The organism is Burkholderia cenocepacia (assembly GCF_014211915.1).
Taxonomy (GTDB): domain Bacteria; phylum Pseudomonadota; class Gammaproteobacteria; order Burkholderiales; family Burkholderiaceae; genus Burkholderia; species Burkholderia orbicola.
Window position 1 is genome coordinate 2,355,396 of record NZ_CP060040.1, and the last position, 57,671, is coordinate 2,413,066.

Annotated in this window: 44 protein-coding genes and 5 pseudogenes (1 of these 49 only partly in view); 21 read left to right on the forward strand and 28 right to left on the reverse strand. The window is 64.3% G+C overall.

The window, feature by feature from the left end:
- Positions 1 to 27: 27 nt before the first annotated feature.
- Positions 28 to 933, forward strand: coding sequence for a LysR family transcriptional regulator (locus tag SY91_RS27000; protein WP_023474875.1), 906 nt, complete (start codon positions 28 to 30; stop codon positions 931 to 933).
- 45 nt (positions 934 to 978) lie between these two features.
- Here the strand turns inward: SY91_RS27000 and SY91_RS27005 are convergent, their stop codons facing one another.
- From SY91_RS27005 to kdgT, 5 genes and pseudogenes are all read right to left on the reverse strand, one after another.
- On the reverse strand, positions 979 to 2,106 hold the full coding sequence (locus SY91_RS27005; RefSeq protein WP_023474874.1) for a J domain-containing protein: 1,128 nt from the start codon (positions 2,104 to 2,106) through the stop codon (positions 979 to 981).
- Between the two features lie 108 nt (positions 2,107 to 2,214).
- A pseudogene (locus SY91_RS35230) lies at positions 2,215 to 2,343 on the reverse strand (DUF4148 domain-containing protein); the annotation flags it as partial.
- 206 nt (positions 2,344 to 2,549) lie between these two features.
- On the reverse strand, positions 2,550 to 4,934 hold the full coding sequence (locus SY91_RS27010) for a DNA polymerase II (RefSeq protein WP_023474872.1): 2,385 nt from the start codon (positions 4,932 to 4,934) through the stop codon (positions 2,550 to 2,552).
- A gap of 79 nt (positions 4,935 to 5,013) precedes the next feature.
- Complete coding sequence (locus tag SY91_RS27015) at positions 5,014 to 5,310, reverse strand: hypothetical protein (protein ID WP_023474871.1); 297 nt, start codon at positions 5,308 to 5,310, stop codon at positions 5,014 to 5,016.
- Positions 5,311 to 5,451: 141 nt separating this feature from the next.
- Positions 5,452 to 6,471, reverse strand: coding sequence for a 2-keto-3-deoxygluconate transporter (gene kdgT / locus SY91_RS27020; protein ID WP_023474870.1), 1,020 nt, complete (start codon positions 6,469 to 6,471; stop codon positions 5,452 to 5,454).
- Between the two features lie 228 nt (positions 6,472 to 6,699).
- Here kdgT and SY91_RS27025 point away from each other — a divergent pair, with 228 nt between their 5' ends.
- Positions 6,700 to 7,071, forward strand: coding sequence for a hypothetical protein (locus SY91_RS27025; protein WP_052334982.1), 372 nt, complete (start codon positions 6,700 to 6,702; stop codon positions 7,069 to 7,071).
- Positions 7,072 to 7,089: 18 nt separating this feature from the next.
- On the opposite strand, the pseudogene SY91_RS27030 reads toward SY91_RS27025, so the two are convergent.
- Positions 7,090 to 8,693 (reverse strand): annotated as a pseudogene (locus tag SY91_RS27030) (EAL domain-containing protein).
- A gap of 406 nt (positions 8,694 to 9,099) precedes the next feature.
- Here SY91_RS27030 and SY91_RS27035 point away from each other — a divergent pair.
- Complete coding sequence (locus SY91_RS27035; RefSeq protein ID WP_023474867.1) at positions 9,100 to 9,393, forward strand: hypothetical protein; 294 nt, start codon at positions 9,100 to 9,102, stop codon at positions 9,391 to 9,393.
- A 25-nt stretch (positions 9,394 to 9,418) separates the two neighbouring features.
- On the opposite strand, the gene SY91_RS27040 is transcribed toward SY91_RS27035, so the two are convergent.
- From SY91_RS27040 to SY91_RS27055, 4 genes are all read right to left on the reverse strand, one after another.
- On the reverse strand, positions 9,419 to 9,727 hold the full coding sequence (locus SY91_RS27040; RefSeq protein WP_023474866.1) for a hypothetical protein: 309 nt from the start codon (positions 9,725 to 9,727) through the stop codon (positions 9,419 to 9,421).
- Between the two features lie 198 nt (positions 9,728 to 9,925).
- Entirely contained in the window at positions 9,926 to 11,557 is a 1,632-nt protein-coding gene (locus SY91_RS27045) for a histidine-type phosphatase (protein ID WP_023474865.1), read from the reverse strand.
- A gap of 182 nt (positions 11,558 to 11,739) precedes the next feature.
- Positions 11,740 to 12,174, reverse strand: coding sequence for a hypothetical protein (locus tag SY91_RS27050; protein ID WP_023474864.1), 435 nt, complete (start codon positions 12,172 to 12,174; stop codon positions 11,740 to 11,742).
- A gap of 326 nt (positions 12,175 to 12,500) precedes the next feature.
- Complete coding sequence (locus SY91_RS27055) at positions 12,501 to 13,859, reverse strand: NAD(P)/FAD-dependent oxidoreductase (RefSeq protein ID WP_023474862.1); 1,359 nt, start codon at positions 13,857 to 13,859, stop codon at positions 12,501 to 12,503.
- Positions 13,860 to 13,959: 100 nt separating this feature from the next.
- On the opposite strand from SY91_RS27055, the gene SY91_RS27060 reads away from it, so the two are divergent.
- Positions 13,960 to 14,913: a LysR family transcriptional regulator gene (locus SY91_RS27060; RefSeq protein WP_023474861.1), complete on the forward strand. Its 954-nt coding sequence runs from the start codon at positions 13,960 to 13,962 to the stop codon at positions 14,911 to 14,913.
- Between the two features lie 20 nt (positions 14,914 to 14,933).
- Here SY91_RS27060 and SY91_RS27065 read toward each other — a convergent pair whose 3' ends face one another.
- Complete coding sequence (locus SY91_RS27065) at positions 14,934 to 15,128, reverse strand: hypothetical protein (RefSeq protein WP_023474860.1); 195 nt, start codon at positions 15,126 to 15,128, stop codon at positions 14,934 to 14,936.
- A gap of 192 nt (positions 15,129 to 15,320) precedes the next feature.
- Here SY91_RS27065 and SY91_RS27070 point away from each other — a divergent pair, with 192 nt between their 5' ends.
- Together SY91_RS27070 and SY91_RS27075 are read left to right on the forward strand one after the other, a co-directional pair.
- Positions 15,321 to 16,238: a helix-turn-helix domain-containing protein gene (locus SY91_RS27070; protein ID WP_043886543.1), complete on the forward strand. Its 918-nt coding sequence runs from the start codon at positions 15,321 to 15,323 to the stop codon at positions 16,236 to 16,238.
- Between the two features lie 229 nt (positions 16,239 to 16,467).
- The gene (locus SY91_RS27075; RefSeq protein WP_043886596.1) at positions 16,468 to 17,361 is read left to right on the forward strand and encodes an NAD(P)H-binding protein; all 894 of its coding nucleotides are present in this window, start codon (positions 16,468 to 16,470) and stop codon (positions 17,359 to 17,361) included.
- A gap of 81 nt (positions 17,362 to 17,442) precedes the next feature.
- On the opposite strand, the gene SY91_RS27080 is transcribed toward SY91_RS27075, so the two are convergent.
- From SY91_RS27080 to SY91_RS27105, 6 genes and pseudogenes are all read right to left on the reverse strand, one after another.
- Positions 17,443 to 18,564 carry an ImpA family type VI secretion system protein gene (locus SY91_RS27080; RefSeq protein ID WP_043886542.1) on the reverse strand — a complete coding sequence of 374 codons (1,122 nt, stop codon included), beginning with the start codon at positions 18,562 to 18,564 and terminating at the stop codon, positions 17,443 to 17,445.
- A gap of 6 nt (positions 18,565 to 18,570) precedes the next feature.
- Complete coding sequence (gene tssG / locus SY91_RS27085) at positions 18,571 to 19,638, reverse strand: type VI secretion system baseplate subunit TssG (protein ID WP_023474856.1); 1,068 nt, start codon at positions 19,636 to 19,638, stop codon at positions 18,571 to 18,573.
- Positions 19,638 to 21,526: pseudogene (tssF, locus tag SY91_RS27090) on the reverse strand (type VI secretion system baseplate subunit TssF). The gene tssG and the pseudogene tssF overlap by 1 nt, the downstream one beginning before the upstream one ends.
- A gap of 35 nt (positions 21,527 to 21,561) precedes the next feature.
- Positions 21,562 to 22,122, reverse strand: a complete 561-nt coding sequence (gene tssE, locus SY91_RS27095) for a type VI secretion system baseplate subunit TssE (RefSeq protein WP_023474854.1) — start codon at positions 22,120 to 22,122, stop codon at positions 21,562 to 21,564.
- Positions 22,115 to 22,966: a type VI secretion system accessory protein TagJ gene (locus tag SY91_RS27100; protein WP_052334980.1), complete on the reverse strand. Its 852-nt coding sequence runs from the start codon at positions 22,964 to 22,966 to the stop codon at positions 22,115 to 22,117. Before SY91_RS27100 ends, tssE begins: the two co-directional genes overlap by 8 nt.
- On the reverse strand, positions 22,963 to 23,457 hold the full coding sequence (locus SY91_RS27105; RefSeq protein ID WP_185921232.1) for a TagK domain-containing protein: 495 nt from the start codon (positions 23,455 to 23,457) through the stop codon (positions 22,963 to 22,965). The genes SY91_RS27100 and SY91_RS27105 overlap by 4 nt, the downstream gene beginning before the upstream one ends.
- Before the next feature lie 708 nt (positions 23,458 to 24,165).
- Between SY91_RS27105 and SY91_RS27110 the strand changes: the two are divergent.
- From SY91_RS27110 to icmH, 9 genes and pseudogenes are all read left to right on the forward strand, one after another.
- Positions 24,166 to 24,624: pseudogene (locus tag SY91_RS27110) on the forward strand (Clp protease N-terminal domain-containing protein); the annotation flags it as partial.
- 124 nt (positions 24,625 to 24,748) lie between these two features.
- Positions 24,749 to 25,024, forward strand: a complete 276-nt coding sequence (locus tag SY91_RS27115) for a hypothetical protein (RefSeq protein WP_185921233.1) — start codon at positions 24,749 to 24,751, stop codon at positions 25,022 to 25,024.
- 30 nt (positions 25,025 to 25,054) lie between these two features.
- Positions 25,055 to 27,025 (forward strand): phospholipase D-like domain-containing protein, encoded by a 1,971-nt coding sequence (locus tag SY91_RS27120; RefSeq protein WP_023474850.1) that lies wholly within the window; start codon positions 25,055 to 25,057, stop codon positions 27,023 to 27,025.
- A gap of 123 nt (positions 27,026 to 27,148) precedes the next feature.
- Complete coding sequence (locus SY91_RS27125) at positions 27,149 to 28,684, forward strand: DUF6396 domain-containing protein (protein WP_043886594.1); 1,536 nt, start codon at positions 27,149 to 27,151, stop codon at positions 28,682 to 28,684.
- Entirely contained in the window at positions 28,681 to 29,763 is a 1,083-nt protein-coding gene (locus SY91_RS27130; protein WP_260632453.1) for a sel1 repeat family protein, read from the forward strand. Before SY91_RS27125 ends, SY91_RS27130 begins: the two co-directional genes overlap by 4 nt.
- 65 nt (positions 29,764 to 29,828) lie before the next feature.
- Positions 29,829 to 30,080, forward strand: a complete 252-nt coding sequence (locus SY91_RS27135) for a PAAR domain-containing protein (protein WP_260632494.1) — start codon at positions 29,829 to 29,831, stop codon at positions 30,078 to 30,080.
- Positions 30,081 to 30,226: 146 nt separating this feature from the next.
- Positions 30,227 to 31,486: a type VI secretion system protein TssL, long form gene (tssL, locus tag SY91_RS27140; protein ID WP_043886539.1), complete on the forward strand. Its 1,260-nt coding sequence runs from the start codon at positions 30,227 to 30,229 to the stop codon at positions 31,484 to 31,486.
- Positions 31,487 to 31,511: 25 nt separating this feature from the next.
- Positions 31,512 to 35,603, forward strand: a complete 4,092-nt coding sequence (gene tssM / locus SY91_RS27145; RefSeq protein ID WP_023474845.1) for a type VI secretion system membrane subunit TssM — start codon at positions 31,512 to 31,514, stop codon at positions 35,601 to 35,603.
- 30 nt (positions 35,604 to 35,633) lie between these two features.
- A complete protein-coding gene (icmH, locus tag SY91_RS27150; protein ID WP_260632454.1) occupies positions 35,634 to 36,839 on the forward strand; it encodes a type IVB secretion system protein IcmH/DotU in 1,206 nt (401 codons plus the stop codon).
- Positions 36,840 to 36,911: 72 nt separating this feature from the next.
- Here the strand turns inward: icmH and SY91_RS27155 are convergent, their stop codons facing one another.
- The gene (locus SY91_RS27155) at positions 36,912 to 38,120 is read right to left on the reverse strand and encodes a benzoate/H(+) symporter BenE family transporter (protein WP_023474843.1); all 1,209 of its coding nucleotides are present in this window, start codon (positions 38,118 to 38,120) and stop codon (positions 36,912 to 36,914) included.
- 175 nt (positions 38,121 to 38,295) lie between these two features.
- Positions 38,296 to 39,321, reverse strand: coding sequence for a fatty acid desaturase (locus SY91_RS27160; protein ID WP_023474842.1), 1,026 nt, complete (start codon positions 39,319 to 39,321; stop codon positions 38,296 to 38,298).
- Positions 39,322 to 39,564: 243 nt separating this feature from the next.
- Between SY91_RS27160 and SY91_RS27165 the strand changes: the two genes are divergently transcribed.
- Positions 39,565 to 40,392, forward strand: coding sequence for a phosphate/phosphite/phosphonate ABC transporter substrate-binding protein (locus SY91_RS27165; protein WP_043886537.1), 828 nt, complete (start codon positions 39,565 to 39,567; stop codon positions 40,390 to 40,392).
- Positions 40,393 to 40,442: 50 nt separating this feature from the next.
- On the opposite strand, the gene dbpA is transcribed toward SY91_RS27165, so the two are convergent.
- From dbpA to SY91_RS35530, 5 genes and pseudogenes are all read right to left on the reverse strand, one after another.
- Positions 40,443 to 41,840, reverse strand: a complete 1,398-nt coding sequence (dbpA, locus tag SY91_RS27170; protein ID WP_023474839.1) for an ATP-dependent RNA helicase DbpA — start codon at positions 41,838 to 41,840, stop codon at positions 40,443 to 40,445.
- On the reverse strand, positions 41,837 to 42,034 hold the full coding sequence (locus SY91_RS27175) for a hypothetical protein (protein ID WP_006483193.1): 198 nt from the start codon (positions 42,032 to 42,034) through the stop codon (positions 41,837 to 41,839). The genes dbpA and SY91_RS27175 overlap by 4 nt, the downstream gene beginning before the upstream one ends.
- 288 nt (positions 42,035 to 42,322) lie before the next feature.
- The gene (mqo, locus tag SY91_RS27180) at positions 42,323 to 43,966 is read right to left on the reverse strand and encodes a malate dehydrogenase (quinone) (RefSeq protein ID WP_023474838.1); all 1,644 of its coding nucleotides are present in this window, start codon (positions 43,964 to 43,966) and stop codon (positions 42,323 to 42,325) included.
- A 537-nt stretch (positions 43,967 to 44,503) separates the two neighbouring features.
- A complete protein-coding gene (locus SY91_RS27185; protein WP_043886592.1) occupies positions 44,504 to 44,809 on the reverse strand; it encodes a hypothetical protein in 306 nt (101 codons plus the stop codon).
- Positions 44,810 to 44,879: 70 nt separating this feature from the next.
- Positions 44,880 to 44,984: pseudogene (locus SY91_RS35530) on the reverse strand (Lrp/AsnC family transcriptional regulator); the annotation flags it as partial.
- Positions 44,985 to 45,009: 25 nt separating this feature from the next.
- Here SY91_RS35530 and SY91_RS27195 point away from each other — a divergent pair.
- The gene (locus SY91_RS27195) at positions 45,010 to 45,144 is read left to right on the forward strand and encodes a hypothetical protein (protein ID WP_023474836.1); all 135 of its coding nucleotides are present in this window, start codon (positions 45,010 to 45,012) and stop codon (positions 45,142 to 45,144) included.
- A 32-nt stretch (positions 45,145 to 45,176) separates the two neighbouring features.
- On the opposite strand, the gene SY91_RS27200 is transcribed toward SY91_RS27195, so the two are convergent.
- Entirely contained in the window at positions 45,177 to 46,046 is an 870-nt protein-coding gene (locus SY91_RS27200) for a mechanosensitive ion channel family protein (RefSeq protein WP_043886535.1), read from the reverse strand.
- Positions 46,047 to 46,326: 280 nt separating this feature from the next.
- On the opposite strand from SY91_RS27200, the gene SY91_RS27205 reads away from it, so the two are divergent.
- The 4 genes from SY91_RS27205 to SY91_RS27220 all read left to right on the forward strand — a co-directional run bounded on the left by SY91_RS27205 (position 46,327) and on the right by SY91_RS27220 (position 53,527).
- Positions 46,327 to 47,700 carry a M23 family metallopeptidase gene (locus SY91_RS27205; protein WP_023474834.1) on the forward strand — a complete coding sequence of 458 codons (1,374 nt, stop codon included), beginning with the start codon at positions 46,327 to 46,329 and terminating at the stop codon, positions 47,698 to 47,700.
- 368 nt (positions 47,701 to 48,068) lie between these two features.
- Positions 48,069 to 49,142: a catalase family peroxidase gene (locus SY91_RS27210; protein ID WP_023474833.1), complete on the forward strand. Its 1,074-nt coding sequence runs from the start codon at positions 48,069 to 48,071 to the stop codon at positions 49,140 to 49,142.
- The gene (locus SY91_RS27215; protein ID WP_023474832.1) at positions 49,139 to 49,705 is read left to right on the forward strand and encodes a cytochrome b; all 567 of its coding nucleotides are present in this window, start codon (positions 49,139 to 49,141) and stop codon (positions 49,703 to 49,705) included. Before SY91_RS27210 ends, SY91_RS27215 begins: the two co-directional genes overlap by 4 nt.
- Positions 49,706 to 50,245: 540 nt before the next feature.
- The gene (locus SY91_RS27220; protein ID WP_023474830.1) at positions 50,246 to 53,527 is read left to right on the forward strand and encodes an autotransporter outer membrane beta-barrel domain-containing protein; all 3,282 of its coding nucleotides are present in this window, start codon (positions 50,246 to 50,248) and stop codon (positions 53,525 to 53,527) included.
- A 372-nt stretch (positions 53,528 to 53,899) separates the two neighbouring features.
- Here SY91_RS27220 and SY91_RS27225 read toward each other — a convergent pair whose 3' ends face one another.
- From SY91_RS27225 to SY91_RS27235, 3 genes are all read right to left on the reverse strand, one after another.
- A complete protein-coding gene (locus SY91_RS27225; RefSeq protein WP_023474829.1) occupies positions 53,900 to 54,676 on the reverse strand; it encodes a carbon-nitrogen hydrolase family protein in 777 nt (258 codons plus the stop codon).
- Positions 54,677 to 54,757: 81 nt separating this feature from the next.
- On the reverse strand, positions 54,758 to 56,236 hold the full coding sequence (locus SY91_RS27230) for a purine-cytosine permease family protein (RefSeq protein WP_023474828.1): 1,479 nt from the start codon (positions 56,234 to 56,236) through the stop codon (positions 54,758 to 54,760).
- A 536-nt stretch (positions 56,237 to 56,772) separates the two neighbouring features.
- A protein-coding gene (locus SY91_RS27235; protein ID WP_260632455.1) for a flavin monoamine oxidase family protein crosses the window boundary here: on the reverse strand, positions 56,773 to 57,671 show its final stretch. The gene runs 1,060 nt beyond the window's last position; 899 of the gene's 1,959 nt are visible here — the last part of the coding sequence; its start codon lies off the right edge, out of view; it ends in the stop codon at positions 56,773 to 56,775.

Genomic DNA, 57,671 nt, shown 5'->3' on the forward strand with positions numbered 1-57,671 from the left:
TTAAGATGCCGGCAAGGAGATCCGGCGATGCGCCTTTCGAAGATTGATCTGAACCTGTTCGTCGTATTCGAGGCGATCTACAACAAGCGCAACCTGACGCGCGCGGCCGAGGTGCTGAACCTCACGCAGCCGGCCGTCAGCAACGCGCTGGCGCGGCTGCGCAAGACGCTGAACGATCCGCTGTTCGTCAGCACGCCGGCCGGGATGATGCCGACGCCGATGGCCGAGAACATCGTCGGCCGCGTGCGCGAGGCGCTGCAACTGCTCGATTCGAGCGCGCACGAAGGCGACGTGTTCGATCCGGCTTCGTCGGAGCGCGTGTTCCGGCTCAGCATGAGCGACCTGACCGAGGCGCTGCTGCTGCCCGCGCTCGGCGAATTGCTGCAGACGCATGCGCCCGGCATGCACGTGCGCAGCTACACGATGGACCGCCGCGAAGTCGCGACCGCGCTCGCGAACGGCTCGGTCGACATCGCGATCGACGCGCCGCTGATCGGCGATCCGCATCTGCACCAGGCGCTGCTCGTGCAGGACCGCTACGCGTGCATGATTCGCGACGATCACCCGTTCAAGGGCGACACGCTGACCATGGACGACTACCTGTCGATGGGCCACATCCACGTATCGAGCCGCCGCAAGGGCAGCGGGCACGTCGACGCGGAACTGACGCGGCTCGGGCTGCGCCGCAACATCCAGATGCGCGTGCAGCACTACATGGTCGCGCCGCTGATCGCGATGCGAAGCGATCTTGTGCTGACGGCGCCGCTGCGGCTGCTGCAGCGCTATCCGGCGCGGATTCTCGAACTGCCGTTCGAGATGCCGGGGCTCGACTACTTCTGCTACTGGCATCGCAGCGCCGATCAGGATCAGGGCAGCCAGTGGCTGCGCGAGCAGTTGATGGCGTTGATGGGCGGGATGGGGGAGGTGCTGTGATGGGCGGGGTGTGCGCGTCGCGTGTTACCCCCGGCGCTTGCCGACTCAATACGAATCGTCGTCGAAGCGGGACGATGCCGGCCGGCGCTTCATGTCCTTCAGCCAGTTCCTGACCTGATCCGGGTCCTCGAACTCGCGCAGCGCGACGCTCAGGTCCTGGTTGCTCCGCTGCGTGCCGGCAATGTCGCGTGCCAGCATGCGCAGCACGGTATCGGGCGCAACCTTGGTGGACGACGCGATCCCGTACGTGCGCCGGAAATCATTCTCGACGTGCACGATCTCCTGATCGAGTTCGCGCAGCTGTTCCTCGAGGATGCCGTTGTAGCGCGTGAGCCGCGCTTCGCTGAGGCCGTCGATCGCACGCCGGTCGATCTGTTCGATCTCCAGCTGCAGTTCGAGCAGTTGCAGCAGGTTGCCCTTCTCGTAGGCATGGTTGACCCGCTGCATCAGCACGGTCTTGCGTTGCTGCTCCTGCGGATCGGGTTCGCGATCGGGATGCAGCGCGCTGGCCAGCTTGCGATAGATCTCGCGGATCGACTTGTTCGATTCGGCCTGCTCGGCTTCGATCCGGGCCTGCGCGGCCGATTGCTTCGGTGCCTTCTTGCGCTTCGCGCGCTGCGCCTCGCGGGCCGCGTGGGCGGCCATGTCGCGCTCGAACTGGGCGTCGAGTTCGGCCTGCATGCGTTCGGCGAGTTCGTCGGGCGACAGCGTGTCGAGATCTTCTGGCGGTTGCGGTTCGGGTTCCTGTTCCCGTCCCGGTTTGGCGGACTCGGGAGCGGCCGCTGCCTGGCCAGCGTGCGCGGGTCCTGCATGCCGGTTGTAGATGATCTTCAACGTCGCGTCGTCGCTGACGTCGAGCAAATCACCCGCCATATCCACGATCACGTCGGACAGCGTGCGCTGTTCGGCCTTGCTCAGGCCCTTCTGCAGGAACGCGTCGTCGAGCAGATGGATCAGCCGGATGCGCAGCGCCGTCGCTTCCTGTTCGAGCGGCAACAACCCATCGACGAACTTCTTCTGGAACGCCGGCATCACGGCTTCCCACGCGCCGAGCCGCTCGCGCCGCTTTTCGATCTGCTTGACGAGCGTATTGAACGTTTGCTGGGCTTTCGACAGGCTGGCTGTCTCGTGGCCGGGTGCGATGGCGACCGCGGCACCGCGACGTGCGGTCATGATGAGTGTCCTCCGGCCGCGTCGGGACGCGCGGCAGGCCGGTATTTTAGCCGCATGCCCGCGAGGCGGCGCGGAGTTGGGGGCTTCCTCCCGGCGACCGGCGGCGCGTCAGTGCGTCACGGCCGCCGCTGCCGGCGCGCCGGCATCCGAACCCGGTGCGCCGTTCGGGCCGTAGGCCGCTTCGGCGTGCTTGTGTTCGGCAAGGCGCTTCGCGGCCAGGCGTTCCTGCGCGGCGATACGTGGCCAGAGCGACCGGCCGGCCCAGCGTCCAGGCTGGACTCCTGATCGAGGCAATCGGTGTTACTTGTCGTGCGGCAGGTGGGTGCGCGCGAATGCCGGTCGATGCGGCTGCGGATCGACCGGTAGACCCATGGTCGACGCACGACGAACTGCCTGAAAGAATGGGTTGCGTGCGCAGTCGGCGCGGGCTGGAGGGTGGCCCTTCAATCGCCGAACAACTGCCCCTGTCCGGAGATCACGCGTTCGAAATCGTCGCGCAGGAACGGCAGGATCGCATCGGCGACGGGCTGAAGCTGGCGGCTCAGATAGAACGCATAGTCGATCGGCGAACGCATCGTTTCGAGCGGCTCGGGGCCGGCCGTCGTCATCACGTAGCTGATCCAGCCGCCGCGCTGATACTGCAGCGGCCGACCCTGTGCCTGATTGAACTCGTCAGCGATGCGTGCCGCGCGCACGTGCGGCGGCACGTTGCGCTCATATTCGCGCAGCGGCCGGCGCACCCGCTTGCGGTAGACGAGCTGGTCGTCGAATTCGCCGGCCAGCGTGCGCCGCACGTAGTCGCGAATGAAATCCTGGTACGGTTCGCGCCTGAACACGCGCCGGTACAACTCGCGCTGGAATTGCTGCGCGAGCGGCGTCCAGTCGGTGCGCACCGTCTCGAGCCCCTTGAACACGAGATCCTCGCCGCCGTCGGCCGTTGCCGCGAGCCCCGCATAGCGCTTCTTGCTGCCTTCTTCCGCGCCGCGCACGGTCGGCATCAGGAAGCGGCGGTAATGCCGCTCGTATTGCAGCTCCAGCGCGCTGTCGAGCCCGAACTGCTCGCGCAGGTGGGTATGCCACCAGCGATTCACGTGCTCGACGAGCGCGCGGCCCTTGGCGCCGGCTTCGTCGTCGTCATGCGCGTGGCCGAGCCACACGAACGTCGAATCGGTATCGCCGTAAATCACTTCGTAACCCTGAGCTTCGATCAGTTTGCGCGTGCGGTGCATGATTTCGTGGCCGCGCATCGTGATCGACGATGCGAGGCGCGGGTCGAAGAAGCGGCAGCCCGTCGAGCCGAGCACGCCGTAGAACGAATTCATGATGATCTTCAGCGCCTGCGACAGCGGCGCGTTGCGCTGCCGCTTCGCGTCGTCGCGGCCCTCCCATACGCGGCGCACGATGTCGGGCAGGCAGTGCGCGGTGCGCGAGAAGCGCGCGCCGAGAAAACCGGGCACCGATGCGTCGTCGCCAGGATTCGCGAGCCCCTCGATCAGGCCGACCGGGTCGATCAGGAACGTGCGGATGATCGACGGATAGAGGCTCTTGTAGTCGAACACGAGCACCGAGTCGTACAGCCCGGGCCGCGAATCCATCACGAAGCCGCCGGGGCTGTTCTGCCCCGTCACGTCGCCGAGGTTAGGGGCGACATAGCCGAGCCGGTGCATGCGCGGCAGGTACAGGTGCGTGAACGCAGCGACCGAGCCGCCGGTGCGATCGGCCGCGAGGCCCGTGACGCTCGCGCGTTCCAGCGCGAAGGACAGCAGGTCGGCCTTGTCGAAGATGCGCGTGACGAGTTCGCAGTCCTTCAGGTTGTAGCGCGCGAGCGCGGGCTTGTCGTGTTCGAAGCGGCGCTGGATCTCGTCCATCCGCTGGTACGGGTTGTCGATCGACTTGCCTTCGCCGAGCAGCGACTGCGACACGTATTCGAGGCTGAAGGACGGGAAGGTCCACGTCGCGGATTTCAGCATGTCGATGCCGTCGAGGATCAGCCGGCCGGCCGCGCCCGCGAAGAAGTGGTCGGGCTGCTGGCCGTGCGCGCGCCAGTCGAGCACGCTGCCGCCGCGCCCGAGCTTCAGCGGGATGCCGTATTGCTCCGCGTGCGCATGCAGGATGCGCAGGTCGAACTGCACGAGATTCCAGCCGATCACCGCATCGGGATCGTGCCGGTCGAACCAGTCGTTGAGCCGCGCGAGCATCGCGGGGCGGCTGTCGCAGTAGTCGAGGTCGAAGTCGAGGGTGCCTGCGCTGCCGCTCGCGTCGCCGTTCGGTGGCCCGAGCATGTAGACCTGGCGCTGTCCGCAGCCTTCGAGCGCGATCGAATACAGCTCGCCGTGGACGCTGGTTTCGATGTCGAGCGACACGCAGCGTAGCGCGGGGCGGTAACCGGTTGCGGGCTTCAGCTCGCCGCCGGTGAGCGTGCCGTCGCGGCCGGGCTGGCCGCGAAACGCCACGCATGCGGTGATGAAGCGCTCCATCGCGTAGCGGTCGGGCGGCTGCACGTCGGCTTCGTAGACGTCGACGCCGGCGGCGGCCAGCCGCTTCTGGAGCCCGGACAGATGCCGGTAGCGCTTGCAATAGAGGCCGACGACGGGCCGCTGCCGGAAGTCGCGTAGCGCGAGCGGGCGCAATTCGGCTTCGCGCTCGCCGGCCAGTGCGCGTTCGGCGAGTGCCTGCTGTTCGGCCGGGATGAACGCGACGGCTTCCTGCGGGCGCAACCGCACGCGGCGCGGACCGTGTTCGGTTGCCAGCCAGAACTCGATCTCGATGCCGGATGCGGTGTCCCGCCAGTGGCGGGTAAGGATGAAGCCCTGCTCGAACGCCGTCAAAACGCTTGCTCGTCGTGGATGCCCAGGCGGCGGATTTTAGCGCCTGGAAGCGGTTCGCGCCGAGAGTGGCGCGATGGCATCAGATGGCAGGAAGCCGGCGCGAGATGCGCCATCCCGTGCGGGCCGCATCGAGCGGCCGCAGCAACCAGCGGCGCGCAACGATCGCGTGGCGCTTCTGCGTGACGTATTCGTCTACGGCAAGTTCGAGGGTATCGTCACCGACGCGGGATAGTGTCGCGGTGGCGCCGGAGCCGTCCGCGAATTCGATGACGGCGGGGTGTGGTTTGGCGGTGCGCGGCGCATCGTGGTCGAGCGTCACGATGCTGCCCGGATAGAGGTGCGAATCGCTGGTACGCAGCAGGACGGCGGTGGGCATGGAAGGCGCTCCGGAAAACGCCGGCTTGGGCAATGTGTGAGCCGGATTCCGGAGCCTACCTGAAGGTGAGCGTTCGCGGGGTTATGGCGAGCGGCCGCCGGGATGGTCGGTGCCGGGGACCGGACCCGAACCGGCACCCCCTCAAACATGCCCCTCGTGCTCGATCGCCCCACCATGCGCCGCCCGCGTCACGACCCGCACCGGCACCCCTGACGCCCTGGCCGCCCGTTTCGCCCACATCGCCGTCAGAATCGGCACGAGAATCGCCGTCACGAGACACGCGGTCGCGACGATCGCCGTCGCCGCCGGCACCATCGGTTTGAACTTCGGAATCATCTCGCCGATGATCGCCGGGTTCGCGACCGCGGCGCCGGCCGTCGACGACGCGGCCAGCCCCGCCGTCCCGTTGCCGCCGCCCAGGAACCTGTCCGCGAGAATCAACGGCACGCCCGTCACGACGATCACCGCGAGCCCGAGCGCGATGCCCGGCAGCCCGCTTTTCGCGATCACGTTCAGATCGATGCCGTTGCCGAGCGCGAAGCCGAAGAACGGAATCAGCGGATGCACGCAGCGGCCGAACAATTCGCGCAACTCCACGTCGAGATTGCCGAGCACGAAACCGATCAGAAACGGCAGCACCGCGCCGACGAAGAGCCGCGTCTCGAACACCGCGACGCCGGCCGCACCGAGAATCAGCATGCTGACGAGCGGCCCCGATTCGATCGACATCAGCACGAACGCGCCGGCCTCTTCCTTGGTGCCGTATTGCTGCATCACGGCCGCATAGAGGCCGCCGTTGGTCATGTCCATCGACGTCGTGATCGCGAGCAGCGACAGGCCCGCGAACAGGCCGGTGCGGATGCCGTCGTCGGGGATGAACCGTGCGGCGATCACCGTCGCGAGCCACGCGACCACGATCTTCGTCGCGAGCAGCGTGCCCGACTTGCGCAGCACGACACCCGTCGCGCGCAGGTCGATCGTCGCGCCCATGCAGAAGAACCAGACGGCGAGGATCGGCACGGTGCCCGCGATCAGGCCGTTGGTGAACGAGCCGAAGTACTTGCCGGCGTTCGGTGCGAACGTGTGCACGCACGCGCCCAGCAGCATCGGCACCAGCATGAGCCCGCCCGGAATGCGGTCGATGGCCTGTTTCAGCTTCACGTCTCCTCCGTGGACGTCGATGCGTCCCGTTGTCGAATGATGTCTGCTGACTGACTATAGGACATGATTCGCAACGGTGGTCCGTTTTCGTGAATTTCGACGGTAGTCGTATCATCCGGACGCGGCCGGCGCCGAGGTGACGACTGTGACGACCGTCGCGCAGGATCGAGCGTATGCCGGCCGCGAACCGGCAAACCGGAAAAAACACTACGGCGCAGAGGGCGAATGATGAAAATGACGATGCGCATGGGCATCGCGCTGCTGGTGCTCGGCGCGAGCCTGGGCGCGAACGGCGCGCAAGCGAAGAGCACGGTCGATTGCGGGAAGCTCGATGCGGCCACGAGCGGCCCCGACGACAACGTCCGGCCGCCGGCGTCCGGCACGGTCATCGGCACGGGCCGCGCGTATTTCTACTCGGCGCCCGACGCGCAATGCATCACGAAGCGCACCTTCATCGTCCCCGGCGATTCGGTGACCGTCTACAAGTCGCACGGGCGCTGGTACGACATCATGTACGTGAACGGCAAGACCGGCGACGACGTCGAAGGGTGGGTCGAGCAGGGCCGCGTGCGCCTCGGCGGCCAATACGGCGCGCAGTAGTCGCGGTCGGCGGCGCCGCTACACCGTCGCCCCGGCGAAATCGCGCTGCAGGTGCTCCGCGCGCAACGGCCGCTGGTACAGGTAGCCCTGCGCGTACTGGATCCCGACCGCATGCAGCGCGCGATGCTGCGCTTCGGTCTCCACGCCTTCCGCGATGATCTTCAGGCCGTAGTGATGCGCGACGGCTGCGATTCCCTCGATCAGCCTCGAACTGCCGCTGTCCAGTTGCGACACGAACTGTCGATCGATCTTCACGTAGTCGAACGGAAAGCGCGACAGCATGTCGAGATTGCTGTGATGCGTGCCGAAATCGTCGATCGCGAATTTCGCGCCTTTCGATCGCAATGCATGGAAGATCTCGGTGGTGCGCGCGTTTTTCTCGAGCAGGATGCGCTCGGTGACTTCGAGCACCAGCGTGAAGCCGGGCGGCAGCGCGCGGATCGCTGCCTCGACGTCGGTCACGAACCGCCCGCGCTCGAGATCCTGCGGCGCAATGTTCACGGCAATGCGCAGCGGCGCGGACGGCGTCAGCGCGGTCAGCTCGGCGACCGCCGTGCGCAGCACGAACTCGGTGACCTTCGGCAGCACCGTGCTCGATTCCACCTGCGGGATGAACACGGCCGGGCTGATGGCCCCCACTTCGGGTGGTGCCAGCGCAGCAGCGCCTCGACGCCGACTGTCCTGCGCGTCTGCACGTCGACGATCGGCTGATAAACCACATGGAACTCGTCGCGCCTGAGCGCGTGGCGCACGGCTTTCAGCAACAGCCGCCGTGGTGCCATCGCGAGCAGGTAGGCGGCCATCACGAGGCTGTCGGCGAGCAGCACGATCGTCGCGCAGATCAGCCGGTAATGGCGCTGGACCTGTGACGCGTAGCGCGCCGATGCGATGACCGACACCGTGAACGGCCAGCGCTGCGAAGCGATCGTGCTGCCGCCTGCGGGGGCCGCTTCCGTTTCCGGCGAGAACTTCCCGTGCTGATCGAGACGACCTGCACCCGCGATCGACAGCGTGGCCGTTTCCGCCCCGTTGCCGGTGCCGTGGGCGAGTGCGTCGGCCACGTAGTCGCCCTCGATCACATACAGGACGCCCGCGCCGCGCGCGGTGGATCGGAATACGGACAACACCGGAATGCCATGCTGGAACGGCGTCTGGGGTAGCAGCGTGACGGCCATCGAGCCCGGTTCCGGCTCGCGCGCATACGCGGTGAGCGGCAGGTCGATCGAACCGAGCGCCGACGAGCACATGAGGCGGCCGTCGCTCACCAGCCCGACCGCACGCAGATAGCGCAGGCGAGTGCCCACTTCGGCGAGTGTCCGGAACACCGTCGCGCATGGCCGCCCGACGAGCGCGCTCAGCTCGTCCGCGTGTCGGAGGCGCACGCCGTCCAGGATGCGGTCCACCGAAGCCACGATGTCGTTTGCCACGGCGCGCTCGTTCGCTGTGACGGCATCGCGTGTGTAGCGGTCGGCCAGTACGATCGCGAACGCGGGCACGAGCACGCAAATGATCACGGCGGCGAGAAACATGACGCGCGGCCACGCGCCGCTGCGGTGGAAGAGGAGTGTCGAGCCGGGCGTGAGCGCCCGCAGCCCCGCGATTGCCTTTGGTGTTATACGCATGAGGTGGCAAGTCGAACCGGTCGATACACCAGCGGCACGCACGCCGCATGCCCGAGTCGGGCCAGGCGGCTCGCGCGCCGGTTTCGGATGCCTATCGATGCGGCCGTCGCTTGTCGCGATCGTCCATCGATCGGGCGGTATCCCTCAATAACATGCGTACATTGAGCATGTATATAGGCGCAGCGTATCGAAAAAAGCCCCGGCCGCACAGTGTGTGCAGCCGGGACGAAAGACACCGTCTCTTGGCACGAGGATGGTGCGCGGCAAGTATATGATGCGGCGCGCTATTACGAAATATTGTTGTCTAAAAATTGGTGCCGTTTTGTGATTGTGTCTCAAAAAGAAACATTTCCGCGTGGCCCGCTTTCGGCGGTCGGCCGCGAGGGTGTCGAGCAGGAGCTTTGCGATGGAAGAAAATACCGCGCCCAAGGTCATCGTGAGCGACGGCGCCGCCCTGGCGGACGGCGGTTCGCTGTGGATCAGGATTTCGGTGGACGGACAGGCCCAGGACTATTCGCTCGATCGCGCACTCGCATCGCGCGGTACGCCGCGCTACGACAGCATCCGCAGCGCGCACGGCGTACTGTCGAACGAAGAGCGACGGGAGTTGCGGGTGCTGCTGGAGCGCATCGCCGACCCCGCGATGTGGGCCGGCATCGTCGACACGTTCATCCAGGTGCTGAAGCGCTCCGACGCGTGATGAACGATGGCGTGCCGGGCGAGATTCAGAAGTCGTTGCGCATCTTGTGGAGCAGGCCGCCGGGTGACTGATGCGTGTCCACGGCAGTGAGGACATCGGTCAGGAACCACGGCAGGTTCAGCTGCGTGTTGGAATCGCCGACGCAGACGCGGATCGGCGGCGCGCTGGAGGGGGCGTGGGTGCCTGGTGCGGCGTCCCGCGACGGCACGCAATTTTTCGCGTATGCCCGAGCCGGCACCGGCGGCGCGACGGCACCCGAGGGCGCACCGGCGATGGCCGGCCCGCTGATGGCGGCAAACAGGGTCAGGGCGGCGGCAACGGCGACGCGTTTCATGAGGATTCTCCGGCGATGCTCGTTCGACCATGCGGGCCGGTGCGAGTTCGTGCGTGCGAGAGGCGTGTCACGTGCCCGAACGGGCCGCTTGGCCGCGTGCGACGCCGATCGCCTGCCCCGGTCGTCGGCCGCGCCGCTACCGCGGCGCTTCTCCCGTCCGGCGTCGAAAGGCGCGCGTCAACGCGCTCGCGCATCCCGTCACTGATACCCGTAACACTGCTTCAGCCCCGCGTAGTCGTAGAAGTGGCTGCCCGGCGCGAGCTTCGCACCGTCGCACGCGGCCTGGAAATCCGTCTCGCGCTCGTTGTACAGCATCTTCACGATGAGCCGCGACCCGTTGCGATAGACATCCCACTGCATGTTCGCGGCCATCGGCGAGACCTGGTCGCCGCGCCACGGATTGTTCGCATACGTGTACGTCTGCGCCTGCGGCGTCGGCACGAACACGTTCTTCAGGTTCATGATCGACGCGAACGGAATCACGATCTCCGCATGCGTGAAGCGCAGCTTCGCGGCATGCGTCAGGTCGCCGCGCGCGATCGCATCGACTTCGCCGAAGAAATCGTCCTGCAGCACCTTCGCCATCCGGTACGTCACCGGGTTCGCTTCCTGGATGCCGGGCCCCTTCTGGTAGTAGTCCTCGGCATCCTGGAGGTACGCGAGATACTGCGCCTGCTCCGCGCCGATGTACTTCTCCATCGTCACGCCGCCGGTTTCCGCGGTCATGGCCGGCGCGACCTGCAGCAGGTTGTACAGCACGTTCACCGCATCGACTGCCGTCGCGATCTTCGTCTTGCCGTCGCCCTTCAGCGTGTTGGTGAACTTGCCGTCCGTCGACGTGAACGCATAGGTGCCGGTGTTCGCGAACGTGTAGCCGTCGGAGCCGAGCTTCGCGATGAAGGCCGGCGACACGAGCGCGGCCAGCACCGTTTGCGCGACGTCGGCCGCCTGCGGCGCAGCCTTGATCGCCTTCAGCTTCGCGGCCACCGTCGCGTCGTTTGCATAGGTCTGGTACGCCTGGCTCGCCTGATAGGTCGCGTAGTACGGATCGCTCGTGTCGGTCACGAGATCGGTGGCCGGCTTCAGCGAGTGGAAATACAGCAGGAAGCGGTTGGTGCCGGCCGGCTGTGCGACCGGTGCGCTCGCCGGATAGCCGGCCGGCGCGGCCGGCAGCGTGATGGCCGGCGCCAGTGCCGGCTGCGCGGCAACCAATGCCGCCGAGAAATACGTCGAACTGTCGACCGCGCGATCCTGGCCCGAGTTGACGACGACCACCTGCCGGTTGCCCGTCGCAAACAGCGCGGGCAACCGCTGCGCGAGACGCGCGGCGAGTTGCTGATGTTCGCGGATGCCGGTTTGCGTGAGGTTGCCGTATCCGGGTGTCGAGATGCCCTGCACGCCATAACCGAGCAGCGCATTCGCCTTCATCATCGCGTACGTGTCGGCCTTGAGCTGCGCGCCGAGCGCGGTCAATGCGCCGTCGGCCTCGGCCTTGACCAGCATCGCGTAGATCGCGCCGTCGTACTTGAAGCCCGACAGCCCGCGTGAGCCGTGACGGGCGACGAGTTCGGTATAGACCGGTGCGTAGCCGGCCGGCGGCGCTTCGTACGTTGCCGCGTCCTGCTGCGGGCGGTACGGCGTCTTCGTCTGGTAGTAGGTCGCGGGAGCCGGAGCCGGCGTGGGCTGAGGTTGCGGTTGCGGTTGCGGCGCGGGCGTCGTGCCGTTGTTGTCGGCCGACGTGGCGGGCTGCGTCGAGTCATCCCCGCCGCAAGCAGCGAGCAACAGGCAGGCAATCGTGAGGGCGGCGGCGGTGCGGGTCGGGCGTGTCATCGTGGCGGGCAACGGACGGGACGATGCGCATGTGCGTCGTCCCGTCTCCGGGGGAATGTGGTCGAGCCCCGAAGTGTTGCAAGCGACTTTGACAGCAGAATGTCAGGATGCGGTCGGACAATCGTCGGATGGCCGCCGAGTCGACGATGACGGCTGGCCGCTGCCAGCCCGTGTGCTGGCGTTCAGTGCAGCCCGGCCGATGCGATCGAGCGCACCGTATCTGTGATGTTCACGCAGCGCGACAGGCCGAAATGCTCGGCTTCGCGGCGTTCCGGTTCGCTGCTCGCGATCCCGACCGCGCGCTCCGGCGGTACGCCGAGCGCTTGCAGCGCGACATCGAACGGATGCTGATTCGATCCGGAGTCCTGTTGATCCGAATCCGTGACGACGACCGAGAAGCGGTCGAGGTTCGCGCGGCCGAACTGGCCTTCGAACATGTCGCTGAGCCGAGCGGCCGGCAGCGTCGTGACGAGACCGAGCCGATAGCCTTCTTCCGATGCCCGGTCCAGCCACTGGATGATCGCGTCGCGTTGATGGCGCGATTCGCGCGAATCCGGTGTGGCTTCGATCTGCGCGAATGCTGCGTCGAGACGGGTGACGATGGCTTCGATGACCACGGTGATTCCTTTTCAGAAACGTGATGATCCGTTCGCCGACGGGAATGCCACACACCTTAGCGTCGATCCGGAAAATGCGACCAATTAATATTTTTCACCGACTCATACGATTCGGCTAATGAATGGGGCGGCAAGCCAGCGCGGGCGCGGGATGCGTGTCGCGCGGCATGTCCCGCATGAATTGCATCGTATCGGTCGCGTTCAACGTGATGCACCAGCGTGGCGCACATTGTGAATGCATCGAGTACATGCATATGGAAAAACGGCATATCGAGCGATGCCTGCCCGATATGCCGCGTCGTGATGCCGTGCGCGAACAACTGCGATCAATGCAGCTTGATCGACGGCTGATGGCGGCTTTGCAGCCAGTGGCTCAGCGACTGGAACAGCGCGCGCTTCATGCCGACCACGCTGAACAGGTGCTTGCGATACAGGAACTTGTACAGCCCGATCGCCGCCAGCCCGTCGACGATCAGCGAGCGCGAGCGCCCGCCGATGTCCGCCTGATACACGGCGCCCGCATGCCCGAGCGACACGACGGTGCCTGCATCGCGGAACGTGAAGCCGGCCACCGGCTTGCCGGCGACGCGCCGCGCGAATGCATTGACCAGATACACCGCCTGCTGATGAGCGACCTGCGCGCGCGGCGGCAGGTACCCGCCTGCACCGGCCGACGGGCACGCGGCGCAGTCGCCGAACGCATACACGTGCGGATCGTCGGGCGTCTGCAGCGTGTCGGTCACGATCACCTGGTTCGAGCGGTTCAGCGCGATGTCGCCGATGCTCCGCAGCATCGCGGGGCCCGCGACGCCGGCCGCCCAGATCGTGATGTCGCTTGCGAGCCGTTCGCCCGTCGCGGTCGTCACGGCGTCCGCGCCGACTTCCGCCACGCGCGTATCGGTCAGCACGTCGACGTTCAGCGCACGAAGCTGCGCGTGCATCTTGCCTGACAGCCGTTCGTCGAGCGCGGGCAGGATGCGCGGGCCGCCTTCGATCAGCCGGATGTGCACGTCACGCGCGGACACCAGTGCCTTGAAGCGGTACGTCGTCAGTTGCTGAACTGCATGGCGCAGCGCGGCGGCCAGCTCGACACCCGTCGCACCCGCACCGATCACGTTGATGCAGATCGGCGCCGCGCGCCGTGCGGGCTGCTGCTCGGCCAGATGATTCGCCTTCGTGCAGGCAGCCAGGAACTTGCGGCGGAAATCCTCGGCCTGGTCGAGGTTTTCGAGCGGCAGTGCATGACGCTCGGCGCCCGGCACGTTGAAGAAGTTCGTCACGCTGCCGACTGCCAGCACCAGATCGTCATAGTCGAGCGTGCGCTGCGGCAGGATTTCCGTGCCGTCCGCATCCTGCACGGCCGCGATCGTCGCCGTGCGCGCCGCGCGGTCGACCCGCTGCAGCGCGCCCTGCACGAAGCGGAAGCCGTGGCGCTTCGCCTGTGCCGCGTATTCGATCGTGTGGGAGGCCGGATCGCGATGGCCCGATGCGGCTTCGTGCAGCAGCGGCTTCCAGAAGTGCGTCGGATAGCGGTCGACGAGCACGACGTCGGCCTGCCCGCGGCGCCCGACCGTATCGCCGAGGCGCGTCGCGAGCTGCAGGCCGCCGGCGCCGCCGCCGACGATCACGATGCGCGGCAGGCGCGGTGCGCGGTCTGTTGCAAGGGTGGGCGTGGTGTTGTCCATGTTGGGCTCCCGCTGAATGACGATTCGGATGACATTGCTCAAGAACCGACGATATAGTTTCGAACCCACTCGAACAATTTAATGTTTATAAGCGACTCATATGTATTCAATTATAGGAAAGACCGCGACGTTCCGGCAGTTGAAGGCGCTGGACATGATCGCGCGGCTCGGCAGCGTGTCGCGCGCGGCCGAGGAGCTGAACCTGACGCAGCCGGCCGTGTCGCTGCAGGTTCGCCTGCTCGAGGAGGCCGTGGGCGCCGCGTTGCTGCAGCGGGTGGGGCGTGGCGTGCAACTGACCGCGGCCGGCGAGATCGTGGCGCGCTACGCGCGCGAGATCCTGCATCTGTGGAGCGAGGCCGGCGACGAAGTGGCCGCGCTGACGGGCGATCTCGGCGGCACGCTGCGGATCGGCGCGATCACGACGGCCGAATACCTGATCCCGCCGCTGCTCGTCAAATTCACCGCGACGCGCCCGCACGTGAAGACCTATTTCAAGGTCGGCAACCGCGACGACATCATCCGCATGCTCGCGACGCATGAAATCGATCTCGCGGTGATGGGCAGCGCGCCGAAGGAGCTGCGTACGCACGCGGTCGAGTTCGCGAAGCATCCGATGGTGTTCGTCGCGGCGCCCGGCCATCCGCTGATGCAGCGCAAACGTGTGGCGCTAAAGGATCTCGAATCCGCGCACCTGCTCGTGCGCGAACGCGGCGCGGGCACGCGCTCGACCGTCGAGAGCCTGTTCAAGAACGCGGGCCACCGTTTTCATGTGGGCTCCGAACTGTCGAGCAACGAGGCGATCAAGCAGATGGCCGAAGCCGGGCTCGGCGTCGCGTTCCTGTCGTTGCACGCGTGTGCGCTCGAACTGCGCACGGGGCTGCTCGGGCAACTGCCGTTTCCCGGCAATCCGATCGAGCGCGAATGGTACGTGGTCACGCTCGCCGACCGGCGGATTTCGCAGGTGACGGGGCTGTTCCGCGACTTCCTGATCAAGCAGGGCGCGCCGGTGATCGACGGCGCGACGGTGGCGCCGCACGAGCGGCGGCGCAAGTAGGCGGCGTGTCGACCGGTTGGTCAGACGAGCCCGAAGTCGTCGTTGCTGTCGGGAATCGACGCGAGCAGCCGTTCGAGCCGGTACCAGCCGACGATGCGCAGGCCCCACGCGGCGATGGCGGTGCGTGTGTTGCGGGCGTTGGGGCCGGATGAAGGACGGGCGGCGGACGGCGCGCGCGCGATGAACGCCGCGCGCTGCGGGCAGGAATGGGGCATGACGGGCTCCGTAGGTGTCGGATGAGGCGATCGTAAGCGCCTCGGCGCCCGGCGGCGCGCACGCAAGGATCGTCCCGAGCAGAAACGGATGATCTTTTTCTGTTCGATTCAGCGGCGGCCGCGCAGGGCCGGCGCGCCGGCCCGAAACGCGTCACAATGCGCGTTCGGCACCTGATCTGGTGGAGACCATCAATGAGCGATCCGATTCTTGCCGCGCCGACGGACAACGGCGTCCCGGTCAGTCTGCGCTCCAGCCGCGGGCTGGGTTGGCGTGGCTTCGGCGCGTCGCTGCTGGAGATTCGCGCGGGTACGTACCGGATTCCGGCGGCCGAGCATCACCGGATCGGCGTGCATATCGGCGCGCCGGTGCGCGCGGATTGCGTGTGCGACGGCGAGCGCGTGTCGCGTATCCAGGCGCACGGCGACGTCGACGTGATTCCGGCCGGCCTGCCCGGCCAATGGACCGACAGCGCCGACTGCCGGATTCTGCACATCGCACTCAGCGACACCTTCGTGCGGCGCACCGTCGAACAGCTCGAACTGAAGCCGTCGCACGCGCAGATCCGCCGGCGGCTGCAGGTGCGCGACCCGCGGCTGCAGCACATCGCGTGGGCGATGGCCGCCGAACTCGAAGCGGAAGACGCATCGGACCCGCTCTACGCGGAGAGCCTGTGCACGGCGCTCGTCGCGCGGCTGGTCGACGGCCAGCCCGCGTCTCGCGAACGCCGGCGCACGCTGGCGCCGAAGGCGGCGGCGCGCGTGATCGACTATGTCGAGGCGAATCTCGACCGGCGCATGACGCTGGCCGAGCTCGCGGCGCTCGTGTCGATCAGCGTGCCGCATTTCAAGGTGCTGTTCCGCGAAACGCTCGGGATGCCCGTGCACCAGTACGTCGTGCGGCGCCGGGTGGAGCGCGCGAAGACGCTGCTGCTCGAAGGCCGGCTCAGCATCAGCCAGATCGCGCTGGAGGCCGGGTTTGCGCATCAGAGCCACATGGCGAACTGGATGAATCGCATGCTCGGGGCGACGCCGACGGAGATAGCGCGGTCAGGCGTGCGGGGTGGGTTGCGGCTGGCGTATGACGGTGAGGATGGCGGGAAAGACGCATAACGCAACAGCGGTACATGGGCGTTGCGTTTGATCCAAGGGCAATTGTCCAACAGGTGGTTGGACGATTGTCGCGTTCGCCTTCTCCGGTTTTGACGCGCTTGTATCGGGGAGCACGCATGGTTGGCGTATTCAGCACGTCATCTTTTCCTGCTCGATTCATCCCTCCGTGCGCGCCTTCCCGGCCGCGCAACCCGACAATCACAGCACCTTCATCCCTCAGGAGCGAATCGTGTTCGTGATCTTCGGAGCATCCGGCAACGTCGGCCTGGCCACCGTGACGACCTTGCGCAACGCAGGCCATTCCGTGCGCGCGGTGCTGCGCGACGCGCGCCATCGTGAACGTTTCATGCAGCTCGGCTGCGATGTTGCGATCGCGGACCTGACGGACGCGAACGCGATCGCCGCGGCGATCGACGGCGCGCAGGCGGTGCAGATACTGTGCCCGGTGCCGGCTGCCGACCCCGATCCGGCCGCGACGATGACGCGGACGATCGACGCAGCGACTGCCGCGCTCGCCGCGAATCCGCCGCCGGCGCTGCTCGCGTTGTCGGATTACGGCGCGGAGCTTGAAGGCAATACGGGTATCACGCGCCTGTTCCATGACTTCGAGGCACGGCTGAAGACGATCCCGACGCGATTGACGCTGCTGCGCTCGGCCGAGCATCTGCAGAACTGGGCGCGCGTGCTGCCGGTCGCGCTCGGTACCGGCGTGCTGCCGAGCTTCCATCATCCGGTCGGCAAGGCGTTTCCGACGGTCTGGGCGCCCGATGTGGGCATCGTCGCGGCGCGGCTGATGCTCGATGCGCCAGAAGGCGGCAGCGGGCCGCGCATCGTCAGTGTCGAAGGGCCGCGGCGGGTGAGCGTGACGGCGATTGCGGAAACGTTGGGCGCGGCGGCAGGTCGCGTGATCGTCGCGCACGCGCTACCGCGCGATACGTGGAGCGCGACGCTGCTGCGCGCCGGGCTCAGCGAGCGTCATGCGCAGCTGATCGTCGACCTGTACGACGTGCACAACGCGGGGCGGATCGATGTCGAAGCCGACGTGTCGGAGCGGGTGTACGGGACGACGACGCTGGAGGAAGCGCTTGCTGCGCTGGTGCGCGCGCATGCGGCGCCGGCGTGAGGTGGGACCACCGGCCGTCAGTCGCATACGAGGTTCGCCGGCGAGACGCTGCCTGGTCGCCGTGCGCGTCGACTTCCGAATCTATTCCAGGCCATTCGCCTGATCCCATTGCGCAAGAAGCTCGGCCGGAATCGCGTTGACAACCTCGACATAGCGTTTGCCAACGCACTGTTCAGCGCGCTTCAGCAATATCGGGATAGGGCTGCTTGGTTCGTTCGCTTCGAACCACTGACGCGCCGTACGGATCAGCGTCAGCGCCGCCCGGCGGTCCATCGGCATATGTTCGATACACGTGACGGCAGTCGGCACGTGTGCGTCGGCGATGAACTTTTCATGTGCAAGCATTGACCGAATTGCTTCACCGTGTCGCCTACTGCCTGTATCCACGCTTTCAATATCCTTCACGAAAGCGTGTGTGACGTTGGAAGCCGCTTCGGTGCCGTCATCCTCGACATTTGACAGCTGCAGCAATCGAGTCAATGGCGAAAGATCGGGAAGATACGCCTCGAGATGCGTAGCAGCCCACATATCGATCGCGGCAAGATTTGAGATCGTCTGGGCGAACGCGCTCATCATTTCCGGCTGTCGGATCCGGAGGTCCTGCAACTGCTGGATGACCGAATCGGGCGCGAGCGCATCCGCCGAGCGCGGGTGGGCAAAAGCGCGCTCGACATCGCGCATCTGTAGACGCGCGGCGGTCGACTTCATCAGCACGATCTCCCGGACATCGGCCAGCAACCCGTCGGGATCCGTCAGCGCCTGTAGCGCATTCATCCGCATTTCCAGTGCCGCGCCGCGATCGTCATCCGTGCTCGCCTGAGGGTGAATGCCGTCGGGAAATGCCTGCAGCAACGCCGCGAGCAGCCCTGTTCCTTCCGCCAACCCCGACGGACCGCCGAGGCGCGTGCGACAGCGGGCGTAGAGCACCGCGACACGCATATCCTTCGTGCGCAGCATCAACCTGCGGCAGTTGCGTTCCAGCTCACTCCAGTTGAGTGGATCAGGTGATCCGACGAACGCGCCATACTGCACGTCCGGTCTTGACGCGGCTTCAGCGAAAAGCACTACGAAGTCGTGGTCATACTCGAGATCCGAGCCGCATGGCGCGTCCTCGCTTACCGGCGTCAGCCAGTCGACGTGCGTGGTATCCATCGCGGTGGGCCGGCTCGGTTTCGCGGAAGCGGCCGGTGGTTTCTTGCTCATGGTCGGTCAGTTCAGGGGGCGGGTCGGACGGCGATTGAAATGGCGCGCGTAACGTTCTGGTTCGAACCGCATGCCAGTAATGGGTTTGCGCTGGTCCGGGCGCCCGAGCCATCCGGACCAGCCCATGCGTTGTTGACCACCCATCACCGCCGGCGGCGCACTCTCAGGCTTGATACGCAACTCGAGCTCCCATTCCAGTTCGTAACCGACGAACGTCCGCACCCATTCGACAAGCTGCGGCAGATCCTCGCCCTGAGGCGTGAAGCGCAGATAAGCGTCGAGATCGAGCGGGCCAAGGACGATTCGAAAGCGGTGCTGACGATCCGGCGCGACGCGTCCCAGTATCGCGCCTTGTCCCATCGTCGCGGCGGCGCCCGGGCGGCCCATGCGGCCGCAATCGTCCGGATCGATTGCGATCCAGTGGAACACGTTCTCGTCAATCCCAACCGGTACGCCAAAGTAGCGTTCAAGCGTCGCTCGCAATCCGTCAGGATTGCGCGATTCGCGTATGAGATGCGCCGAAGCGGCGAGGCACGCATGCGAGGGGAGCGCGCGCTGGGTGATTTCTCCGACGTCCAGTCCCGCGAGGCTCGCGATGTAGAACGAAAATCGCTCGTCGTGCTTTCGATCGAGTCCCGCGGTCGATTGAGCCGAAGCCCACGCCCGATAGAACAGCGTGAAGTAGCGGTGATGGAAGATGTCGAAAAAATCGACGGTCGTCGTGTCCCGCCGGCTGTCCTCACGATCCTTCGCGATCTCGGTGAAGTGGATCGGTAGCGGACCATTGGGACCGAGCATCCCGAGACTGAAAAGCCGCAGCTTTAATCGTCCGTCCGTTTGTTCCGCGCTGGCGACTTCTCGCGGAGCAAAGGCGAGGCTCGGCTGCTGGCCAAGCCGGAAAGGCTCCGCACCAGGCCGGCGCGCCATGCCGATCGAATCGATCTCGGGGTTCGCACCGATGCGTCGCAATAGCGACAAAAACCCGAACCGCCATGGCTCGGCTTGCAAGGATTCGAGTGTCTCGCGCGACAGCATGCTGTCGCGCAGCAGTGCGGGCAGGGTGGCGCGCTTCATCACAGCACTCCGCGCGTACCCGTGCGTACGGGCCAGCGTGCGATACGGCCCCGCTGCATCGAGTGCAGTTCGGTCTGCGTAAAGCTGTTGATCGACACGTGCCGCGCAAGCCAATGCTCGAGGATCACGCCGAACAGATAGGGGCTTATCCCCGAGAAGTCGGTCTCGTCGACAGTCAGTGTGCATTCGATGCCGCGCCCGAATGTCATCGGGCCGTTTTGCAGCAGTTTGCGCGTCACCGGACGCGTCTTCACGCCGACGAGGCTTTCGACTTGTCGGGCTTGTCCGGAATTGCCCTCCACGACGTACAGGCGCAGCAGATTACGCAGCCCTTGACCCCCTTCACGGTGATCGAAATCGTCGAGCGGCAGATAATTGAAGTTGAGCTGCCGGATCAGACGCCATGCCATTTCCCGTTCGGCATAGGGCGGCAGCGGCGGGCTCGGCGGGCGAATGAGGCCGATGCTCTCGACCGGTGCGGATTCGGCCGTGTCCAGGTCGTCGATACCATTGCGCGGCACGAGCGTAGCGAGATCGCGGTTTGTCAGCAGCGCATCGACCGACAGGTAGCGGATGTTTTCGTGATACGGCGCTTCGTTCTGGTCGACGAGAGAGAGAAACACTTCCGTGCCGATGTAGGGTGTGCGCGTACCGTAACGGCGGGCGGAATCGGACACGAGACGCCGCTCGCGTCTCGCCGAAAAGTAGCGGCCGTGGTTGCCTGCGTCATTGTTCAGCGTTTGGTAGAGCGGGCGGAACGTGAGTTCGTCGGATGTTGCGGCCACGCGGCCGTATACGGTCTCGACTGAAAACACCTCGTAGTCGAGCGGTGCAAGCCGTGTCGGTACCAGATGAAACTCGGTTTCCCGCGGCGTGATCTCGATCCGGTCGGTATGTTTGCTGAAGAGATTGATGACGGGTGTGCAGAACAGCGCGAAGCGCGAGGCGTCGACGAGGTTTGCCAGTTGAGCCGGCGAGCGGTCGAGCAGCACGACGACCTCGACCTCCCTGCCGTGTACCGTCGAAAACCCTTCCGCGAGCCCGTTCAGCGCAAAGAACCAGAATCGGGCCGGGCATGCGAAATACTCGTGCAGCAGGTTATGCCCATGGAACTTGGTCCATGTGAGCGGCAGCAGATTCTGGTCGGTGCGCAGCCCTTCGTGTTCCACTGCGTTACACGTCACCACTGCGAGCGGGCGCCCCGGGACGCCGAACTCGCCAGGCGTGCCGATCACGGACGCGACGGCACCCGCATGCAGCAGCTCGAACAGGTGCGATGCAACCTGCTCGTCGCCGGCGAGGTAGACCGGAAGTCGATCGAGCCCCTTCAGATCGGAGATTCGGACGTCGCCGGTGGTCGCCAGGCGTAGCCGCAGTGCGCCCCGCACTTGCGTATCGGGCGGCGCGTAGCGCTCGAGGCCGGCGATGTCCGGAGGAACGCCCGTCAGGCGGGCCTCGGTGATCGTCAGCGGCCACAGCACCACGTCCTGACCGCTCGTGAATTGGCATGCCGTTCTTTCGCCATCGGGAACGCGGGCGGTAAACGCAGTGCCGCGCGCAATTCGATATCCGTTCGCGAGGCTGCCCTCCGTCCCCCGGGATGCAGGCGGGCGACCGCAATCGACGGCGTGGGTGCGACGTAGTTCGGATAAACGACTTCGAGCAACCGTTCGGTAAAGCGCGGGAATTCTGCATCGAGCTTGAGCTGCATGCGAGCCGCCATGAAGCTGAACGACTCGATTAGGCGCTCGACGTAGGGATCCGCCACTTCGCCCGCCTGCATGCCGAGCCGGCGGGCGATCTTCGGGTGTGCATGCGCGAATTCAGCCGCGAGCTCGCGCATGTAGATGAGTTCCTGGTTGTAGTAGTCGAGCAGTCGCGGGTCCATCGGAATGGTCTCGTTATCGTTGTGGCGTGCCGTGCTTAACTCGTGCGCAGGCCGGTGATGCGAATCTCGCTGGTTTCGAGATCCAGCGAGCTCTGCACCATGAACTCGAGCGGATATGGATCCATGTGAATCAGGCCGCGAACTTCGAACGCGAGGACGTTGTGATGCTCGCCGGCGCCGCCGCTGCCGGGACGTGGGGACACCACCAGAGAGGCCGGAATCAGCCGCGGTTCGAAATCGGCAATGGCCCGCCGGATTGTCTGTTCGACGTCGTTCCAGTGACGTGATGCGATAAAGGTCCCCGCAAGGGGCGGCACGCCGAAGTTCACGGTCGACGCAGCGACTTGCGGGTGGCGGCTCCGATCGATCTGATCCTCGATGCTGGTTGTGTTGAGCAGGTAGGCGAGATCGCGCTGCACGATGTCGCGCATCTGTTTACGGGTGACCGTGTATTCTTCCGGCGCCTCCGTGCTTCGGTGCGGTGCATCGTCACGCAGCCGGTCAAGCAAGGTCGGCATCAAGTGCGTATTGGCGCGCCGCGGTGCGCGGACGGCGAGCGAGTCCGCGGCCTGCGGCACTTTCCTGCGCTCACTCATCGGTCGGCTCTCCTGTCGTGGCGCTGTTCCCGATACCCGCGCCGAACTCCGCGGTTGCCAGTTCGAACAGCCCGAAGTCGCCCCGATTCGTCGACCAGGTCTTTTGTCCAAGCGCCATGACGCCGGTTCGGCCGTGCTCCTGCCAGAACGTTTCGCGGCCGACGCGAGCGGCATCTGCGCCGGCCTCCGAACCCGGATATCGCGCCGGCATGAAACCGTGAATGATGGCGCCGTCGCCACGCGTGAACGTGCACGGCGCCCAAACCAGATCGATGACGTTCGTCGGAGGTGGCACGCGCCATGACGCCAGACCGGCGAACGGAATCCAGCGATAGTGCCCGGCCACGATGATTTCGCAGACGGGGCCGAAACGGGAGTCGCTATCGACGATCCAGGCTACCGCACCCTGCGGGATGCGCGCCGCGACGGTCAGCGCGGCATCGAAGGCCGCTTCGCGCGCGTCGTCGGCTACGTCGGTCCGTCCCGCCGCGGCAAGCTGCAGTGCATTCACCAATCCGTCGATCCACGCCGGCTGCTCGAATATGAACCCTGGGCGCTCGCGCCCGTCAACCACCTGCTTGCGCCGGCATTCGGCGCGGATCAGGTCGCGGTAGACCTGCGCGGTTGCCGTTTGCACGGGGTCCAGCGTGGCCCATGTCTGTAGTTGCCGGATTGCACGCGCCCATTCCCCCATGACGCACAACAGCTGGAACAGCGCCCATCGATGGGACGCGATGGCCGGTTGCGCGCGCACGCTTGCGGAAATTCGTTCGATCTGCTCGCTGAGCGAGGCATCATCCAGACGAACGAGAGCCGGCGGACGGGAAGCGATAATCCGGGTCAATCTTCATCCTTGCGCAAGGGTGCGGACAGCGGGCTGTCGATAGTCAACGCGTGGTGTTCGCGCCGTGTTAGAGCGGGGGGATGTTGCGCGGCCGTCGCTCGAAAATCGGGAGGGGCAAACAGAAGCAGGATCTCGGGAACGGGTTCGTCGTCCGGCAACGGGCCAGTGTGTTCGTCAAGTCGCTCGAATACGTCCTCGAGCGTGCGACCACCAAACAGTAGCGTTTCGATTGAATCGTGATCGCGACTCGCATCCTGACACTCCAGCGAATCGAGCGCGGTCGTGCGCGTTGCTGGCTCCGCCGCCGCTGCGATTGATCCCCATTCAGCGGTAGCGGCCGTGTGGGGATCGGCCAGCGCTCGCCAATACTGGGCGTGCAATGTATCGATCAGCAAGTCGGTGGTGTCGGACGTGTCAATGGAAGCGTGGGACGAAGGATCCGAATGTCGCGCGACGCGTTCCGTGCCGCCGATGCCGAGTCGACCGAGCAAGTCGTCGGCACAGGGCGACGCGGATGATTCGCCTGTCGGAACCGCCGGTTGGGCAGCAGCAGTGTGGCTGGGCCGTGCATGATCTTTGCCACGCGCGAGCCTCGTGTGCGACACGTCCGATTGACGACACCATGGCAGGCGAGGGGAACGCATCTGGCTGTCCAATGATGAGAAGCCCGAATTTTAACCATGAGTTTCGGTCGATTTTTATTGAGATGAAAATAATCTATTGGGTGAAGTCGAATGGAGAATTTTTGGGATGAATGGCGAAATGTAAAATAAAGTCACGATATGGGGGTGATTATTTTGAGATAAAAATGTATCGATGCGGTGAGGGGGTGAGATCTTTGGAAAACTTAATTTATCTCAAAATAACAATGGCTTGCGATCGTTGGACGTGAATGGTCTGGTTGATCCTCTGACAGAAGATTGATCTGGTTTTGCGTAGTCTGTCTTTGTGTGGGGTGAGGCGGTAATTTGTCGAAAGGGGATCGGGGAGCTTTCGAGAAATTTCCGATCGATTGCATTGACGGAAGTTATGACTCGTGTTGATAATGCGGCTTCGATTTGATTGGCCGATCAAGTCTATTTGAAAAGAAGATGATGTGCGGGTACTTCCGGAGAGATCTCTGGAAGCTGATCCGTATAGCAGTCCTGATAGATCAGGTGTGGCGCGAGGAGTCATCGCGTCCGACAACAAAGATCAACATGACCATTTCTCGCCAAGCACTGTTCGGTAAGCTCGGGGTCCGGCTTTACCGAGGGATCGAGTCGGCGACGAATTTCTGCAAGCTGCGCGGGAATCCGTTTGTCGAACTCGTCCATTGGCTGCACCAGTTGCTGCAGCAGCCGGACGGCGATCTTCAGCGGATCGTGCGTCACGCCGCGATCGATCGTGATGGGCTCGAACGCGATTTCGCGCGGGCGCTGGCCGCCTTGCCGGCCGGCGCAAGTTCGATCAGCGACTTTTCGTGGCATATCGAATCGGCGATCGAGCGGGCCTGGGTGCGCGCAACGCTCGAATATGGCGACCGTCGTGTGCGCGGCGCGTGGCTGATCGCGGCACTCGTGTCCGTTCCCGAGTTGCGGCGCGTGATGCTCGCGATTTCTCCGGCGTTCGGCAAAATCCCGGTGGATGGTTTCGACGACGTGCTGCCAGCCTGGATATACGCGCTGGAATGCCGGCGAGATCCGGAGCGGCACGGGAGGCAAGTTCGAAGTCCATGCTGCCGGCCGTATTTTCACTGGTCCCGACAACAAGCGCACTCCGCTTGCGGTTGACGCGCCGGAATTGCCGGAAAACCTGCATTTTGCGTTAGGTGCGCTGCCGGGAGAGGCGAACCGGTACGTGGACGAACCGTACGAATTGTTCAAGGGAGACACGAAGATCGGAGAAGGGGTGACGGACGAGTTCGGGCGCGTGATTGTCCGAGACCATCAGCCAGGAACGAAGGCATATCGAGTAGAGCTCAGCAACGGTGGTCAATTCAATCTTAAGGTGCGCGACGCGCTCAATCACGATCCCGAGCATGCCGATCTGCGCTCGAATCGCGGCGAGCGTATGTAACTCGTGCTCTAAACGCAACGGAGAGAGAACATGACTCACGACATCAAGACACACAATCCTGTTGATATCGCGATCGATGAAGCCGGGCGCAGAGCGCAGGGCACCGTGCAATGGCTGCTGGAGAAGCGCGAGAAGAATCCAATCACCTATGGCAATGCGTTGCAGTTCTTTATCTGCGGGCAGGAAGGCTTCAAGGAAATCGAGAAGGATATTCGAAACGCCAAGTCTACCGTGGATATTGTCTGCTGGGGCTTCGATCCCGGAATGGAGCTTGTCCGTACCGGAAAGAAGTGGAAGCGCGGCCAAACATACGGGGAGCTGCTGGACGAAATTACAACGCGAGCCACGAACCCGGTGCGTGTGCGACTGCTGATTTGGTATGACCTCCTTGCGTCGACCAAACAGAACAATATGCCGGGGTACACCGATGCCAAACATGGACCACTTGGCTCGCCGTACGGCAACCATGCTCGTCACGACTATTGCGTGAAGTGGTGGCAGGACAATCTGGCTTCGTCGCGAAGTGTCAAGGGAAGAAATCCGAATCTGCAGATCGTTCTGCGAAGCATCGCCAGATCCGACGTCAAGGCTTTGATCGATATGGTGCCGAAGGAAAAGGATGAGCCCGCGTACGAATGGTATAACCCGGTTGACGAAGCGGGTCTGCTTTGGAACTTCCCGACGCACCATCAAAAGCCGATACTGATCGATTATGCGTATGACGGAGGTCGCCATGCCGTTGGGTATGTCATGGGCCTGAACTCCGTGACCGACTATTGGGACTGCGAAAGTCACAAAATCGACCACTCACTACGGGAAACCTGGTCGGCAAGCAAAGTCGACGGAGAGCAACAGCAAGCAAGGACCACACAGAATCCGAGAAATCGGGGCGGCACTGGTCAATATGGGCACGCGAGGCCGCTGCAAGATTACGCTTGCCGGGTGGTGGGGCCGGCACTCAAGCGTCTGCACCAGAATTTTGAGCAAGGCTGGAATTTGTTTGCGCCGTCTGCCCTGAAGACAAAGGAGCTGGCGGAGTTGCCACCCAGGATTCCCACGTTGCCGAAAAATTCGAGACACGCCGTGCAGATCGTGCGCACGCAGCCGCACGAACGGGAAAAGAGCATCAAGGAAGTGTACTTCCAGGCGACTAGCTACGCGCGCAATTACATCTATATTGAAAATCAGTACTTCTACTATCCTGAATTTGCGCGCCATCTGAAGGAGCAGCGGGGGAAATTCTGCGATGCCTGGGATCGGCTTTCCAAGAAACCGATTTCAGAAGTTCCCAAGCTTCATTTGTTCATTGTCATTCCGCATCCCGAAGATGATGGAATGGTGCCGCGCACCTTTGACACATTGACGGAATTTGGCCGCAGCGAAACGATGCCGAATCAGGTGGATTTGGTGGATTCAGGAAAGATGAGTCAGAACTATAAGAACTCGAAGGATGCCAAGTACGCTATCAACTTGAAGGATGAACATGGTCGTCCAATGACGGTCATGGGCAGGCACAAAGTGCTCGACCGTCCAAGCGTGGAGGAATTGGAGAGCACGCTGGGCCTGAAGGTGAGTGTGGCGCGATTACGCACGAGCGGGATGGTGAGGGGCAAGATGGCGTACCGGGAGATTTACATCCACTCCAAGCTGATGCTGATAGACGATGTGTTTGTCACGCTAGGTAGCGCGAATTTGAATCAGCGCAGTATGTCGGTGGATAGCGAGATCAACATTGCGGCAACGGGAGAGGAGTGGGCAGCGAAGCTGCGTGAGCGGGTGTTTAGTTTGCATTCGGGAGGGAAGATCGTCGGGGCTGGCGAGCGGGCGTTGATGGCAGAAGCATTTGAGGACTGGAAAGAGAGGATGATCGATAACGATGACTTGAGGCAGCGTGGACAGTCCATGATTGGTTTTCTTCTTCCGTTCGAGGACTACCGAGCTACCACAGTCCGGCACGCTCAAGTCACTGTCCCATCGTCTAGCGGGACAGCGACTGTATGAATGGAGATACGGATGATTTCTGCAACCCATCTTAAGCAAGCCTTTTTTGTGGCCCTGTTCTTGCATGTGACCAACCTGCAGGCGGAGCCGTTGCCAGCTGTGACAAATAAACTGACTGCTGCCATGTCTGATCAGCCCCGCTACGAGAATCTGCCGCTGTTTAATCCACACCGCAAGGAATTCAAGTGTGTGTACCAAGATCAACACGTACCGCCAATCGATCCGCAGGCGGAGCAGTGGTTTCAGCAAGCGTTGGCACTGGACGATCCGGATGTATATTACAAGCGCCGCGACTACGCGAAGATTTACCGACTATACGAGCAAGCAGCGGAGCGTAATCACTGGAAGGCGATGCTGAACCTCTCGGCGTTGATTTTGAGCACATATCCGGGGGTGCCGGAGCACAATCCAGAAGTCGCGATCCGTTGGGTAGAAAAGGCGATGACGCTGGGCGTGCCGGATGCCTATGACCGCATGGGTACGTACCACCAGAGAGGTCTGGTTAGAGGTGGCAACGCGACGAGTGCGTATGCATTCTTTCAACGTGCGGCAGATATGGGAAGCCCCGCAGCCATGACGTTCCTCGGCTACAAGATGGCGGGGACGTATGACGATCCGGGAGGTGAGTTCTGGGGAAATGAGCCTATCGCGACACGGATGTTCGAGTGTGCTCTGGCGCAAGGATATGGCGATGCAGCACACAAGCTCAGCTACATCTATGCTCGTGCAGAAACGCCGGAGGCGAAACGACGCGCACTAGAGACCTTGAATGATGGTGTAAAACTCGGGAGCGCAAAATGTGCGAACGCAATTCGCGCCCAATTCAGGGGATTTAACTTGACCGAAGGGCGCAATCTCGTCGGTCATATTGATAGCGCTCGCGCTGAACGCTATTTTGAGATCGGAGAAGCTCTTGAGCATTATCAAGGCCGTCTCAAGCTCCCGAATCTCGACAAGATTTTGCCGTTGCCACCGACTCCTTTGCCGAAATGGGACGGCAACGTCAAAACATTGATCGATGCAGCCAAGGCAGTGACGCCACCACTCAAGAAAGCCTCCATGTCAACCCTTGAGGGGCGAGAGCGTATGCCCGAGGGGCGGAGTGTGTCGTCGCTTGAACAAAGCCCCTACGCGGTAAGTGGCGACAGGGTTGTGCCGGAGACCGGCTATTGGCTCGCCCTTTATGGCCTATCGACGATGTGTAAGGATCAACTGCGCTTTGCCCGCAATGGCAGTCCGGAGCGTTATCGAGCGGGGGAGCGTTTCGAGCCTCCGCACATGAGCTGGCTGGAAGCTGAACAGGTGCAGTGGCATTACTTGGGCGAACCCCGCCTGGTGGCGCCGAGTCGATCGGTCTTCCTTGCGCAATTGCGCGATGCCGGATTTCTACGCCAGCTCGCGGCGCACGCCGAGCAACGTTCATGTCACGGAGTGGAGCGATGTCCGCAAACGGGTATCTGGGAGGCTCGAGTTGGCGTGGATCATCCGCTTGCCGCTCTATACAACCGCTGGGACCAGCAAGCGTTTGTACTGAAGGGGGAGTCGTTTCCTGCGCCTGCTGATCGCCATCTGGATATCGAATCGAAGCACGTGCAGTGGACCTTCATGGGGAGCGCCAATACGCAAACGGAAGATGGCTTCGAGAGGATCTCGCTGTGAGCGAATCCGTCCTGATCGCGGTGGGTCGAAACTTGCGCGTCGTTGCTGCAGGGTTATGTTTGCTCGCGAGCAGTGTGCAGGCGGGACCACTGATAGCGTCGACAACTAAGTTGACGGGCGCTGTGTCGGATCAACCCCGCTACGAGAGACTGCCGCTGTTCAATCCGCACCGCAAGGAATTCAAGTGTGTGTACCAAGATCAACACGTACCGCCCATTGAGCCGCAGGCGGAGCAGTGGTTTCAGCAAGCGTTGGCACTGGACGATCCGGATATATATTACAAGCGCCGCGACTACGCGAAGATTTACCAGCTGTACGAGCAGGCGGCGGAGCACAATCACTGGAAGGCCATGCTCAATCTCGCAGCACTGATTCTGAGCACGTATCCGGGCGTGCCGGAGCGCAATCCAGAAGTGGCGATCCGTTGGGTGGAAAGGGCGATGACGCTAGGTGTTCCGGATGCCTATGACCGGATGGGCGTGTACCACCAGAGAGGGTTGGTCAGCGGCGGCAATGCGACGAGTGCGTATGCGTTCTTCCAGCGTGCGGCGGACATGGGAAGTCCGTCAGCCATGACTTTTCTTGGCGACAAACTCGGTGGTACCTATGATTCTCCAGACGGCAGTTTTTGGGGAAATCGGCCAATCGCTATGCAGATGTTGCGATGTGCGATGGCCCAAGGGTACGGGAATGCTGCTTATGAATTGGGCCTCTATCAGCAAAGTGGCTATTCTGTTGAAGCGAAAGCGCAAGCCTTGAAGACGTTCCATGAAGGCGTGAGATTGGGGTGTGCGAAATGCTCGAATAATCTCGCGTCGGAATTCCGAGGGTTTGGGTTGACTAATGGAGAGAATTTGATCGGTTATGTCGACCGGTCTCGTGGCCGACGATACAAGGAGATCGGTAATGCTCTTGAGCATTACCAAGGCCGTCTGAAACTACCCGACCTCGATAAGGTTCTACCGCTACCGCCTGCGCCCTTGCCGGAATGGGACGGCAACGTCAAAACATTGATCGATGCGGCCAAGGCGAACGCTGAGCTAGCTCCGGCGAACAACGTTCGTCCGAGAGGATCGTGAGCGCGGAACGACGAACCACGCTGTCACTTCAAATCTAATCAACCGAGAAAAATATGACCAGACAGATGATTGTGGTCGGCGACACGCTTGGGCCATACGGGGGCGAGGTATTAACCGGTAGTGACGCCGACATCGTTGAAGGAAAGGCTATTGCGCGTAGATTCGATATCGTGCGCTGCGCACAGCACGGTATGAATCGAATCGAGGAGGGCGACGCAACTTTCGTGATCGACGGTCAGCCGGCAGCCCTTGAAAGACACCGTGCCACTTGCGGATGCACATTAATCAGCCGACGCGCGACAGTATCGGTTTCATAAGTGTATCGAATTTAATTTTGCGTCGACGCTAGAGCCCGAGAGTTTTTCTTATAAGAGCCGGTTTCTCGAAAGAAAATTTATTTCGAGATGATGTCAGACGGAACAAATTCTGTAATCCTAAAAAGATCATCGATTCACGTGTGCCTATGAACAATCAATCAAGTGGGGCGCCATCTCCCGCTGCCGACCAGGCGACCTCGTCCCAGAACGGATGTGAATCTGCCGACACGAAGGCGATTCCGTTTCGGGACCGGCTTTCGGCGGTCCAGCGTGCGCGTAATCCATTGCTCGAAGCGGCAGCCTCGCTGCTTCGTGCCCAGGCAGATATGCCCCAGCATCTTGAAGCAGAGCAGATACTCGCACTGCGTATGCTCCTCGAGCAGGAGGTGAGGGTATTCGACAAGCTTTGCGAACAAGCCAACATTCGCCGCGATCACATGATCGGCGCTCGATATTGCCTTTGCACCGCGCTGGACGAAGCCGCAACGCAAACCGCATGGGGCAGAAAGGACTCTTCAGCAATCGGATGGATCAAGAACGGCCTTGCTATCACTTTCCACGGGGACCTCAAGGGCGGCGATAAAGTCTATCTGCTGATCGGTCGTCTGCTCGAGGACCCCGATGAGCATCGCGATCTGCTCCAGGTGATCTACCGCATTCTCAGTCTTGGCTTCGAGGGCCGCTACCGGGAAGGCGCTGATAGCAAGCGCAAGCACGACGCGATCCGCCAGCGTCTTTACAACGTCATCACCTCGCAACGCGAACCCGTGCCGGTGGCCTTGTCACCCAACTGGCAATCGACCGCAAAAGGCAAGCGCCTGTCGTTCTACGATTTCCCGGTGTGGATCACCGTCACGGTCCTGTCCGCAGTTCTTCTCGGTCTATTCGGCTGGTTCAAATATGAACTGATGACCCGTGCCGCCGAAGTCCAGAAGCAGATTGCCACGATCGGCGCGATGACACCGCCCCCAGCACCCCCACAACTGCACCTCAAGCAGTTGCTCAAGGACGAAATCGCGGCCGGCACTGTCAGCGTCGACGAAGACGCCCGCCGCAGCGCCGTGACGTTCCGCGGCGATGCGATGTTCAAGCCCGGCGGCGCGTCGGTCCAATCGTTGATGAACCCGCTGATTTCAAAGATCGCCGCCGAAATTTCCAAGGTGCCCGGCAAGGTAGCCGTTCTTGGTTACACGGACAGCGTGCCGATTCGCAGCCGTCATTTCGCGTCGAATCAGATGCTGTCGGAAGAGCGGGCCATTCAGGTCATGCAGATGCTGCAAGCCGCGGGCGTGCCGGCCAATCGTCTTGAGGCCGCCGGCAAGGGCGAGGCCGATCCCGTCGGCGACAACCGCACCGCGCAGGGGCGCGCGCAGAACCGGCGTGTCGAGATCGTCGTCGCGCGATAAGCCAGATCCGTTTCCGGAATAACACATGAAGAAGTTCCAGTTCCTGTCGTTTCTGGCCTCGCGCCAGTTCCTCGCGTTCCTCGCACTGATTGTCGTCGCAATGGTGATCTGGTTCGTCGGGCCGTTTTTCGCGTTCGGAGGCCTGAGGCCGCTCGCCGGGGCCGGCATGCGCGTGCTGCTGATCGCATTGCTGCTCGCCGGGGTGTTGCTCTGGCTCGCGGGCCAGTCGACGGGTATCGTGTTCGTCGCACTGTTTTGCTTGTTGATCTGGTACGCGGGCCCGCTGCTTTCGTTTGGTCATGTGGCTCCGTTCGAGCCAGCGTCGACCCGACTCACGGCAATCGCGGTGATTGTGGCCGTGCTCGTCATCTTCGGGATGTACCGCGTCTGGCAGAAGATGCGTGCCGACGACGCGTTCCTGAAGAAAATGCTGCGCATGGGCGACAAGAAGGACGAGTCGCCTGCCGCATCGCGTCTTCGGAAAATCGAACCGATCGTGACCAGCGCGCTCGCCCGCCTCAAAGCGATGCGCACGGGGGCGCGCGGTCTCGGTCGGCTGTTCCAGGGCAAGCGCTATTTGTACGAGTTGCCCTGGTACATCACGCTCGGCTCGCGCGGGTCGGGCAAGACCAGCATGCTGTTGAACGGCGGACTGGCGTTTCCGGTCGCCGAGCAGATGCAGCGCGCGGCAGGGAAGCCTGTCGCCGACGCCGCCTCGGTAGACTGGTGGTTGACCAATGATGCGGTGCTCATCGATACGACGGGCCACTACACGCGTCATGGCACCTCGCCTGCTGCGGACATCGATGAACCGAAACCGGCAACCCCGATCACCGGCGCGGATGCGAGCGACTCAAAACCGGACGAGAAACGCGCCGAAAACGATCCGAAACAGGATACGTCGACGCAATCGAAGGAGCCCACAGCCTCGAAGTCGGGTGTCGATTCCATTTCGAGCCGTTCGGGCCCGCGCAATAGTCGTCAGGATGTCGACCGCGCGGAATGGCTCGGGTTTCTCGGCATGCTGCGCCGGAACCGGCCGCGTGCACCGATCAATGGCGCGTTGCTGACGATCGATCTTGCGACATTGGCCAGCGCCGATGAGCAAGCACGCGTCGCCGAGGCGGCTGCATTGCGCGGGCGGCTGGCCGAGCTGAGGCAGGAACTCGGCATCCGTTTCCCCGTCTACGTGATCGTCACGAAGATGGACGGCCTGACGGGCTTCCCGGAGTATTTCGGCTCCCTCACATCGGAAGGACGGGCACAGGCATGGGGCTTCACGCTTCCGTACGGCAAGGAAACGGTTGCGAAGGAGGGGTTGCGTGCGCGTTGCCACCACGAGCTCAGGCAACTCTCCGACCGTTTGAGCGACTCGATCGACACACATCTGCAGGATGAATACGATGTGCCGAAGCGGCGAAAACTTGCCGTGCTTTCGGAAGAGTTTTCTGCACTGCTCGGCCCGCTGACGGACCTGATCGACAGGATCTTTCTCGATTCGCGCTACGACGACACGCAACTCCATGCAACGTTGCGCGGTGTGTATTTCACAAGCGCGCGGCAATCGGGTGGCGAGGTCGTTGCGGAGCACCATACGCTCGTTCAACGCCTGCTGTCCGTTCAGGACCACGCCGCCGTTTCACCGCAGCGCGTCGAAGGCAATCAGAGCTTCTTTCTGCATGATTTCCTGACGCGTGTCGTGTTCCCGGAGGCGCATCTCGTCAGCCCCAATCTGCGCTGGGAATTCCGCTACCGGCTGTTGCGCCTGATCGGCCATACCCTGACCCTGCTGTTGTTCGTATGGCTGGCGATCGGTTTGCGCGTGAGCTTCGGCCACAACAGCGACTATCTCGACGCGATGGGGCGCAAGGTGCAGGCGTTGACAGCTCGCGTGACGCAACTCTACAAGACGCCGAAACCGCAGGCCGTGCCGGACACGCTGACCGAAGCGCGCAATCTGCCGACCTTTCCGAATCTGGATGTGTCCGATCCTGGCAGCGAGTGGCGCTACGGGCTGTATGTGCCGCCGAATATCGCGACGGAGAGCGGTCGCGCGTACGATGCGCTCGAGGACAATCTGTTGTTGCCGCAAATCGTGCGCCGGATGGAGGACGTGATGTCCGGCGCGATTGCCGGTAACGACTCGAAGGCCGCTTACGATGCGCTGCGCGTCTATCTGATGCTCTACGACGCCGCGAAGTTCAATGCCGGCGACGTCAAGACGTGGGTGCTCGACGACTGGGCGAAAAATGACAGTGCAGCGATCTTCGGTGGCCGCGCATCGATGGTTGACCATGTCGAGCAGCTCTTTTCGGGCGATCGCGTGGTGAAGTCTCCGCTCATTCGCAATGACGCGCTGATCCAGCGGGCCCGGGCGTTTCTCGATGGCAGCAACGCGACCGGACGCTTGTACGAGCGCGCAAAGGCAGCGATGCAGAAGGAGGCGCCGGACGAGTTCTCGCTGCTGCGCGCGGTGGGGCCGCAGGCCGGCACGGTCTTCACGCGGGCGAGCGACGCGCCGTTGTCGCGCGGCGTGTCGGGACTTTTCACGTTTGACGGTTACCGGAATCTGTTCGACAAGCGGCTGCCTGAATTCGTGCAGATTGCCCGCGACGATGACGCATGGGTGATGGGGCGCTCGTACCTGACGGGGGCATCGGACTCGGCTCAAAAAAAAACGGCTGAAATCGTGAGCAATGCGACGGGGATGGACGATGCGCTGACGGATGCCGTCCGTCGCGAATATCTGACCGAGTACGCGCAGAAATGGGACGCGTTTCTCGGCGACATCCGGACAGTGAGCGGCACGAGCCTCGCGTTCAATCTTCAGGTGCTGCGCCGCTTCGCGGCTCCGGACTCGCCACTCGTGCGGCTGGCCCGTGCGGCGGTGCATGAAACGACGCTCACGGCGCCGGTGAGCGGATCGGGCGGCACGTTTCTCCAGAAAGCTGCCGACCAGCTCAACCAGAAGGCTGACAAGGCGCTCGGCATCCGCGCGTCGGAGCGGGTCGAACGCGACCTCGTCGACACCCGTTTCGCCGCGCTGCGCGAGGTCGTGACCGGCAACGCCGATTCGCCGGGCGCCACCGGGCTGGTCGCCCAGGCCGGCGCGACCGGCCTCGATGGTGTGACCAATCTGTTGAACGACTACTACACGGCGCTCACGGTCTCCGATAACGCGTTGTCGAACAACAGCATGCCGCCGGCCAGCGACGCGGCGGCGAAACTGAAGATGGCGGCCAACACGATGCCCGCGCCTTTCCGTGCCGTGCTGCTGCAGCTTGCCGCGGACGGCTCGCGCGAAGTCAACCAGGGGATCGGGCAATTGTTGTCCCGCCAGATGCAGGCTACCGTCGGTGACACGTGCCGGCTGACCATCGAGGGCAACTATCCGTTTTCGTCCGACAGCAGGCGCGATGTCGGCATCGACGATTTCACCCGTGTGTTCGCGCAAGGCGGCGTGATCGACGATTTCTTCACGAAGACGCTGGCGCCCTTCGTCGACACGTCCGCGAAGCCATGGCGGTACCGCACGCTGCCTGGCGCGACGGAACCTGTGCATGGGCCGGATCTCGAGCCTTTCGAACACGCGAAGGCAATTCGAGACGTCTTCTTCAATGATCCCGGTCACAAACAGCTCGCATGGAAGATCGAGATCCGCGTTCCCGAACTGGATCCGTCGATCATGGGCCTGACGCTCGACGTCGATGGCCAGACTTCGCTCTATCAGCATGGGCCCGTGGCGCCGTTTCCGGTGTCGTGGCCGGGGCCGCGCGGCGGCGTCCATGCGGAGATCACCGCGAACCCGCGCATTCGTCCTGAGACCTCGACGATCACTGTCGACGGCCCGTGGGCGCTGATGCGGTTGCTCCAGCGGGGACGGGTCGTCGAAACAGCGACGCCCGGCCGTACCCGTGTCGCGTTCGACTTCGACGGTCGCAAAGCGGCGCTCGATATTGCGGGTACCGGAAGTGTGGCGAATCCGCTGACGAGCGACGTGCTGAAAACGTTCCGCTGCCCGAGCTCGATGCAGCTGTTCAATCTGTCGGATAGCGGCCCTCCGCCTGGGTTGCCGCGCGGCGCGATGCCGGCTGGGCCGGTCGATGCCGTCCGGTGAATCGCGGGGGCATGCACGGTGACGAATCTCATGGCCGATCCGAGGATCTCTGCCGGGTTGCCGGCATCTCCGTCGCTTTCCGCACGTCTCAGGAGCGCGGAGCAAGCGGTCAATCCGCTGTTTGAATCCGCGCGCACCTTGCTGCGAGCACTGGCGGATACGCCCGCTGTGCTGGAACCTGACGCCGTCACGCATCGACGCTTGGGGCTGGAACAGGAACTCAGGTTGTTCGCGCAGGTTTGCAGCGAGTTGAAGTTGCGGTCCGACCACGTCGTTCGCGCGAGCTATTCCCTGTGCGCGGCGCTCGACGAAGCGGCCATGCAGACGCGTTGGGGCAGCGGCGGGGCGACGGGAGTCGACTGGCAGTCGAATAGCCTGGCAGTGGCGTTGGGCCACGATCGGCAGGGAAGTGATCGCGTGTTTCGACTGATCGATGAAGCGCTGGGTCGTCCTCGAGAACATCTCGATCTGCTCGAGCTGTATCAGAACATCCTCGATCTGGGTTTCAAGGGGCGATATCGCTTTGCGAGCGATGGGGCGACCCATCTTCAGCGCATTCGCGAAGTCGTATACGAAGTTGTCGCGGCCGGCGGATTCGGCAACGTGTCCGACAGCGAGCCGATCCGGCCGTCGCGGCATTCGATTGTCGATCCGTGGGTGCGTCCCGCACCTGTGCGTCGAAGCCGGCGGTGGATGGGTGCGGGCCTTGCCGTGGCGTTGTTGCTGGGAGCAGGGGGGTATGCGGCGGTGGATCGTTGGATACTTGGCATGCCGGCTACGACGACGTCCCCGCTTGACGTCTTGTCGGAACGGCTCGGCTCGAACCTGCGTGATGAGGTGGCGGCCGGTAACGTCGAATTGCATCAGGATGTGGCGACGAAGGTACTGACACTCCGGTTCAACGGCATGTACGCATCGGGTGACGTGACGGTCGCGCCGTGGTGGGCTTCCATGATGGCGACGGTTGGTCGGACCATTGCCGCATCGGTACCCGGTGCGTACGTGCAGGTCGTTGGTTACACCGACAACGTACCGGCTGGAGCGATATCCCGGGGCAACAATCAGGCGCTTTCAGAGGCTCGCGCTCGAGAGGTCGCGCGGATTTTCGCGGCCGCGGGAGTGCCGATGCAAAACATCTCGGCAACCGGACAGGGGGATGCCGATCCACTTGCCGACAACGGCACGGCGCCGGGCAGGTCACGAAATCGCCGGGTCGAAGTGACCGTATCGAATTGAGCGACGCGTCGGGACGCCGCCCGATTCGGCGATACAACGGACCTGTCTGTTGCAGCAGGCATGGTGGGATGCTCAATCCGCCTGACGCCTCCGCACCCAGTTCAACACCGCATACGCCGCCGACCCGATCACGATCCCCCAGAACGCCGACCCGAGTCCGAGCCACGTCATCCCCGACGCGGTCGCAAGAAACGTGATCATCGACGCTTCGCGATGGTTCTCGTCCTCGAAGATTCCGTGCACGTTCGCGCTGATCGCGCCGATCAGCGCGAGCCCCGCCAGGATCGCGACGAACGCCTTCGGCAGCGCGAAGAACACCGTGACGATCGTCCCCGCGAATAGCCCGCCGATCAGATAGAACGCACCGTTCGCGAGCCCGGCGACGTAGCGCCGGTCCGGATTCTCGTGCGCGTCCTTGCCGGTGCAGAGCGCCGCGGTGATCGCCGCGACGACGATCGTGATCCCGCCGAAGCAGGCGACGACGAGCGACATCACGCTGGTCGCGGTGATGATCGGGCGCGCCGGCGTGTGATAGCCGGACACGCGCAGGATCGTCATCCCCGGCAGGAACTGGCCGGTGAGGCTGACGACGACGAGCGGCAGCGCCAGGCTGAGCGTCGTGCCGAGCGTCCATTCCGGGGCGATGAAAATCGGCCGCGCGATACTCGGCGACACGTTGCCGAGATGCGTCATCCCGAGCAGTGTCGCGAGCGCGGCGCCCGTCAGCAGTACCAGCACGATGCTGTAGCGCGGCAGCAGCTGTTTGAAGATCACGTACGCCGCGATCATCCCGAAGCCGAGCACCGGCTGCGCGGTCGCGGCGGAGAACGCGTGCATGCCGAACGGCAGCAGGATGCCGGCCATCATCCCGCAGGCGATGCCGCGCGGAATGTGGCGCACGAGCCGGTCGAAATAGCCGGACACGCCGATCGCCAGGATGATCAGCGCAGCGGTGATGTACGCGCCGACGGCCTGGTTGAGCGTCAGTTGCGGAAACAGGCCGACGAGCAGCGCGGTGCCGGGCGCCGACCACGCGGTGACGACGGGCACCTTCAGCTTCCAGCTGGCGAACAGGCCCGATACCCCGGCGCCGATCGAGATCGCCCAGACCCACGACGACACCATGTCGTTGGACGCATGCGCGGCCTGCGAAGCCTGGAAGAAGATCGCGAGCGGGCCCGCATACGAAATCAGGACCGCGAGAAAACCTGCGGTGATCGCGGAAACGGACCAGTCGTTGCCGATCGTTCGGATCGCGCCGGGTGGGGTGTTCGGTTGCATCGTCGTCGGGGAGTGCGGCGCGCGGCCGTGCGGCGGAGCCGGGGCGAATGATGGTCGGAAGCCCCGGAGGAGCGGCCATTCTGGGCATTGCCGATGCAATTGGCAATTCGCGGACGACGATCGATGTTGTCGGCTTTTCGTAAGAATCGGTGCCGACACGTGGAAACTTCTGACGTCAGGTACTGATCTGCAACACCCTGTCGACCACCGCCACCTTGATCCCGCTGCCCGTCGACAGCGATGCCGTGCCCGCGTCGAACGGATGCACGGGCGGATCGGTCGGCGTCCACGCATGGCGCGCGAGCAGTTCGCGATATCCGCCGCGGATCACGAAGCCGCCGCATTTCTTCGCATACGCGTCGCGTCGCATCCGGTATGCGCGCGGCAGGTCGTACCACGGCAGCTTCGGCAGGTCGTGATGGACGAGGTGATAGTTGTTGTTCAGGTACAGCAGCCGCATCGCGAAGCCGGCTTCGTTGATCGTGATGCGCGCTTTCGGATGCGGCGCAGCGCGATGCTCGTACAGCGAGCGGATCATCGCGAGCGACAGCGCGGGCCACGTGACGGCCAGCAGGTAATACCACCACGGCACGCCGATCGCCCATTGCAGCCACGCGAGCAGCGCGGCCACGCACGCGGCATGCGTCGCCCACATCGGCAGATAGCGGAAGTCGCCGCGCCGGAACGCGGCGAACGCATCGCGGAACGTCGCGGCGATGGCGAGCGGCGGCCCGACGACGATGCGTCCGAGGAAAGTCTTGCGCGCGACCGTCAGCGCCCGGCGCCAGCGCGGCAGCCGCGCCCAGCGTTCGCGCGTCACGTAGTTCGTTTCGGGATCGACGCCCGGTACGGTCAGGTCTTCGTCGCGATGATGCTCGAGATGCGTGTCGCGATACAGCGTGTACGGATACCAGACCGTCAGCGGCGGATAGCCGAGCAGCTTGTTCACGAAGGCGGAACGCGTCGGGTGGCCGTGCAGCAGTTCATGCTGCAGCGACAGGTGCCACGCGCCGAGCAGGATCAGCGGCGGCGTCGCGGCGGCGAGCGACAGGTGCCCTTCGCGCACGAGCAGCAGCACGGCGAGCCAGCCGCCGTAGATGACGACGACCAGCAGCCAGGTCGGCCACTCGGTGCGGGCAGTGAAGCGGGCGTCGAGCGCGGCGATCGCGCGCGCGTGGTCGACGTCGAAGTATTCGGCCATGGCGTTGAGGCGGATGGATCGGGCAGTGCGGGGAACGAGCGATGGAACCGGGGCGCTCGGCCCGGGTGCGCTGGTGTCTCGCGGATCACGGTCGGCTTGCCCGGCATCGCGCACGGTGGCGGCGCCGGCAGGCCTTCGAACGGTACCGGGGCGGGGCGGCTACGCCAACCAATCGATTCGCATTTGCTTATCGTCTTGCGGCCGATAAGCATCCGGGGCGCCGCCGATGCGTAGAATGCCCGCATGAAACCCTGGATCGCAGTCCTGCCGATGTACAACGTGACGCCGCGCCACGCCGCCCTGTGGCGCGCGCTGCTGCGTGATGCGCTCGATGCGTTCGCGAACGCGGGCGGGCCGGCTGACGTCGTGCTGCCCGACGCGCCGTTCGACGATCTGCACGCACTGTGGCGGCGCGACGACCTGCTGCTGTCGCAGACCTGCGGCTACCCGTACCGGATGCTCGGCTTGCACGACGTCGTGCGATTGATTGCGACCCCGATTTTCGATGCGGAGGGCTGCGACGGGGCGCGCTACAGCAGTGTGCTGGTCGTATCGGCGCGTGTGTATGCGGGCGGGGCGACGACGCTCGCCGCCTGCCGCGGGTTGCGGGCCGCCTTCAACGGCGAGGATTCGCACAGCGGGATGAACGCATTCCGGCACGCGGTCGCACCGCATGCGCACGACGGACGGTTCTTCGGCTCGGTCACGCCGTTCGGTTCGCACCTGAACGTGCTGCGTGCGCTGGCCTCGGGAGAGGCCGATTGCGCGGCGATCGACTGCGTGACGTTCGCGTATGTGCGCGACGCGCTGCCCGATCTGCTGAAGGACATCCGGATCATCGGCACGACGGCATCCGCGCCGGGCTTGCCGTTCGTCGCATCGCGGGCGGCGCTGGCGGATACGCAGGTCGGCGCGTTGCAGGAGGCGCTCGAGCGCGCGGCTGCCGCCGATGCGGAACGGGCGCGCGTGCTGAGGCTGAAGGGATTCGACCGGCTGTCGCCGGCCGACTACGACACGATTGCGCGGTTCGAGCAGGCCGCCGCGACGCACGGCTATCCCGAACTGAGGTGACGCACGGGGCGGCGCCCGGCGGTGCTGCGACCGCCCGCGCCGCGGCCCGCTTACTCCTCGTCCATCAACCGGACCTTGACCCGCTTGCCCTTGATCTTCCCGGCATTGAGCTTGCGCAGCGCGTCGCGCGCGACGCCGCGCTCGATCGCGACATAGGTCGAGAACTCGGTCACGTTGATCTTGCCGATCTGCTTGCCGTCGAATCCGGCGTCGCCAGTCAGCGCGCCGAGCACATCGCCCGGGCGGATCTTGTCCTTGCGCCCGCCGAGGATCTGCAGCGTTTCCATCGGCGGCAGCAGCACGCTGTCGTCCGCCGGCTTCAGTTCAGCGAGCGGATGCCATTCGACCTCGCGCTTCTGCGCCTGTTCGATCGCGCCGACGCGGCCCATCTCGTCCATGCTCGCGAGGCTCAGCGCCCAGCCGTCCTGATCCGCGCGGCCGGTGCGGCCGATGCGGTGTACGTGCACTTCGGGGTCGGGCGTCACGTCGACGTTGATCACCGCTTCGAGCTGTGCGATGTCGAGCCCGCGCGCGGCGACGTCGGTCGCCACCAGCACCGAGCAGCTGCGGTTCGCGAACTGGATCAGCACCTGGTCGCGCTCGCGCTGGTCGAGCTCGCCGTGCAGCGCGAGCGCGTGGAAGCCTTGCGCGTGCAGCACGTCGAGCAGATCGCGGCATTGCTGCTTGGTGTTGCAGAACGCGATCGTGCTCACCGGCCGGTAGTGGTTCAGCAACTGGCCGACTGCATGCAGCCGCTCGTCCTCGGTCACTTCATAGAAGCGCTGGCGAATCTTGCTGTCGTCGTGGCGTTCCGCGAGCTTGATTTCCTTCGGATTGCGCAGGAACTGCTGGCTCAGCTTCGCGATGCCGTCCGGATAGGTCGCGGAGAACAGCAGCGTCTGACGCGTCGTCGGGCACATCCGCGCGACCTTCGCGATGTCGTCGAAGAAGCCCATGTCGAGCATCCGGTCGGCTTCGTCGAGCACCAGCGTGTTCAGCGCGTCGAGCTTCAGGTTGCCGCGGTCGAGGTGATCCATGATGCGGCCCGGCGTGCCGACGACGATGTGCGCGCCGTGCTCGAGGCTCTGCGCCTGCGGACGCATCGGCGTGCCGCCGCACAGTGTCAGCACCTTCACGTTCTCCTCGGCGCGCGCGAGGCGGCGCACTTCCTGCGCGACCTGGTCGGCGAGCTCGCGGGTCGGGCACAGGATCATCGCCTGCACGTCGAAGCTGCGCGCATCGAGGCGCGCGAGCAGCGCGAGCGAGAACGCGGCGGTCTTGCCGCTGCCCGTCTTCGCCTGCGCGATCAAGTCCTGGCCGGCCAGCGCGACCGGCAGGCTCGCGGCCTGGATCGGCGTCATGTCGACATAGCCGAGCTGCGCGAGGTTCGCGAGCGTGGCGGGCGTCAGCGGCAGCGCGCTGAACGGCGTGGCGGTCGGTTGGGTCAAGACAGGTCTCCGAGGTAGGGGCGGCCTTCCATCTGCTCGTAGACGACGTTGCCTTCGTCGTCCTCGAAGCGTTCGAGATAGTTGCGGGCGCCGCACAGCGGGCAGCGGAACAGCAGCCCCTGGCCTTCGTCCTTGATGACGACGTCGGACTGTTCCCACTGCGTGCCGCAGCTCTGGTTTCGGCAGGTAAACACGGTCTTTCTCCAGCTGAATTCGGTTGATGGCGCGCCCGGGCGGGCGCGGCCACGGCGGGCGGCGCTCGCGCGGTTCGGGCGCGGGCCGCACCGGCGGTGGCTCGGGTTGGGTCGATGCGGATGATGGATCGGGCGGCGACGGCGTCGCGCGTGCCGCAATTCTAGCGGAAGCCGGTGCTCGCGCCCGGCGCGCACCAGGAAAAACGGCCGCCCCGGAGGGCGGCCGTGTCGGGCGGCATAACGGTGCCGCATGGGTGCCGCGCGGCTGTTGCGCGGCGTCGGGCGCGTTTACAGCGCCATGTCGGCCGATGCCTTCGCCGGGCGGGCCGGCGCGTTGCCGGTGGCCTGCGACGGCGCGCCGAGGTCGATCTTCGGCGGCGGCGACAGTTGCAGCACGTCGCTCGTGTAGGTCCATTCCTCGACGACCTTCGCCGGGCTGTCGTTCAGCTTGGTGCCGTAGCTCGGCACGATCTGGCGGATCTTCTGCTGCCACTCGGGCGTCGCGACCTTGTCCTTGAACACCTTCTTCATCAGGTTCAGCATGATCGGCGCGGCGGTCGATGCGCCCGGCGACGCGCCGAGCAGGCCCGCGATGCTGCCGTCCTGCGACGCGACGATCTCGGTGCCGAGCTTCAGCACGCCGCCCTTGACCGGGTCGCGCTTGATGATCTGCACGCGCTGGCCGGCCTGCCACAGGCGCCAGTCTTCCTTCTTCGCGTTCGGGAAGTATTCCTTCAGCGCGTTGAAGCGGTCGTCGTCGGTCAGCATCAGCTGGCCGGCGAGGTACTGCACCAGCGGGAATTCGTCGACGCCCACGCGCATCATCGGCGCGACGTTGTGCAGGTTGGTGCTCTTCGCGAGGTCGAAGTACGAGCCGTTCTTCAGGAACTTGGTCGAGAACGTCGCGAACGGCCCGAACAGGATGATCTTCTTGCCGTCGATGATCCGCGTGTCGAGGTGCGGCACCGACATCGGCGGCGAGCCGACCGACGCCTTGCCGTACGCCTTCGCGAGGTGCTGCTTCACGACCTCGGGGTTGTCGGTCACGAGGAACGAGCCGCCGACCGGGAATGCGCCGTAGTCCTTCGCCTCGGGGATGCCCGACGCCTGCAGCAGGTGCAGCGCACCGCCGCCCGCGCCGATGAACACGAACTTCGCGTCGACCGATTGCGGCGGTTCGTCGGAATGCAGCTTGACCCACGACACGTGCCACGTGCCGTCGGCGTTGCGCGTGATTTCGCGCACTTCGCTCGACAGCGACAGCGTGAAGTTCGGCTGCGTCTTCAGGTAGCCGACGAACTGGCGCGTGATCTCGCCGAAGTTCACGTCGGTGCCGATCGGCGTCCACGTCGCGGCCACCTTCTGGTTGCGATCGCGGCCTTCCATCATCAGCGGCACCCACTGCTTGATCTGGTCGTAGTCTTCCGAATACTGCATCCCGCGGAACAGCGGGCTCGCCTGCAGCGCTTCGTAGCGCTTCTTCAGGAAGCGGACGTTGTCGTCGCCCCACACGAAGCTCATGTGCGGCGTGGAGTTGATGAACGCGTGCGGGTTCTTCAGCACGCCTTGCTTGACCTGCCACGCCCAGAACTGGCGCGAGATCTGGAACGACTCGTTGATCTCGATCGCCTTCGAGATGTCGACCTTGCCGTCCGCCTTCTCCGGCGTGTAGTTCAGCTCGGCGAGCGCCGAGTGGCCGGTGCCGGCGTTATTCCAGCCGTTCGAGCTTTCCAGCGCGACGCCGTCGAGGCGTTCGACCATCGTCATCGACCAGTCGGGCTGGAGTTCGTGCAGCCAGACGCCGAGCGTCGAGCTCATGATGCCGCCGCCCACCAGCAGGACATCGACTTTCTTCGTATCGGCGGCGTGCGCCGACGATGTCGCGACGCACAGCGCGAGCGCCGACAGTATTACCCGTAACGTTTTGATCACAGCAGATCCCTTTTTCAACTTGGATGCATCGGTTTGCCATGCCGCCCGGCGCGCGGTTCCGTGGCGCCGGAACGCGGGTCCGGAGATTCGGACCGCGAATCCGGAATTCCGGATCGGCGCGGCGCGCCGTTGCATTTGCGCACGCGAAGCGATTCGGAAGGACACCTTCGGATCGGCTTCCCGCGGGCAGGCAAGCGCCTGCTTCGCGAGGGTGCGCCACGCGCCCGGGCCCGGGCGGCAAGCCTGAGCGGACGGCGCTTCAGGCTGCGTTGAAAGGGGCCGCGTGCGACGCGTTTTGCGGGGGCGGGGTGGCAAGGGGCGCGTAATATAACCGAACTCGGACAACGTGTCGCAGGCGGCGAATATCCCTGTTTTCGTGGGGTTTTTTGCGTGTCCGGGTTTCCGGAATGACGGTGCGCGACGCGGGAAAATCGATGGGGATCGGCGGGTCGAATGCGTGCGATGGAGGGGCCATGCACCAGACCGGAACATCATCGGATCGCGGCGTTGCACCGCGACCCGTTCACGCGCATCACTTCACTTCGTTCCGCCGTTCCGGCAGAACTGCTCGTAAGCCTGCGCCGAATTCGCGAACCCCCGCGCCTTCGCAAGTTCCCACGGACGCTCGCACTGCTGCGTCCGCTCGCACCACGCGTAGCCGGCCGAGCCGATGCAGCCGTGCGCGTCGCGATCGCCGCCGACCAGCGGCGGGGCCACTGGCGCGGCATTATCGGCCGGTGCCGAAGCAGCAGCCGGCGCGGACGATTGCGCCGCACAGGCGCTCAATGCGAATGCGCAGGCGATCGCGGCGGCAAACGACGCGGTGGGAAAGTAACGTTTCATCGGGTAGCGCTCCATGGGATGACGATCGACGGCGGATGCCCGTGTGTGGGCGCCTGAAAGGCATGAACGGTCACGCGTCCGGCACCGGCACGCGTGACGAGAACTTCACTTCGCGCAACGCGAGACTCGACTGAATCGACGATACGCCGACCTGCTTCCTCTGCACGCGCTCGAGGCACCCGGCGAAGGTGCTGGCCGCGATGCCGGTCACAGTCTATCGCGGCGCGATCGGCGAAACGCGCATCACGCCGCGGGGCGACCTGAAGCACGGCGCGATCTCGGTGTTCACCTGCAAGAGCGGCAGGAAGGTGCTGCTCGACATCGTCCGGATGTAACGTCGCAGCGGGGCGCGTCCCGCCGCGCAGCCTTACGAAACTCGCACGCGCGCATCGTCCGCGCGGCGTGCCGCGTCGTGCACGATGTGCAGCTCCCGTGTGCGGATCGGCAGCGCGCAATCCGCGTCGGCGAGCGTCTTGCGCACCTGGCGCGCGAGGCGCCAGCGCATCGTCCAGAACTTGTCGGTATGCGTCCACACGCGCATGTTCGCGACGGCCGTGCTGTCGTCGAAGCGCATCACCATCACGTCCGGCGCGGGGTCCTGCAGCACGTCGGGATCGGCCACGGCCAGCGCATGCAGCGCAGCGAGCGCGCGATCGATATCGTCGTGCACGGACACTTCCACTTCGAGATCGAGGCGGCGCGTCGGGTTGCGCGTGTAGTTGCGGATCGAGCTGCCCCACAGCGCGCTGTTCGGCACGTACTCGCAGATGCCATCCGGCTTCGTGAGGCGCGTCATGAAGAGCCCGACCTCTTCGACGGTGCCCGCGACGCCTGAGCCGCCGTCGATGTAGTCGCCGACCTTGAACGGCCGCAACAGCAGAAGCATGATGCCGGCCGCGATGTTCTGCATCGTGCCTTGCAACGCGAGCCCGATGGCCAGGCCAGCCGCGCCGAGCACCGCGACGATGCTCGCGGTTTCGATGCCGAGCTGCGACAGCGCGCCGACGATCGCGACGATGCGGATGCCCCATACCGCGACGTCGCAGAGGATCGGCCGCAGCGTGTCGTCTACGCGCTCCTTGTTCGAGAGCAGCCGGTTCAGCCAGTTGCCGACGCGTTTCGACAGCCACCAGCCGACGATGAGCAGCGCCAGGCCGGCGGCAAGCTTGAGAGAGAGGGTGGACAATGCGTTCCACAGGAACGTCCAGCGTTCCGGATGAAGATGATCGAGAAACATGACGGGATTCCGGTGTTGAAGACACAGTGCGCGGCGCGTGTCGTGCGCCGGCAGCCCTCGACTGTACACGGCGTGGCGGGTTTCGCGCGAATGCATGGCGTCCCGGCGGCATTGTTTTGGTACGAGTATTAAGCGGCATTATTAACAAATAAGACGAGTCCTATTTAGCCGTTTCGACCACGCCGATACACTCGCTGTCGAGTAGCCGGATCGCGACGATCGTTCCTCAGCGATGTCCGGTTCTTTCCCGATTTTTCATTGAATAGCGAGTGACGACGTCATGCGGTCAGACCTGCGTTTCCGTGTCGCACGCGAGCAAGGTCGACCCGCGTCCCGCGGCGTTCACCGTTTTCCGATGGGTCGCGCATTCCTGTGCGGCATCGTCGCGGCGGCATGCGTGGCCGGCGCACAGGGCGCGGCAGCGCAGGCGTTTCACGACGCCGCGCCGGTCACGCCCGCGACGGCGGAAAACACCGACCTTGGCGACGTGCCTTTCTTCAATTCCGCGCGCACGACGTGGGGCGGCCTGCGTGCATCGTCCGCCGCGCCGCTCGACGTCGCTTATGCATCGCATGCGTGGAACGTATCGGCAGGCACCGGGCGCGACGATCCGGTGGTGCGCTTCGGCGCCTGCGTTGCATATCGCGTGCTGTGCGATACCGCGCGCGGTGCGGTCGAACGCGGCTATGCGGCGCGGTTCGATTACGGGCTGGCGTCGGCGCTGCCCGCGACGGGTGCGCAGCCGGCGTTCGCGCACGGTCCGGTCGATCTGGCCTCCGCCGAGCCGTTCACGCTCGCGCAGCCGGATCGCGGCACGCGCGCCGGCGCGATCGTCGGCAGCCTGCACGCGTCGCTGGCGCGCGCCGATCTGCCGGCCGGCGTCGCCGCGCAGATCGCCCGCATGCTGGCCGGGCGCATCGATCCGACGCAGCGCGGCGCGCAGGGCGACACCTTCCGCGTGGCATTCGAGCCGGACCACGGCGCAACGCGGCCGGGCCGCGTACGCGTGACGGCGCTCGATGTCCGCTTTCGCGGGCAGCGCGTCGCGGCCGTGTGGTTCGCCGCGCAGGCCGGCTCGCCGGGCGCCTATTACGAGTTCGACGGCATGCCGCTCGCCGGCGCACGCTTCTCGATGCCGGTCGCCGCGACGCGCATCAGCTCGCCGTTCGGCGCGCGCGTGCATCCGGTGAGCGGTGCGCGTCACGTGCATTCGGGCGTCGATCTCGCGGCGCCGGCGGGCCGCGCCGTTCATGCGTCGGAGCGCGGCGTCGTGACGTTCATCGGCACCGAGCCGCGCGGCTATGGCAAGTACGTGGTGATTCGTCATGACGGCGGTTACGCGTCGTACTACGCGCACCTGTCGGCGTTCGAGCCGACGTTGCGAACCGGCGCGCGCGTGATGCGCGGTCAACGCGTCGGCGCGGTCGGCAGCACGGGAACGGCGACCGGCCCGCATCTGCACTTCGAGGTGCGCCGGCATGCGCGCCTCGTCGATCCGATCGAGCTCGTGCACGCAGCCAGAGCGGCGAAACTGAAGGGTGCGCAACGCGTGGCGTTCAACCGCGTGGCGCGTGATGCGCGCATTCAGCTAGCATCGGCCACTTGGGCGCAACCCGTGGCGATGGCGACGCGCTCCGCATCCCATGCGGGCTGACCGCTAGCAGTTGCCCGCTCCTCGATGCTGGCCGCAATGGCCGGCATCGTTGCATGGGCCAACCGACACCCGCCGTCTCGGCATGCGCGCAACGACGCTGCGCGCGCGGCCGGACTGGTCCTACACCCCGTTGACGATTTCAGCCTGGTCTGATGGTTCCGCTTTTGCCCCGTCGCTAAGATTTCCGGATGCAACGCGCGTGGCGATTCCCACAGCGGGTCATCGCGACCGCGTTCGTACCTCAATCCACTCGATCGTGCGCACCCGGCGGCGCTCGTGAGCGCGGCCGCGCGCTTCATGCATAGACGACCGCGCTGGGCAAAACACGGCGCGGCGCGCACGACGACACAACGGGATGAAAACCATCTATGTCAAAACTGGATTTCACGTCGAAACGCACGTGGGGAGCGCTGGCGGCGATTGCCGCCGTGGCCGGCGCACTGACGTCGACCCTTGCGTGGACGGCCGGCTGGATTGGTTCGCGCACGACCAGCGTATCGCTGGTATCGGAAACCCCGCAGCCGTTTCCGCCCGGCTTTCGCCGCGCGCACGGCAAGGGCGTCTGCTTCGTCGGCACGTTCCGTTCCGACCGCGCGGCGGTGCCGTTGTCCACCGCACGTGTCTTCACGCAGGCGGACATCCCGGTCGTCGGACGACTCTCGATCGGCACCGGCAGCCCGTACGCGGCCGACAACTCCACGACGACGCTGAGCATGGCTCTGCTGCTGACGACCGATGACAAGCAGCAATGGCGCATGGCGATGAACAACCAGCCGTACTTCGCGACACACGAACCGGAGGGCTTTCTGGCCATGCAGCAGGCGACCGCGCCTGACCCGGCCACGGGCCAGCCAGACCGGGCGCGGGTGTCCGCGTTCCTGAAAGCGTACCCGGAGGCGGAGAAGTTCATGAAATGGGCGGCGCAGGAACCGGCTCCGGGCAGTTTCGCGGGCGCGACGTTCTACAGCGTCAATGCCTTCTATCTCGTGGCCGCCGACGGACACCGGCAGCCGGTGCGCTGGATGATGCGCCCGCATGACCCTTTCATTCCGATGAGCGATGCGCAGCGGCAGAAGGCCGACCACGACTTCCTGTTCGAAGGCGTGCGCGAGCGGCTCGCGCGCAAGCCGCTCCATTGGGACTACGTGTTGCAACTCGCGCAGCCGGGCGATCCGGTCGACGACGCGTCGCAGCCGTGGCCGGCCGATCGCAAGCAACTCGTCGCCGGCACGCTGGAAATGACGCGTGTCGTCGAACAGGCCGAGGGCGCGTGTCGCGACATCAACTTCGATCCGTCGATCGTGCCCGCGGGCGTCGCGGTGTCGAACGATCCGATCCTGAACGCGCGCTCGGGAGCGTACGCGCATTCGTTCAATCGCCGCGAACGCGAAATCGGCTACGGCAAGGCGACCGAGGCAGTCAGCAAGCAGGAGGTCAAATGAATACGCACAAGCTCGCGAGCGGCGGCACGCCGCGCCATTTCAACGCGCTGGCGCGCGGTCTGCACTGGCTGATGGCCGCGATGATCCTGGCCATGCTGTTCATCGGCGCCGGCATGATGACGTCGTTGCATCACCGGATCTGGCTGATCGACCTGCATCGGCCGCTGGGTATCGCGATCCTCGTGCTGGCGCTGCTGCGCGTCGCGAATCGGGTGCGCAGCCGGCCGCCGGCACTGCCGGCTAGTCTGCCGTATTGGCAGATGCTCGCAGCGAAAGCGTCGCACTGGGCACTGTATGTGCTGATGCTGGCATTGCCGCTGATCGGCTGGGCCTTGTTGTCGGCGGGCGGTTTCCCGATTGTCCTGTTCAAGGGCGTCAACCTGCCTGCGATCGTACCGGCCAGTCCGACGCTCTTTGCATGGTTGCGCGATGCGCATGGCCTGTTGGCGCGACTGCTGTTCGTCGTCGTGCTGGCCCATCTGTCGGCTGCCCTGGTTCATGCGTGGATTTACCGGGACGGCGTTTTTTCCAGCATGGCACGTGGTGGACGGCAACGCGGTTAAGTAGCCCGTCGTTCGATCGTCGGCGGAGTGCGTCGCATGGCGGCTTCGACGGCGGCCGTCCAGCTATCCGGAACATCTGCTGGCGGGATCGTCGAGCGCATCGACGAACACCTCTGGCCATGTAGTCGTCCAAAAGCGGGTGGCATTGCTTCGTGCAAGGCAACATGGCCGAATTGTCCATGTTGCCTTGCACGGCCCGTGCGATTGCGGTATCGCGTCATATTTTCCGATTCGCCCGAATCTCGTCGTCACGACTTTCAGGAGTCTCGCGATAACCGGAAAATTAAACCGGTTCGCTCCGGTCCGCTTTCATGATGCCGGTGCCGCAGCATTTTCCGCGACGCAACAACGCGACCATTTTCCTTATTTCCCGTTCCGCAATGAATTGCCACGTGATTTCCGATATCACGCCAATGGATCTTGCGATTATTTCAAGACAGGTGATATAACCCGTTTCACGCACCGATTTGCAGCAATAACGTCACCAATAAATGCGAGCGGAAAATGAAAAGAAAGGCGCGGAACCTGGGTTTGGGTGGAATGGCGATTCTGACCGGCGCGGTGCCGGTCAGTGCGTATGCGGCGTGCTCGGCCACCGCGCCGGGCAGCGGTACGACGGTGACGTGTACCGGCGCGAACGCGCCGTCGGTCGTGGCCACGGCCGGCAGCACCGGCGTGACGATCAACCTCGATTCGACCGTGACGGGCAGCTACGTGCTGACGTCCGCGCCGACGCCGTTCTCGGTCGACACGTCGAGCACGATCACCAACAACGGCAACCTGTCGATGTCCGGCAACGGCACGGGCGTCGCGAACCGCGGCGCGGTGCTGCTCGGCGTGAACAACGGCAACACGCTCACCAATGCGGCGACCGGCGTGATTTCGACGTCGGGCACCTACAACGACGGGATGGCCGCGAACGGCAACAACAATACGCTGGTCAACAACGGCACGATCACGACCACCGGCAACAACGCGTACGGGATGACGGCCGCGTGGGGGCAAAGCAATCCCGGCGCATCGGGCAACCAGATCGTCAACACGGGCACCGTGACGACATCCGGCAACAACGCGCGCGCCGCGTCGCTGCTCGGCGGCAATGGCACGATCACCAACAGCGGCACGCTGACGTCGAACGGCCGCGATGCGCCGGCCGTCTACATGCAGGGCAACAACGACACGCTGGTCAACAGCGGCACGATCCAGACCACCGGCACCGCGACCAGCGGTGGCAGCGTCGACGCCGTCGTATCGAACACGCTCGGCAGTTCGTTCACCGCGACGATCACGAACCAGGCCGGCGGCCGGATCATCAGCAACAACGGCATCGGCGTGCGCTCGACCAACGGCGCGACGACGATCACCAACGCGGGGCTGATCCAGGGCGGCGGCGGCACCGCGATCCAGGGCGGCAACGGCAACGTGACGCTGATCCTGCAGACGGGCTCGCAGATCGTCGGCACGGCCAACGGCGGCGCGGGCACCAACACCGTGACGCTGCAGGGCACCGGCACCGCGTCGAATGCGTTCACGAATTTCCAGCGCCTGACGATGGCCGGCACCGACTGGACGTGGGCCGGCACCGGCACGTTCTCGACCGCGCTGGTGCAGAGCGGCACGCTGAACCTTACGGGCACGCTCGGCACGACGACGGCATCGGTCGTCGCGACCGTCAACGCGGGCGCGACGCTGCAGGCCAATGCGTCGAACCTGCCGCTGTCCGTCACCGACAACGGGCTGGTGCGCTTCCAGCAGGACAGCGCCGGAACGTACACGGGCACGATCGCCGGTGCGGGCGCGGTGGAGAAAACCGGCGCGGGCACGTTGACGCTCACGCCGTCCGCGGCGGGCGGCAATACGTATTCCGGCGGCACGACGATCACGCAAGGCACGCTGTCGGTCGCGGCGGACAACGCGCTCGGCGCTTCATCGGGAAGACTGACTTTCAACGGCGGCACGCTGCAGTTCGGCAGCGCGTTCAATCTCGCGTCGAGCCGCGCGATCTCGACCACTTCGAACAACGGCGCGATCGATACGCAGGGGTTCAACACGACGATCATGCAGGACATCACGGGTTCGGGCGGACTCACCAAGCTGGGAGACGGCACGCTGACATTGAATGGCGTACACAGCACGTATTCGGGCGGAACGAACGTGGCTGCCGGCACGCTCATTGTCGGTGATCTCGATGCGGCGGCGGGTCTGCGGGGCGGTGGCCCCTTGACCATCGCGCCCGGTGCGACGCTTGGCGGGTATGGCAGTGTGACGGGTAACGTGACGAACAATGGCACGATTTCAGTCGCGAATGCGCTGCCCAGTCTGGCCAGCGGTTTGCCGGGAAGCTTCCAGATATTCGGAACCCTGACGAATGCGGGAGTTGTGGAGCTCCGTGGGCGCGTTGTCGGTAACGGATTGGCCGTGTCGGGCAATTATGTCGGGCAGAATGGAGCGGTCAACATGAATACGACGCTTGCCGGCGACGGTGCGCCATCGGACACGCTGCTGATCGGCGGTGTGCCGGCAGTGGCGACGGCAAGCGGCAAGACGACACTGAACGTAACGAACGTCGGTGGTGCCGGTGCGCTGACCAAGTCCGACGGTATTCGGTTGGTTTACGCCGTGAACTTTGCGAATACGGGTAACGCGTTTACGTTGGCGGGCGGTACGGTCAGCGCTGGCGCTTACTCCTATTATCTGGTGAAAGGCGGGGTTACCGCCTTGACGGGGGAGGACTGGTATCTGCGCAGCACGGTTCCTCCGCGGCCGGATCAGCCAACGCAGCAACCGCCATTCAGTGTTGCCGACGGTACGCCGGAATCGATCGTCGAGGCTGTCAAGAACGCGGCGCCCGACGCCAAGCCGGAACCTGTTTACCGTCCCGAAGTCCCGCTGTACTCGGAAGTGCCGGCTGTCGCGCGCCAGCTTGGATTGCTGCAGATCGATACCTTCCATGATCGCCAGGGCGAACAGGGACTGCTGGCCGAAAACGGCTCGGTGCCCGTGTCGTGGTCACGTGTATGGGGCGGCTACAGCAACATCAAGCAGAATGGCGATGTGACGCCGTCCTATGACGGAACGGTATGGGGGATGCAGGTCGGGCAGGATCTCTATGCGGACAACCGACCGAGCGGACACCGTAACCACTACGGCTTCTTCCTCGGATTCTCGCGCGCGATTGGGGACGTGAACGGTTTTGCGCTCGCGCAGCCGGATCTGGGCGTGGGTTCGCTGCAGGTGAATGCGTACAACCTCGGCGGATACTGGACACACATTGGCCCGGGCGGCTTGTATACGGACGCAGTGGTGATGGGGAGCGTGCTGACCGTACGCACGCATTCGAACAACAATGTGAGTGGTTCGACGGACGGCAACGCGGTCACCGGTTCGGTCGAAGCGGGCGTGCCGATCTCGCTCGGCTATGGGCTGACGCTGGAGCCGCAGGCGCAGTTGCTGTGGCAATGGCTGTCGTTGGCCCGATTCAACGACGGCGTGTCGGACGTCACGTGGAACAACGGCAACACGTTCCTCGGCCGGATCGGCGCGCGGCTGCAATACGCGTTCGATGCGAACGGCGTGAGCTGGAAGCCGTACTTGCGCGTGAACGTGCTGCGTTCGTTCGGCAGCGATGACAGGACGACGTTCGGCGGCTCGACGACGATCGGCACGCAAGTCGGGCAGACGGCCGGGCAGATCGGCGCGGGGCTCGTCGCGCAGCTGACGAAGCGCGGCAGCGTGTATGCGACGGTCAGCTACCTGACGAACCTCGGTGGCGAGCATCAGCGCACGATCACTGGTAATGCCGGCGTCCGGTGGGCGTGGTGACGCGGCGGTCCATCGATCGATGGTCTGCCGCGAAGGGTGAACCGGCCGTGGCGCGAGCGCTCGAGCGCGCATCAGGCAGCGTACTGAAAGTCGGCGTACAACAGGGTTCGAACCATGTGGCCGCGCCGATCGACCACCCTCGAACGCCCGTGCCACGGTCGGATCGTGCGCGGTTCCCGATGGCCAGCGGGCGCGGCCTGCACCGCAAAACCCGGGCCGTCGGCAGCTTGTCGAACCGGAACCGCGCAGCGACGGAGTAGCGTCGGGCGCAACGTACGCCCATCAGCCTGGTCCGATTTGACCGAATCCCGCGAAGCGGGCGTTCGATGCAACGCGTGGCGGCGCGCCGGTCGAGGTGACCTGGCATGCGCACTACAGAGCCGGGTGTACCAGATCGAGATAGCGGAAAGCGGCGCGGTTGCGCGGAATCGCATCCAGATCGATACCGACGTCGATCACCGCATCCCGGTCCGGCGGCGCCGCGGCAATGACGTCGCCGTCGGGCGAAGCGACGATGCTTTCTCCGCTGAACGTGTAGCGGTCGCCCGGGCCGACCCGATTGGCCATCGCGACGAAGACCTGGTTCTCGAGCGCGCGTACGGGAATCATTTTCCGGTGGACGTGGCCATGAGGTTGCATCATGCCGTCGGGGATCACGATCAGATCCGCGCCGGCCCGCGCGAGCGCCCGGCCGGTTTCCGGGAATTCCAGATCGAAGCAGATCAACATGCCGACCTTGATGCCGCGCCATTCGCACACATCGAACGTGCCGCCCGCTTCGAAGACGCCCACATCCGATTCGTACAGGTGGGACTTGCGATAGCGCAGCCGGAGCTCGCCGAATTCATCGACCAGAATCGCCGTATTGAAGTAGCGCCCGTCGTCCTGTTCGGCGAATCCGATGACGACGGCGACGTGCGCGTCACGCGCGGCGGCGCGAATTGCCCGTACGGACGGCCCGTCGAGCGGCTCGGCCAGTTGGGCGACGTCATCCGGTGTCGGAAACCCCGGAAGGTACGTCTCGGAGAAGATGACCAGGTCGGCGTTGCCGCGCGCCGCTTCGATATGCGCAAGGGCCTGAGCAAGGTTCGACGCGTGCGCGCCGTCCTTCAGGGTGGACTGGATCAGGCGCAATCGCAAGATACTCATTGTCGGTACTCGATGACAGTTAATGGCGAGGATGACGGAAGCGGTTCCGGCGACAGAGCCGGGACAGGCTGACCGGCAGGCTCAGTCGGACGGCACGTCGACGGCGGGCGTTTCAGCGATGATGCGGCGTTCGCGATCGAGGTCGAGCGAGCGCGACATGAGCCAGTAGACGCCACCGGAGACGATCAATCCGACGAGCCAGGCGACATCGACGCCCCCGAGCATCCGCGCAAACGGCCCGGCGAATACCTCCCGGTTCGCCTCCGCGTCGAACACGTAGAAGAACGGCACCATCGACGCGAATCCGATCATGTACGACAGGATGCCGCGCAATTGCCACGTCCCGTACAAGCCGCGCGGCGTGAAGAAATGCGCGATCGCGTAATGGCCCCGACGCACGAAGAAGTAGTCGACGAGGTTGACGGCGGTCCACGGCACCAGGAAGTAGAGCATCAGCGTGAGGAAGGTTTGAAGCAGCGCGATGCCGTTGCCTCGGATCGCGAACACGCAGGCGAGCACGAACGTGCTGATCGCGAGAATCGACGCGACCCGCGCGCGGCGCGTCGGTTTGATCGGCACGATCGAATCGATGCCGGTCAGTACCGTCAGCATTGCGCTGTATGCGTTGAGCGCAATGATCGGGAGGAACCCCGCGAGCGACACGAACGCGATCAGCTTGCCGAGGCCGGGGACGAGCGACGCGCCGACGTCGTTCATCGCCACCAGCGCATCGGCCGCGTGCAGTTTCTGGGCGAGCCATGCCCCCAGGCCGATCATCCAGGCGCCCGACAGCGATGCGCCGGCGAAGATGACCGCGATCAGCTTTGCGCGGCTCGTCTGTTTCGGCAGATAGCGCGAATAGTCGGATACGTACGGCGCGTACGAGATGTTGTAGCTCGCCGCAATCGCGAACTGGGTCGCGAAGCCGATCCAGTTGAAGCCGGGCGGCGTCGACGACACGGGCGCGCTCGACGGCGCGGCATGGCCGAACACGAGCGCGAGCGTGACGAGCGCATAGAGCGGCAGCGTGGCGACGAGCGCCCACGTGAAGGTGCGATGCATCAGGTCATGCCCGTAGATCGCGAGCAGTGCGCCGATGGCGACCGCCGCGACGGCGACGAAACCGCCGTCGATGCCGAACACGTTGTACACGCCGTCCACCATCAGCGACACGTTGACGACATTGAAGCCAACGAACACGAACAGCGTGGCGAGCAGCGCGACGATGACGCCGCGATAGCCGAACTGCGCGCGCGACTGGATCATTTGCGGCAGCCCCATTTCAGGCCCCTGCGAGCCGTGGAACGCCATGAACAGCGTGCCGAACATGATGCCGAGCGCGCCGGCGAGCGTCGTCCAGCCCGCCGACAGGCCCATGCCGGGCCCGACGAAACCGATCGAGATCGTGAAAAAGTGGAAATTGCCGAGAAACCAGAACGGTCCCTGGCTGGCGAGCTTCGCATGGCGCTCGCTTTCCGGAATGTAGTCGATCGAATGATGCTCGATCTGGAGGCCGGTCGGTTCGGCGCGGACGAGGTCGAGGGTCTCGGGGCGATGCATGACGACGATGTCTCCGTGAGCATGCCGCGGGGGACGGCATGTATGCGCCGACGAGCGTGGCGCTTGATGAATGTTCGTATGGTCAGGGACTGCGTGGGGCGAAAGGCCGTACGCGGGAATCGTCGTGTCGGCCCGGCGCGATGAACCGGCCGCTCGGTGTCGACGACGCGGCAAGCGCCGACATGTCGGGATGAACGGCATCGGGAAGGATCACCGCATCAGCTGTCTCAATTTTTTGTCTCCTTTCGCGCGATCGGCAAGCGCGTATTGCCGGCGTCCGCCGCGATGAGCCGCGTGGCCACAGGACGTAGTTGTACGCGGATGAGCGGAAAAGAGGAATGCGAATATATCGACGTAAACATCGATCCGGATCGATGCATGGGCGATGTGAGGTGGCTATCCGAAGCTGGGGGCAGGATGCGGTGATGCATCCGGAAATGGGGTTGGGCGATCGGCCCATGCCGGAGCGGGAATGCCGCCGGACGTGCCGATCGTTTTTCTCGCTGCGTGCCAGCGGTCAAGTGCTGGCACGGCGCTTACGAATCATGCATTCGCGTGAGGGGCATGGTTTGTGCGTTCGACCGGTTGAAGTTCAGTCCATCGCGCAATCGGCCCCGATTGCCCGCAACATTCTTCCCGCCGAACACGACGGCGACCTTGTTGACTGCGTTGATCGCGGTCGAGATCGCACCTTCGATCCAACCGGCCACCCATGACACATCGTCACCAGCCAGCACGAACCGGTCCGCAGTGGCGGTGGGAGTGCCATCGGAATTGATCCCGTCCATGAACTGCGAGAACAATCGGCGCTGTTTCTCGTAGTCGCCCGGCAGGTTCATCTTGAATGCACCGAGGAAAAGCGGCTGGTTTTCCCAGTTGATTTCGACTTGGGCGTCGTCGCGATTTACCAGATAGTCGTGCAAATTGAGGCCGGGATAGATGTCCTCGAGCACTTCGATGCACATCTGGACGTGAGTCAGCAACGCCTGAGGGATATTGCGATCGCCATCGAATTTTACAGAGTCGTCATTCCATGTGTACGACAGGAAGATACCGTGTCGCTTCGTTCCGTCAGGATAGTCGTAACTGACCAGATAAGTGCCGCGCGGTAACCGGTCGGACAGCGTAATACCCATCTTGCGCTTGCCGACCTTCTTGCCGGGTTCGGGATCGTGACGTTCTTCCCAGAAGGGCTCCTTCACGGCAACGAAAATTTTTGCCGACTGCATGTAATGCGTGTACTGAATCGCTTCCCACAGGGTCTGGTCGAACAGCTCCGTAGTCGCCTTGTATTTCGTGGTCTCGCCACCATCGATCTTCCCGGGGTAGCTGCGGAACTTGTCGAGTACGCGCAGATGCGGTGTATAGATAACCGCATCGAATACCTTCCGCACTTCGATTCCAGTACGGGTATCGATGATCCAGGTTGCGATGG

Excerpts from the sequence above, each read along its gene's own strand:
- SY91_RS27070 (WP_043886543.1), top strand. The coding sequence starts at position 15,321 with ATGAGCGATCCGATTCTTGCCGCGCCGACGGACAACGGCGTCCCGGTC.
- SY91_RS27125 (WP_043886594.1), top strand. The coding sequence starts at position 27,149 with ATGTCTGATCAGCCCCGCTACGAGAATCTGCCGCTGTTTAATCCACAC.
- SY91_RS27045 (WP_023474865.1), bottom strand. The coding sequence starts at position 11,557 with ATGACACGCCCGACCCGCACCGCCGCCGCCCTCACGATTGCCTGCCTG.
- SY91_RS27025 (WP_052334982.1), top strand. The coding sequence starts at position 6,700 with ATGAAAATGACGATGCGCATGGGCATCGCGCTGCTGGTGCTCGGCGCG.
- SY91_RS27210 (WP_023474833.1), top strand. The coding sequence starts at position 48,069 with ATGTCAAAACTGGATTTCACGTCGAAACGCACGTGGGGAGCGCTGGCG.
- icmH (WP_260632454.1), top strand. The coding sequence starts at position 35,634 with ATGGCCGATCCGAGGATCTCTGCCGGGTTGCCGGCATCTCCGTCGCTT.
- SY91_RS27185 (WP_043886592.1), bottom strand. The coding sequence starts at position 44,809 with ATGAAACGTTACTTTCCCACCGCGTCGTTTGCCGCCGCGATCGCCTGC.
- SY91_RS27005 (WP_023474874.1), bottom strand. The coding sequence starts at position 2,106 with ATGACCGCACGTCGCGGTGCCGCGGTCGCCATCGCACCCGGCCACGAG.
- tssM (WP_023474845.1), top strand. The coding sequence starts at position 31,512 with ATGAAGAAGTTCCAGTTCCTGTCGTTTCTGGCCTCGCGCCAGTTCCTC.
- SY91_RS27055 (WP_023474862.1), bottom strand. The coding sequence starts at position 13,859 with ATGGACAACACCACGCCCACCCTTGCAACAGACCGCGCACCGCGCCTG.
- SY91_RS27230 (WP_023474828.1), bottom strand. The coding sequence starts at position 56,236 with ATGCATCGCCCCGAGACCCTCGACCTCGTCCGCGCCGAACCGACCGGC.
- SY91_RS27195 (WP_023474836.1), top strand. The coding sequence starts at position 45,010 with ATGCCGGTCACAGTCTATCGCGGCGCGATCGGCGAAACGCGCATCACG.
- SY91_RS27165 (WP_043886537.1), top strand. The coding sequence starts at position 39,565 with ATGAAACCCTGGATCGCAGTCCTGCCGATGTACAACGTGACGCCGCGC.
- SY91_RS27215 (WP_023474832.1), top strand. The coding sequence starts at position 49,139 with ATGAATACGCACAAGCTCGCGAGCGGCGGCACGCCGCGCCATTTCAAC.
- SY91_RS27155 (WP_023474843.1), bottom strand. The coding sequence starts at position 38,120 with ATGCAACCGAACACCCCACCCGGCGCGATCCGAACGATCGGCAACGAC.
- SY91_RS27000 (WP_023474875.1), top strand. The coding sequence starts at position 28 with ATGCGCCTTTCGAAGATTGATCTGAACCTGTTCGTCGTATTCGAGGCG.
- tssL (WP_043886539.1), top strand. The coding sequence starts at position 30,227 with ATGAACAATCAATCAAGTGGGGCGCCATCTCCCGCTGCCGACCAGGCG.
- SY91_RS27200 (WP_043886535.1), bottom strand. The coding sequence starts at position 46,046 with ATGTTTCTCGATCATCTTCATCCGGAACGCTGGACGTTCCTGTGGAAC.
- SY91_RS27040 (WP_023474866.1), bottom strand. The coding sequence starts at position 9,727 with ATGAAACGCGTCGCCGTTGCCGCCGCCCTGACCCTGTTTGCCGCCATC.
- SY91_RS27065 (WP_023474860.1), bottom strand. The coding sequence starts at position 15,128 with ATGCCCCATTCCTGCCCGCAGCGCGCGGCGTTCATCGCGCGCGCGCCG.
- SY91_RS27080 (WP_043886542.1), bottom strand. The coding sequence starts at position 18,564 with ATGAGCAAGAAACCACCGGCCGCTTCCGCGAAACCGAGCCGGCCCACC.
- SY91_RS27205 (WP_023474834.1), top strand. The coding sequence starts at position 46,327 with ATGCGGTCAGACCTGCGTTTCCGTGTCGCACGCGAGCAAGGTCGACCC.
- SY91_RS27135 (WP_260632494.1), top strand. The coding sequence starts at position 29,829 with ATGATTGTGGTCGGCGACACGCTTGGGCCATACGGGGGCGAGGTATTA.
- tssG (WP_023474856.1), bottom strand. The coding sequence starts at position 19,638 with ATGAAGCGCGCCACCCTGCCCGCACTGCTGCGCGACAGCATGCTGTCG.
- SY91_RS27035 (WP_023474867.1), top strand. The coding sequence starts at position 9,100 with ATGGAAGAAAATACCGCGCCCAAGGTCATCGTGAGCGACGGCGCCGCC.
- SY91_RS27220 (WP_023474830.1), top strand. The coding sequence starts at position 50,246 with ATGGCGATTCTGACCGGCGCGGTGCCGGTCAGTGCGTATGCGGCGTGC.
- SY91_RS27160 (WP_023474842.1), bottom strand. The coding sequence starts at position 39,321 with ATGGCCGAATACTTCGACGTCGACCACGCGCGCGCGATCGCCGCGCTC.
- SY91_RS27015 (WP_023474871.1), bottom strand. The coding sequence starts at position 5,310 with ATGCCCACCGCCGTCCTGCTGCGTACCAGCGATTCGCACCTCTATCCG.
- SY91_RS27060 (WP_023474861.1), top strand. The coding sequence starts at position 13,960 with ATGTATTCAATTATAGGAAAGACCGCGACGTTCCGGCAGTTGAAGGCG.
- tssE (WP_023474854.1), bottom strand. The coding sequence starts at position 22,122 with ATGAGTGAGCGCAGGAAAGTGCCGCAGGCCGCGGACTCGCTCGCCGTC.
- SY91_RS27225 (WP_023474829.1), bottom strand. The coding sequence starts at position 54,676 with ATGAGTATCTTGCGATTGCGCCTGATCCAGTCCACCCTGAAGGACGGC.
- SY91_RS27120 (WP_023474850.1), top strand. The coding sequence starts at position 25,055 with ATGACTCACGACATCAAGACACACAATCCTGTTGATATCGCGATCGAT.